Here is a 55213-nt window from a genome sequence, read left to right on the forward strand (position 1 = left end):
ATCCCGCTGTGCCTGTTGCTGTTCGGCCAGGCGGGCTTGCAGCCGGCGCTGATCTCGTCGTTGATCGTGGTGTGCCTGGTGTTCGCCATTTCGCTGACCTTTATTGAGGTCGGGCTGCAGGAAGAGCGGCAGGTCGGCCGGGCGGTGCTGGTGGTGAGCAAGGCGCTGGCGAAGAACCCGCTGGTGATTTCGCCGGTGGTGGGGGCGGGGTGGGCCATGAGCGGGTTGGGGCTGGCCGAGCCGGTGATGCATTTTCTCGACATGCTGGCGTTGGCTACCACGCCGTGCGCCTTGATATCGCTGGGCGCATTCCTGGCAGAAAAGCGCGCGGGTGCGCAAGCCAGCCCGTGGCCGTTGGTGGGATTGAAACTGGTTGGGCAGCCGGCCCTGACTTGGGTGCTGGCGTACAAGGTATTCAGCCTGCCGAGCATGTGGGCGGCTTCGGCGGTGCTGCTGGCGGCGCTGCCGACCGGGACCGGGCCGTACATGCTGGCGGAGTACTACAACCGCGAGGCGGGGTTGATTTCGCGGACGATCCTGTTGTCGACCGTGGCTTCGTTGGTGACCCTGACCGGGTTGTTGTACCTGCTGGGTTACGCGGGGTGATTCGGGGGCGCTTTGCGCCCCACTCGCAGCACAAGGCTGCTCCTACAGGGAGCGCGTACCTCCGGTAGGAGCGGCCTTGTGCTGCGAATGGGCTGCAAAGCAGCCCCAGCGATCTCAAGCCTCGCTCATCTCTTCCAACCGGTGCGGCACTCGCCCGCTCAACCCCACCCGCATGTCATTGCCACTCGGCTGTTGATACAAGCTCAAACCAAACTCCGGCAACACCGCCAGCAGATAATCGAAGATATCCCCCTGAATCCGCTCGTACTCCGCCCACACCGTGGTGGTGGTGAAGCAGTAGATTTCCAGCGGCACACCCTCGGCGCCGGTCTGCATCTGCCGGACCATGCAGGTCATGCCCTGATGCACATTGGGGTGGTTCTTCAGGTAAGCCAGCGCAAACGCGCGGAAGGTGCCGATATTGGTCAGCTTGCGGCGGTTGGCGGACAGCTCGGCCACCGGCCCCAGCGCTTCGTTCCAGGTTTGCAGTTCCTGGCGCTTGCCAGCCAGGTAGTCGCCCAGCAGGCGTACTTGGGTCAGGCGTTGTTCCTCTTCGCGGGTCAGAAAACGCACACCCGCCGCGTCGATGAACAGGCTGCGCTTGATGCGCCGGCCGCCTGACTGCTGCATGCCGCGGTAGTTGCGGAACGATTCGCTCATCAAGCGCCAGGTCGGGATCGAGACGATGGTCTTGTCGAAGTTCTGCACCTTCACCGTGTGCAAGGTGATGTCCACCACATCGCCATCGGCACCGACCTGGGGCATTTCGATCCAGTCACCCACATGCAGCATGTCGTTGCTGGTCAATTGCACGCTGGCCACGAACGACAGCAGGGTGTCCTTGTAGACCAACAGCAGCACCGCCGACATGGCACCCAGGCCCGACAGCAGCAGCAACGGCGAGCGGTCGATAAGCGTGGCGACGATGACGATGGAGGCGAAGATCCACAGCATCATCTTGGCCAGTTGCACATAGCCCTTGATTGAGCGGGTGCGGGCATGCTCGGTGCGCGCGTAGATGTCGAGCAAGGCATCCAGCAGGCACGACAGGGCCATGGTCATGAACAGCAGGGTAAAGGCCAGGGCAACGTTGCCGAGGAAGTGCTGCGCCGTGTCGGACAGCTCCGGCACCAGCTTCAGGCCAAACTGCAGCACCAGCGACGGTGTGGTCTGCGCCAGCCGGTGCAACACTTTGTTGTGGCGCAGGTCATCCAGCCATTTCAGCGCCTGTTGGCGCGCCAGCAGGCGGGTGCCGTGCAGCATCAGGAAGCGCGAAAGGCGGCCGACGACTAGAGAAATCAGCAGCAGGACGGCCAGTCCGATGGCGGCGTGGAGCATGGGATGTTGATCGAGGGTGCCCCAGAGGTCGAGGGAGTCACGCCAGATTCGTTGGATATCCATGGGGTTTTGAACAGTCTGTATTGCCAAACGAAGCGCCATTAGAGCGCGGATGCCGATAAAGTTGCCAAAAGAAATTCGGCTATGGCGGCAGAAAACGTTACCCTATGCAACTGAATTTCCCGCACTTGCCTGAGGTTACCTCCGTGTTTTCCCAATTCGCCCTGCACGAACGCCTGCTTAAAGCCGTGGCCGAGCTTAAATTTGTCGAGCCGACCCCGGTGCAGGCAGCGGCCATCCCCCTGGCCCTGCAAGGGCGTGACCTGCGTGTGACCGCGCAGACCGGCAGCGGCAAGACCGCGGCATTCGTCCTGCCAATGCTCAATCGCCTGGTCGACCTGAGCGGCCCGCGCGTGGAAATCCGTGCGCTCATCCTGCTGCCCACCCGTGAGCTGGCACAACAAACCCTCAAGCAGGTGCAACTGTTCTCCCAGTTCACCTACATCAAGGCCGGCCTAGTTACCGGCGGTGAGGACTTCAAGGAACAGGCCGCCATGCTGCGCAAGGTGCCGGACGTGCTGATCGGCACCCCGGGCCGCCTGCTCGAGCAACTCAACGCCGGCAACCTGGACCTGTCCCACGTCAAGGTCATGATCCTCGATGAAGCCGACCGCATGCTCGACATGGGCTTTGCCGAAGACATGGAGCGCCTGTGCAAGGAGTGTGAGAACCGTGAGCAGACCCTGCTGTTCTCCGCCACCACAGGCGGCGCGGCCCTGCGCGACATCATCGGCAAGGTGTTAAAAGACCCTGAGCACCTGATGCTCAACAGCGTCTCGCAGTTGGCCGAAGGCACCCGTCAGCAGATCATCATGGCTGACCACGACCAGCACAAAGAGAAGATCGTCCAGTGGTTACTGGAAAACGAGACCTACCAGAAGGCGATCATCTTCACCAACACCCGTGCCCTGGCCGACCGTATCTATGGCCACCTGGTGGCCAAGGACGTGAAGGCCTTCGTCCTGCACGGTGAGAAGGACCAGAAAGACCGCAAGCTGGCCATTGAGCGCTTCAAGCAGGGCAGCTCCAACGTGTTGGTGGCAACCGACGTTGCCGCCCGTGGCCTGGACATCGACGGCCTGGACCTGGTGATCAACTTCGACATGCCACGCAGCGGTGACGAGTACGTGCACCGTATTGGCCGTACCGGCCGTGCGGGGGGCGAAGGCCTGGCGATCTCGTTGATCACCCACAACGACTGGAACTTGATGTCGAGCGTCGAACGCTACCTCAAGCAGCAGTTCGAGCGCCGGGTGATCAAAGAAGTCAAAGGCACCTACACCGGGCCTAAAAAGGTCAAGGCGTCGGGCAAGGCTGCCGGTACCAAGAAGAAAAAGGTCGAGAAGAAGTCGGGTGACAAGAAGGCTGGCGTTAAGCGCAAGCCGACTGCCAAGCCAAAGGCCAACGCGCCACTGGCCAGCTCCGACGGCATGGCGCCGCTGAAAAAGCGCACGCCAGCGGCTGAGTAAGTCGTCTGTAGCCCTATCGCCGCCTTGCCGGCGATAGGGCCTTTACCGCCTCTGCGTCACTCCGCTTTCTTCTCCGCTGTCTTCAATTCCTTGATTCGCGTATCGATCAGCTGGCACTTGTCCGGCAGGTCCTTGCTCGCCGTCCCCAGCTCCATACCCTGGAGCTCATCGTTGATCTCCTTGGCCTTCTGCGGGTTCTGTTCGGTCAGCTGGCTGACCAGCCCGGCCAGTTCTTCGCGCTTCTGGGTGGCCTCCTCCGGCGTACAGGCCCAAGCGGGCAGTGCGCAGAGCAAGGCGGTTGCACAGGTGATGCGCAGCAGCGATTTCATCCTTTCTACCTCTCGCGTTGGCTATGCGCGGTGGAGGGTTCGGCTCCCTGAGAAGTTCAGCATCTGCGACAGGTGGCCTCCAGCTTTGCAGTTCCGTCCTGACTGATCCGCTTCAGAAGGCCTTTGCTGATGCTCTTTTCCTATCGAGTAGTAGTCCCTTTCTCTAACGCCCTCTAACCGCCGAGGCGCCATTGATGAGGGGTAGCCATACCGCTAGTCTCGGCAGAAAAGAGTGGGTATTGTATGTACGACTGTAAATACAGGTCGTCTCATGTTTTTTGAGTGGGATGAAGCCAAGAATGAAATCAACATCCGTAAACACGGCATCGACTTCGCCGATGTGCCAGACATGTTCAACCATCCTATGCTCACGCGACGAGACGATGATGTGGCATGTAGTGAAGAGCGCTGGGTTTGCCTGGGCTGGCTCAAGGCGCTGATAGGCGTTGTGGTTTATACGGAAAGGCGAGGCGAGGTAATACGCATCATATCCGCACGCAAAGCCACCAAATGGGAGGCCAAACACTATGACCAAAGCATCGAAAACTGATTGGGGCCGTTTGGCCCGGCAGGAAGACAAGGATATCGATACTTCCGATATCGCCGAGTTGGATCAGGATTTTTTTCGCCAGGCCGACCTGCGGGTTCCTGCAAAGCAGGCGGTGACCATTCGCCTGGACGCTGATGTTCTTGCCTGGTTCAAGGATCAGGGCGCCGGGTATCAGACGCGTATAAATCAGTTGCTGCGCCAGTACATGCAGGCTCAGCAAAGACAGCGCTGATATCTTTCTGAACGCAGCCTGTCAGCGGCAGGTCCCAACCTGTGTACCCCTTCCGTCCACAGCAGGAGCCTGCCGCCATGAGCACCACCTACGACTGGGACTTGATCGAACGCTTGCTGCATGAAGTGCAGAACAGCGCCGGTCACAGCTTTACGCCACGCCCCTATGCCGAGCAGCACGCCGCGGCGCTAGCCGCCAAAGGCCAGCCGATAGGCGATCTGGACCACCTGAAGACCCGAGCCTGCGAATACGAAAAACTGCTGTTCGAGCGCGGCTTCATCGAAAGTCGGCCTGATGAAGAGGGGGGCAACGGCGAAAACTTTGTCCTCAGCGAACGCGGTTCGCGCCTGTTGAGCCTGATCGACAGCAGCATCCCGGGCTTCGAGCACCCGCGTCAGGTCTTGGATGAACAAGCCGATGCGCTGGATGAAGCGACCTTTGAGCAGGTGTCATCGAAGGCACAGATTGCTTGAGGTCGTTTTGAGGGTGGCATGGGTGGGCCTGTAAACCCGATAATCGGCAGTCTTTGAAGACTGCCGAGCTGATCCCATGCCAATGATTACCCCAAAGGCCCGCCGATGAGCGCGGCCCGGAAGAACCCCGACGCTTTCGCTTTCCAGGTCATGCTTGGGTTGTGCCTGATCTGGGGCTGCCAGCAAGTGCTGATCAAGACGGCTGCCGTCGACATCGCCCCGGTCATGCAGGCCGCCTTGCGCAACTGCATCGCCGCTGTGCTGGTGGGCCTGATGATCTGCTGGCGCGGTGGTTGGGAGCAGGTGGGCAGCACTTGGCGCGCCGGGCTGTTGGCGGGTGGGTTGTTTGGTGTCGAATTCCTGTTCATCGCTGAAGGGTTGAAGCTGACGTCGGCAGCGCACATGTCGGTCTTCCTCTACACGGCACCGGTTTTCACGGCGTTGGGCCTGCACTTCATGCTGCCCAGTGAGCGGCTGCGGCTGCTGCAGTGGCTGGGGATCTTGCTGGCCTTCGGTGGGATTGCCACCGCGTTTGCCGGTGGCATGTCGTTTGAAGAAATGGACAGCCGCACGTTGCTGGGCGATGCCTTTGGCGTTGTGGCGGGGCTAGCCTGGGGTGCGACGACGGTGGTGGTGCGCTGTTCACGGCTTTCGGAAGCGCCGGCGACATTGACCCTGTTCTATCAGTTGGCGGTGGGCTTTGCCGGGCTGCTGCTGATTGCCTTGCTCAGCGGCCAGATCGGCGCGGTGTCGCTGACGCCTTTGGCGGTGGGCAGTGTGCTGTTCCAGGGGGTCGTGGTGTCGTTTGTCAGCTACCTGACCTGGTTCTGGTTATTGCGCAAATACCTGGCGTCTAACCTCGCGGTGTTTTCGTTCATCACGCCGCTGTTCGGCGTCACGTTCGGCGTGCTGCTGCTGGATGAGCCGCTGAGCGTGAACTTTGTACTTGGCGCGGTGATGGTGTTGCTTGGCGTAGTGCTGGTGAGCGCCGAGCCTTGGGTGAAGCAGCAATTGCGCAAATGGGTGGGGTGATAGCCGCTGCCCTAGGCTTCACTGACCGTCAACCGAAACCCCTGTAGGAGCAGCCTTGCGCTGCGAAGAGGCCAGTGACAACAACGTAGATGCTCGCTGCTGCCACTGGCCTCTTCGCAGCGCAAGGCTGCTCCTACACGGATTGCGCAGTGGTTGAAGGGGCCGCCAGGCAGCTGGGGTTGGCATGGGCTGCAGTCAGCACCAGCACCCCGGCCACTGCCAACCCGCTCGCAGCCAGCAGCAATGCCAACTCCAGGCTCCCCGTGTAGTGGTTGCTGACTGCCGCCAACAACGGCCCACTGAGTTGCCCGAGCGCAAAGCACGCAGTGAGCAGCCCGGCATTACGCTGCGTCGCGTGTGGCGCCAGCTCTCGCGAGCGCTGCATCACCAGCTGCATGCAGGCCAGGAACGGCGCGCCGCACAGCACCACACCCAACCCCAAGCCAAGGCCACCGCCCATCAGGCATGCGAGCACACCGAGTCCTTGCAGCCACAGGGTGGCGGTCAGCCAAGCAGAGGTCCGGCCGGCCCGGCGCACGCTCACCAGCAGCACGCCCAGCGCGGCTGCCAGGCCAAAGGCCGGCCAGAACAGGTCGGCCATCCACTGGCCGTGAAACTGCTGGTTGGCCATCTGTGACAAGAAGGTGGCCGGCAGGATGTAACCGACGCCGTACAAGGCATAGACCAGCCCAAGGCGCGCAATCCCGGCATTGCCTACCCTACCGGGCTGCGCAGTGGCCGGGTGCACGGTTTGCGCTTGCGCCTGGGGCAACCAGGGCCGTACGGCCAACAGCATCATCAGCGCCGCCACCGCGTAGATCAGCCACAGCGCTGCCGAACCCAGCCCCAGCCCATGCGCCACCAGTGCCAGCAGCCCGGTAACGGCGATCCCCAGGCCCGGCCCGGCAAACACCAAAGCGCCCAAGCGGGGTTGATGGTGTGCGTTGGCAACCTGCTGGCTGAGGCTGGTGATCATCACCAATACCCAGGCGCTGGCCACGCCGGTGCCGAAGCGCAACAGCAGGTGGCTCCAGAAGCCATCGGCGGCCCACGAGGCCAAGGTCAACAGCACGCACAGCCACAGGCCACCCTGCAGGCGCAGGCGTACCTGGGCAGGCTTGCGGGCGAACATGCCATCCACCGCACCGATGAAGTAACCCAGGTAATTGGCCGCCGCGACCAGCCCGGCGGCCGTGAGGTCGAACTGGCCTTCGGCGATCAGTTGCGGCAGTTGTGGGGTCAGGGCGAAGCGGCCGATGCCCATGGCCATCATCAGGGCCACGGCGCTGGCCAGCAGTTGTATACGGGGCGACATGGAAGGGCTCCTGCACGTTGGTAAGCGATGGATGGCAGGTTAGGGGGCTTTCGCGTTCAATAAAATTGAATAATGATGATGAAGTTGTTCTGTTTTGGAGAAAGGTATGGAGTTCAGCCAACTGCGCATCTTCCAGGCGGTGGCCGAGGAAGGTTCGGTCACACGCGCCGCCGAGCGCCTGCATCGGGTGCCGTCGAACTTGTCGACGCGCCTGCGCCAGCTCGAAGAGCAATTGGGTGTGGAGCTGTTTCTGCGCGAGCGCCAGCGCCTGCAATTGTCGCCCGCGGGCAAGGTGCTGCTGGACTACGCTAATCGCTTGTCGGCGCTACGTGACGAGGCGATGGCGGCCGTGCAAGGTGGCCAGCCGGCGGGGGAGTTTGTGCTGGGCACCATGTACAGCACCGCAGCCACCCACCTGCCAGCGTTGCTGGCGCGTTATCACCAGGCGTACCCGGCGGTGAACCTGCAGGTACGTGCAGCGCCCAGCGGTGAGCTGTTCGAGGGCTTGCTCAGCCATGGCCTGGACGCGGCCTTGGTAGATGGCCCGCCAAGCCTGGCCGGGCTGGACGGTGTGCCGCTGTGCGACGAACAGCTGGTGCTGATCACCAGCCCCGAACACCCGCCCGTGCACACGGCAAAAGACGTGGCAGGCAAAGCGGTGTTCACCTTCCGCCAGGGCTGTTCATACCGGATGCGCCTTGAGGCCTGGTACGCCCACGCCCATACGCCGATGGGCCGGGTGATGGAGATCGAGTCGTACCAGAGCATGCTGGCCTGCGTGATTGCCGGCGCAGGTGTGGCCATGATGGCGCAATCCATGCTCGACAGCCTGCCTGGGCGCGACCGGGTGCGGGTCCACCGGCTGCAGGCACCCTTCGATCAGGCGGTGACTTGGTTGATGTGGCGCCAGGGCATGCGCGGGGCAAATTTACAGGCCTGGATCGATCTGCAACAAAGCGAAACGATTAACCAATCGTCGGAATGCGCCGTTCAGGCTTGATCCGCGTCAAAATGGCCCTTATCTCTAAGACCAGATGCATGCGCAATACAGGACATCGGGCTATGATCTGTATGAAACATCACTGGATTGATTGACCGTGAGGCTGACCCGTCAAGGGGGCACTATGAAGAAACCACTGTTCAACTGGCTCCACGACTTGGCTGTCGCACTGGGGTTGATTCCACCCCCCCTGCAGCCGGTGCCGATCCCGACTGATGAAGAGCAGCGCAAGCGCCAACCGCGCCGTCGCTGAAATGACAAAGGCCGCCGCATCATTGCTGATGCTGCGGCCTTTTTGTTGCGGCGAATCGTCTGTATGGCCTAGTGCGTATCAGGCCAGCTTGACTGCTGCCATCGATTTACGCGACATCAGGCTGACTGCGACAAAGCTCACCAGGCCAACTGCCAGGCTGTAGTAGATCGGCGTGTTGGCTTCCAGCCCATCCTTGAACATGAACAGCAGCGCAGTAGCGAAGCCCAGCGACATGCTGGCGATGGCGCCTGCGGTGGTTGCGCGTTTCCAGAAGATCGCACCAATCAGCGGGATCAGCATGCCGCCGACCAGCAGGTTGTAGGCCAGGGTCAGGGCGTTGATTACATCGTTCACCACCAAGGCGATACCCAGTACCACCAGGCCGGTCAGCAGGGTGAACAGGCGGCTGATGGCCAGGCTCGACTGCTTGCCGCCGCGCAGTTTGGGCAGCAGGTCTTCAGTCAGGGTGGTGGACGCGGCCAGCAGGCCAGCGCTGGCGGTCGACATCATGGCCGCCAGGGCCGCCGCCATCAGCAGGCCACGAATGCCATCGGGCAGGGTGCTCTTGATCATCTCCGCAAAGGCATTGTTTGGGTTGGCCAGGTCGGGCATCAGTACGTGCGCGGCCATGCCGATCAGGGCGCAGGCCAGGCCGTACACCACGCAGTAGACGCCTGCGGTGGTACCGGCACGTTGGCAGACCTTCTCGTCACGGGCAGTGAATACGCGCTGCCAGATGTCTTGGCCGATGAGGATGCCGAAGAAGTAGATCAGGAAGTAGGTGATGATGGTGTCCCAACCGATGGTGGTCAGCTGGAAGCTGGCCGCAGGCAGTTTGGCCACCAAGGTGTCCCAGCCACCGGCCTTGTACAGGCATACCGGCAACAGGATGAACATCAGGCCGACGGTCTTGATGACGAACTGGACGATGTCGGTCAGGGTCAGCGACCACATGCCACCGATGGTCGAGTACAGCACCACCACGCCACCGCCGAGCATCAGCGACATCCAGAACGGCAGCTCGAGCAGCACTTGCAGCACGGTCGCCATGGCCAGGGTCGAGGTCACGCCGATCATCAGCGCGTACGCCAGCATGATCGCCGCGCTGGCCTGGCGTGCCATCGGGTTGTAGCGCCGCTCCAGAACCTGGGTCACGGTGTAGATGCGCAGGCGCAGCAGCGGTTTGGCGAGGAACAGGTTGAGGGCGATGATGCCCAGGCCCAGGGCTGCGCACAGCCAGAAGCCAGAAATGCCGTGGACATAGCCCAGGCGCACAGTGCCGACGGTGGAGGCGCCGCCGAGTACGGTAGTGGCCATGGTGCCCATGTACAGGGTCGGGCCGAGGTTGCGTCCGGCCACCAGGTAGTCTTCCTGGGTTTTTGCCCGACGCATGCCATACCAGCCAAGCCCGAGCATGCCGGCGGTATAGATCATTACAACGATGATGTCCAAGGCCATTGGGGGTCTCCCGATTATCTTTATTATGGCGAGATCGACCGCACGGGCTTAGCGCCACCCGGCGGTCTAGTCTTGTGTTGGCGGGCCTCAGTGGCCCTCCCTCATGGCTCCTGCCGGGGTATTGCAGTCAAGCGGTGCCGTGGTATCGCCAGGATCAGCGACGCACGACGCCCGGCAGCACGCAGAGCATCTCGAACAGCAGGTTGGCGCCGAGCAGCGAGGTGTTGCCGGTGGTGTCGTAAGGCGGGGAGACTTCGACGAGGTCACAGCCGATCAGGTCCAGGCCGTGGCAGCCGCGAATGATCTCCATCGCTTGGATCGTGGTCAAGCCTCCAATTTCAGGCGTGCCGGTGCCAGGGGCCCAAGCGGGGTCGATACCGTCGATGTCGAACGACAGGTAAACCGGGCCGCCGCCGACTTTTTCACGGACTTCGGCCATCAGCGGTTCCAGCGATTTGTGCCAGCATTCCTCGGCCTGCACCACGCGGAAGCCCTGGCGACGGCTCCAGTTGAAGTCGTCGGCGGTGTAGCCCTGGGCACGCAGGCCGATCTGCACCACGCGGTCACAGTCGAGCAGGCCCTCTTCCACGGCGCGGCGGAAGGTGGTGCCGTGGGCGATCTTCTCGCCGAACATGTGGTCGTTGACGTCGGCGTGGGCATCGATGTGCACCAGGCCGATCTTGCCGTGCTTTTTATGCAGGGCGCGCAGGATCGGCAGGGTGATGGTGTGGTCGCCACCCAGGGTCATCGGGATGACATTGTGCTCGACGATTTCGTCGTAGGCTTCTTCGATGATGCGCACGGCGTCGAGCAGGTTGAAGGTGTTGATGGCCACGTCACCGATGTCGGCGACCGACAGCGAGTCGAATGGCGCAGCCCCGGTAGCCATGTTGTACGGGCGGATCATCACCGACTCGGCGCGGATCTGACGCGGGCCGAAGCGGGTGCCGGAGCGCAGCGAAGTGCCGATGTCCAGGGGCACGCCGATGAATGCGGCATCCAGGCCGGCGGCGCTTTGCAGGTGGGGGAGACGGAGCATGGTGGCGATGCCGCCGAAACGCGGCATTTCGTTGCCGCCCAGTGGTTGGTGGAGAGTCTTGTCCACGGTGGGCCTCATCAGTCGGTCGATTGTTGTGTTTGTTCGAACCTGTGCCGCGGCGCGCCTGTGTAGTCTGGTTGTGCCGGCGGGCAGGACATTTCGGCCGAGTTTGCGCAAGGTAGTGCGTAGGAAGAATCGCTACCGGCAAATACTTACTTCAGGAATTTCTGAACTAATGCCCGCGCAACCGGTTAGACTTCACGCATTTACTGTTGCGGAACCGTTGCACCATGACCTCGACCCTGCCCGATCTGAAACTCCTGCGCATCTTCGTCAGCGTGGTGCGTCACCAGGGCTTCGCCAACGCCCAGCGTGATTTGAACCTGTCGACGTCAGCCATCAGCACGTACATGAGCCAGCTGGAGGGCGGGTTGGGGATTGTGCTGTGTCACCGTGGTCGCGGCGGTTTCAGCCTCACCAGCAAGGGCGAGCTGTTCCATCAGGAGAGCCTGCGCTTGCTGGCCGAGCTGGATGGCTTTGAGCAATATGCCGCGGCCCTCAAGGGTGAATTGCGCGGCACGCTCAACCTGGGCGTGATCGACTCCACCGTGGGTGACCGCGCGCTGCCTCTGGCCGAAGCCATCGGCGCCTACAGCCAGGAGCACCCGGCGGTGCACTTGCACCTGTCGGTGTCCAGCCCGTACGAACTGCAATTGGGTGTACAGGACAACCGCCTCGACCTGGCCATCGGGGCGTTTTCTTCGCGCATGAGCGGCCTGGTTTACCAGCCGCTGTACCGTGAGCAGCACTGGCTGTACTGCAGCAGCCGCCATCCGTTGTTCAACGAGCGGCGCATCCCTGAGCAGGTGGTGACCCAGCAGCGCATGGTCGGGCGCGGCTACTGGAGCCAGGCAGAGCTGGCCCGGCATGGCTTCAAGCACAGTGCGGCGACGGTGGAAAGCATGGAGGCGCAGCTGATCCTGATTCTCTCCGGTGCCTACATTGGCTACCTGCCAGAGCATTACGCCCAGGCTTGGGTGGAGAAGGGCGATCTACGGGTGTTGTCGCCGTCTACCTTCGGCTATCAGGCACCCTTTTCGTTGATCATTCGTCGTGGCCGCAGCCGCGAGCCGTTGATTCAGACGTTCCGTGACCTGCTTAAAAGCCAGCTCAACGTGGGCTGATACACAGCCTGTTCATGCATTCCGTCGGGACGGGCTCAATTCCTACAGAACTTGACCGCTAACCTGATAGCGCTCTGCTAAACATCAACTTGCGCTGATGATTCCTCCCTATTTCATCCTGCAAGGATCGCCCAAGATGCGCATGAATTTGCCCGTCACTGAGCACGAAAGAACCTTCTCCAGCGATCAACGCCTGATCTCCACGACGGACCTCAACAGTCGCATCACCTACTGCAATGACGCCTTCGTGGCGATCAGCGGTTTTACCTACGACGAACTGGTCGGCCAGACCCACAACCTGGTGCGTCACCCCGACATGCCCCCGGCGGTGTTCGGGCACATGTGGGACACCATCAAGCAAGGCAAACCCTGGATGGGCGTGGTCAAGAACCGCGCCAAAAACGGTGATTACTATTGGGTCAGCGCTTACGTCACCCCGGTGTATGAGCAGGGCAGGGTCAGTGGCTATGAGTCGGTGCGTTCAGTGCCGACGCGTGAGCAGATTCGCCGTGCCGAAGCGCTTTACGCGCGCTTGCGTGCCGGCCGTTCGCCGGTGTCGTGGGCGGCGCGGCTAGGGCATGCATTGGGGCACGGCTGGCCACTGATTGGCGCGGGCCTGCTGTCGGCGGCGAGCTACCTGTGGCTGCCGCCCTACGCGGCCCTGGGGGTGCTGATGAGCAGCCTATTGGTGGCCTGGTACCTGGTCGAGCATCACCACAGCCAGGCCATTCGGCGCACACTTGGCGAGCACCCGAAAGCCTTCACCAGCCCGTTGGTGGCGTTGACCTACAGCGACAACCTGGGCCTGCAGGGCCAATTGGACATGGCCATCATCAGCGAAGAGGCCCGTTTGCAAACCGCCTTGACCCGCCTGGTGGATGCCGGCGTTGGGGTGAAGTCGCGGGCGGCGCAGTCGGCTGACCTGTCCGACGCCCAGGCGCAGATGCTTGACCGCCAGCGCAACGAAACCGACCAGTCCGCCACGGCCATCGCGCAGATGGCGGCGACTATCCAGGAGGTTACCCACAACGTGCAAAGCACTGCCCATGCGGCAGGCGATGCCGACCAGTTGGCGCAGCAAGGCAGTGAGTTGGCCCAGCAGAGTCTCAAGGCCATGGGCAGCATGAGCGATGCGGTCAACGACATCGGGCAGGCGGTCAACGCGTTGGCTGAGCAGACCCAGTCGATCGGTAGCGTGGTCGATACGATCACCTCGATTGCCGAGCAAACCAACCTGCTTGCGCTCAATGCCGCGATCGAAGCAGCGCGCGCCGGGGAGCAGGGGCGCGGCTTTGCCGTGGTGGCCGATGAGGTCCGCTCTTTGGCCCAGCGCACCCGTGCCTCGACCGAGGAGATCCACCAGATCATCGCCTCGTTGCGGGCAGGGGCAGAGCGGGCGGTGAGCACGGCCAGCCGCGGCGAGCAGATTTCGCGCGACAGCGTACACAGTGTCGAAGCGGTGCAAGCGGCGTTGACCGGTATCGCCCAGGCGGTCAGCCGGATCACCGGTATGAGCCAGCAGATGGCGACCGCCTCTGAGCAGCAAAGCCATGTTGCCGAGGATATCAATCAGCAGATCGTGAGGATTGCACAGCTGTGTGATCAGAGCGCCGGGCAGGCCAGGCAAGGGGCGGAAATCAGCCAGGACCTGGAGCGTATGGCGGAGTATCTGCATAGCTTGGCGGAGCGTTTCAACCGCTGATGTTCGGCGTATCCCACAAGGAAGTGGGGCTTTTCTGCAGGGCTATGGCACACTGCGCCCGGTAAGGAGAAGCCGATGCCCAGACCCCGCTGCGAGCGCTGCCAGCGCCCGCTCGACCACTGCCTTTGCCCATTGATACCCTCGCTCGACAGCCGCACCCGCGTGGTTCTGCTGCAGCACCCCAGTGAAAGCTCGCACGCCCTGAATACCGCCCGCCTGGCCGCCCTTGGCCTGGTCAATGCCCAATTGCGCGTTGGCGAGGTGTTCGACGACCTCATTGAATTGCTGCAGACGCCAGGCTACCGGCCGGCGCTGCTGTTCCCGGGTGAGCATGCCCAGGTGCTGACGGCTTATGGTGAGGGGGATGACAGGCCCTTGCTGTTGATCGTGCCCGACGGTACCTGGCGCAAGGCACGCAAGCTGCTGTACCTGAATCCGTTGCTGGAGGCCCTGCCGCGTGTGACGCTGGGGGCGGTCGCGCCTTCGCGCTACCGGTTGCGCAAGGCGCCGGAGCCGGGGGCATTGTCGACCCTTGAGGCGGTGGTGGAGGCGCTGAACGTGCTGGAGCAACCTGTCAGCTTCGATGCATTGCTCAAACCGTTCGAAGCCCTGATCGAGGGGCAGATCAAAGCCATGGGTGCCGAGACGTTCCAGCGCAATCACGGCACCCCATAAACGTGTAGGAGCAGCGCAAGGCTGCTCCTACACGTAAGGCGTATCAGCCAACAGTCAGGTTGCCCCGACTGTTGATCAACGCATCTCAGGCAGCTGTGCGTCGGTCTTCACCTCATTGCTGGCGATGGCTTCTGGCGGCAGCGAAATACGCTGCTTGCTCAACAGCTCACCCATGGTTGCCAACACGCGGTACATCGAGAATTCCTCGGTGTAACGTACTTCGGTGTAACGACGGTCGGCGTTGTACAGCTCGTTCTCACTGTCGAGCACGTCGAGCAGGGTACGTTGGCCAAGGCCGAACTGATCCTGGTAAGCCGCGCGCACGCGCTTGGTGGTTTCGGCGTATTCACGCGCAGTCGGGGTCTGCTTGCGTGCGTTGTTCATGGCGTTCCAGGCCAAGCTCAGGTTCTCGGTCAGTTCGCGCAGCGCGTTGTTGCGGATGTCCAGGGCCTGGTTGATCTTGTGGGCATCGGACTGCAGGCGTGCCTTGTCGCTGCCGCCGCGGAACACGTTGTAGTTCAGTTCGACACCGGCCTGCCAATCGTTGTTGCTGTGGCCCTTCTCACCGCCAAGGTTGTTGTTGGCACCCGTGGCCAGCACAGCGTCCAGGCGTGGGTAGAAGGTCGACTTGGCCACTTCGTACTGCCGCTCGGCCGCATTGACGTCGGCCTGGGCGGACTTGATGTAAGGGTTGTTCTGGCGCATGGCTTCCCGGGCATCGTCGAGGGTGCCAGGAATTTCAACCTTGATCGATTGCGGCCCTTCCAGTTCATCGGGGTGTTTGCCGATGACGCTGAAGAAGTTGGCCTCGGCATCGGCCAGATCGACTTCGGCGGTGTCCAGGTTGTTCTCCGCCAAGGCACGGCGGGCGCGGGACTGATCGAGGTCGGCGGTGCTGCCGACACCGCGCTCGGTGCGCAGGCCGATCTGGTCGTTCACCCGCAGGTGGGCTTGCAGGTTGTTCTTGGCCAGCGTCACCAGCTCACGGCGCTTGAGCACTTCGAGGTAAACCTCCACTGCGCGCAGGGCAACATCCTGGGCGACCGCCTGGGTGTAGTAGGCGCGGGAGGTGGCGACCGCTTCGGTGCGGCCTACTTCGTTCGAGGTGTTGAAGCCATCGAACAGCATCTGCCGCAGGCGCAGCTCAGACTGGGTGTAGCTGAGGGTGGCCTTGTCATGGTTGCGCGTACCGTCTGGGTTGGTGCCGCGGGTATTGAGGTTGTCCGAACGCTGGCGGCCATAGCCTGCGACCAGGTCAACGGAAGGGTAGTAGCCGCCACGCGCGAATTTCACGTCTTCATCGGCAGACAGCTTGCTGTTGCGGTTGGAGCTGATCTGCGGATGGTAGTCCACGGCGCTCTGAACAGCCTCGGTAATCGACATCGCCTGTACGTTGGCACACGCCATTGCCAACAGTAATGCACTGGTGATGGGGGTCAAAACGCGCATGGGTACCTCTCCCTGATCCTAAAATAAGTCCTGCTGGTCGCCAAAAAAATGACGATATAGTTATCATGCAAATCGTTTCAGGTTTTTAACAACAGAGCTAAGAACATTCAATCAAAGTGATAAGAAGATTTTCTCATAACAGATATTGATATTTGACTTATCAGGTCTAAGAGGGCGCGGGCGACGCTTAAGGACCACCGAAATCAAAGCGGCTGAAAGTCTCGTTATTCAAGGTTTACAGCCAGTTCCAGAACTTTTGCAGCTAAAAAAAAGGCTGGATAGGCGAAATAGATATTTGGCGACAAAAAAATGACGATCGAGGATTTAAGCCCGCTATGTGTTCACCAAGAGGGTGCTATTACTGGCGCACGCAGCATTGATCACTGCTTGCGCAGGGTCTTTTGCTTGAGGATATAGAGACTGACCAGCACCGCGCTGGTGAGCATGAACGCTCTAGCCCAGAACAGCGGTACCAAGTAGCACGACAGGCCAATGCTGGCCCACATCAGGCCGATGGCGTAAACCTTGCCTTTTAGTGGTATGCCTTCGCCACTGAGGTAATCACGGATCCACGGCCCGAGCTTCGGGTGATGGACCAGCCAGTAGTGAAAGCGAGGCGAGCTGCGCGCGAAACACGCCGCCGCCAATAGCAGAAAAGGGGTGGTGGGCAACACCGGCAGGAATATCCCCAGCACCCCCAGCGCAACGCTGAGCCAGCCGACGGCCAGCAGCAGGTAGCGCACAGCCGACTCAGTGGTGGCGAGGCTTGAGCAGCGCCGGCTTCTCGTCAGGGGCGTGCAGCAGCAGGAACAGCGCGCTGAGTGCTTCCGGGATTTGCACGATCATGTCGTCCTGCAGGTTGGCATTGCTGGCGATGTCGGCGAACTCTGGTTGCTCGTCGAACAGGCCCGAACCGACCATGATCGGCAGCAGCATCTCGCTGACTTCTTCTTCAGCGTTCTCGAACCAGGCCTCTTCACGCAGGAACACGCCCTCCATGAAGCCGATGCACCAGCCGCGCAGGTCGGAATCGTCCGGCTCGTCGGTCAGGTCCAGGTCGCACGGCAGGTCGAATTCTTCGTCGCTGGCCAGTTGACGCGCGATGTGCGCCTTCAGTGCCACCAGGGTCGCTTCGATCTCGGTGCGCTGGGCCTCGCTGGCGTAGTGGGGTTCTTCGGCGAACAGGGCGTCGATCCACTCGCGCTCCGGTACGTCCTCGGCATTGATCGACAGGGCCGTGAGGTAGCCGTGAGCGGCGACGTAGTCCAGCGCTTCTTCGTGCAGCTCGTCGGCGTCGAGGAAGGCTTGCAGGCGGGTGAGTTGCTCGGCGAAGGACATTACAGGGCTACCTTGGGGAATAAACGATACCGAATTCTAGCACCTTGCAGCGTTGGCGGGGCAAAGGGAACGTCTGTCACAGCGGCACCCTGCGTGGGTTAGCACTGGGGTATAATCCGCGATTTTTCATCCAGGGGCGGTCTTTGTCGGCCGTCTGGTAAAAACCGCTTACGCATTCGGCGTGTGCGGGGCGGGTTTTTCGTCCAGCCTGTCTCCAGGATGGTACGGCGATTTGTGGAGTTGCACATGCTCGAACAGGCTCAGCGCGTTCTCAAGGATATCTTCGGCTACGACAGTTTCCGTGGGCGCCAGGCAGCAATCATCGAATGCGTGGCCAACGGCGGCGATGCGCTGGTACTGATGCCCACCGGCGGCGGCAAGTCGCTGTGCTTCCAGGTGCCGGGGCTGCTGCGCCCAGGCCTGACCGTGGTGGTTTCGCCGCTGATTGCGTTGATGGACGACCAGGTCGCCACGCTCGACGAGCTTGGCGTGGCCGCGGCCGCACTCAACTCGACGCTGAGCGCCGAGCAGCAACGTGAGCTGGCCGGGCGCATGCGCCGCGGTGAGCTGAAGATGCTGTACCTGGCGCCTGAACGTCTGGTTCAGCCGCGTATGCTCGACTTCCTGCGCGACCTGGACATCTCGCTGTTCGCCATCGACGAGGCCCACTGCGTGTCGCAATGGGGCCACGATTTCCGTCCGGAATACCTGCAGTTGGGCCAACTGGCCGAGCTGTTCCCGCATGTGCCGCGCATCGCCCTGACCGCCACCGCCGACATGCGCACCCGCGAAGAGATCGTCCAGCGCCTGCACCTGCAGGGCGCCGAGCGTTTTCTTTCCAGTTTCGACCGGCCCAACATCTTCTACCGCATTGTGCCCAAGGAGGCGCCGCGCAAGCAGCTGATGGCCTTCCTCGGCGAGCGTCGCGGCAACGCAGGCATCGTCTACTGCCTGTCGCGCAAGAAGGTCGACGAGACCGCTGCCTTCCTCTGCGACCAGGGCTTCCCGGCGCTGCCGTATCACGCCGGCCTGGCTGCCGAAACGCGATCCGCCAACCAGCACCGCTTCCTCAACGAGGAAGGCTTGATCATGGTCGCCACCATTGCCTTCGGCATGGGCATCGACAAGCCCAACGTGCGCTTTGTCGCCCACCTCGACCTGCCCAAGTCGCTTGAGGCCTATTACCAGGAGACCGGCCGTGCCGGCCGTGATGGCTTGCCGTCCGATGCCTGGATGGCCTACGGCCTGCAGGACATGGTGATGCTCAAGCAGATGCTGCAGAACTCCGAGGGCGACGAGCGCCACAAGCGCGTCGAGCAGCACAAGCTCGACGCCATGCTGGCCCTGTGTGAAGAAACCCGCTGCCGCCGCCAGTCGTTGCTGGCCTACTTTGACGAAACCCTGGAGCAGCCCTGCGGGCATTGCGACAACTGCATCGACCAAGTGCAGACCTGGGACGCCACCGAACCTGCTCGCCAGGCGCTGTCGGCCGTATTCCGTACCGGCCAGCGCTATGGTGTCGGGCACCTGGTGGACGTCCTGCTGGGCAAGGACACCGAGAAAGTGCGCAATTTCGGCCACGAGAAGCTTTCGGTGTTCGGTGTCGGCAAGTCGCTGGCCGAGGTCGAGTGGCGTTCGTTGTTCCGCCAGTTGGTCGCACGCGGCCTGGTAGATATCGACCTTGAAGGCTACGGGGGCCTGCGCCTTTCCGACAGCTGCCGGCCGCTGTTGCGCGGCGAGGTGACCTTGCAACTGCGCCGCGACCTCAAGCCGCAGACGGTGGCCAAGAGCGCTGGCAGCGGCGGCAGCCCGGCCAGCCAGTTGGTGCGTGCCGAAGAACGCGAGCTGTGGGAGGCGCTGCGTACCCTGCGGCGCAAGCTGGCCGAGGAGCACAGCGTGCCGCCTTACGTCATCTTCCCCGATTCGACGCTGCTCGAAATGCTGCGCAGCCAGCCCGCCAGCCTCAGCGACATGGCCCAGGTCAGCGGCGTGGGTGCGCGCAAGCTGGAGCGCTACGGTCAGGCCTTCCTGGAGGTGCTCAACAACAGCGGTGGCACCGATGAGGCGCCCAAGGTGGTGCTCGACCTGCGCCACGAACTGGTCAGCCTGGCGCGCGCGGGCATGACCCCCGCGCAGATCGCCGGCCAGCTCAATTGCAGCGAAAAGAATGTATACAGCCTGCTGGCCGAGGCCATCGGTCGCCAGGAACTGAGCCTTGATCAGGCCCTCGACCTGCCGGAAGACCTGATGATGGAGGTGCAGGACGCCTTCCTCGACGGCGAAGGCGAGCTGCCGCCGGTGTCGACTATCGCGCCCTTGTTCGGGCCACGGGTACCGGAGGGGGTGCTGTATTGCATACGCGCAGCATTGGCCGCGGAGTTCGACGTTTAACAGCCGGCAGGTTCGAGGCCAGAACCGCCAACTGCTGACCTTTGTCATGCTTTTTGACGATTATCGAACACTGGCAAGCGCCCGAGCCTTGCCACGTGGTCCGGGGCATGGTTAGCTGCCTAATAATTAGATCTATTCAATGAGTTGCTTATGCCCCTGACCGACAACCAACACCGCTTCGGCATGCAGCTGGCCCAGATGTCCCGGGGCTGGCGTGCCGAGTTGGACCGCCGCTTGGCCGGGTTAAACCTGTCCCAGGCGCGCTGGCTGGTGTTGCTGCACCTGGCCCGTTTCGAAGAAGCACCGACCCAGCGTGAGCTGGCCCAGAGTGTGGGTGTCGAAGGCCCGACCCTGGCGCGCTTGCTCGACAGCTTGGAGGCACAGGGCCTGGTGCGCAGGCAGGCAGTGCTTGAAGACCGGCGGGCGAAGAAGATTTTGCTGTGCCCACCGGCCAAGCCGCTGATCGAACAGATCGAGACCATTGCCAACGCGCTGCGGGTAGAGCTGTTCACCGGGGTGGATGAGGCGGACCTGGAAGTGTGCATGCGGGTACATGCGAAGATTCTGGGTAACCTCGAAAAATCCTGATTTCGGGGCCGGATACGGCCCCATTGATTCAGAAGGTATGCCCCAAGTTCAGGTACACCGCCTGCTCATGCGCACTGTTGGCCCCATAGCTCAGGTTCAACGGCCCCAACGGTGTCTCCAGCCCCAGGAAGATACTCGCCGCATTGATGTAGCCACTGTCGAACTCATTGTCGTTGTTCCACGCCCGCCCACGTTCCAGTGAGCCGCCGATGTACAACGGGAAGTCCAGCGGCACGTAGGCCCGTGGCGTCAGGCGGCGGTAATAGACCATGCGCAGCAAGCTGATGTTCTGCCCCGACACCGAGTCCTGGCGGAACCCTGACAGCTCCCGCGCGCCGCCCATCACGAAGCTTGAGGTCACCACCTCGGCATCATCCAGCGTGCGCCCGTAGCGCCCGCCCAGCACCCAGGTATTCGGGCCACTGCTGATGGCCTTGTCCAGGTTGAACAGCCACTGGCGGTAGTCCTGGTCGGAGTCGAGCGATTTGTCGTACTTGCGCAGTGTCAGGCCGATGTCTTCGCCGCTGTGCGGGAAGTACACGTTGTCGAGGGTATCGAACGAGTACTTGAGCTCGTAGAACCCTTCATTGAAGCTGACCTTGGGCAGGTCCTGGTCACCGATACGCACTTCGGCTTCCCCCCAGGCCTTGCCCGCGCCAAGGCGCACTTCGCCATAGGTGCCGATCTGCCGGCCGAGGTTGAGGCCAAAACCATAACGTTCCAGCCGGTACTCGGCGATCGGGTCATTGTCCAGGGTCGCCTCAATGTTGCGCGAGCCTATGTCCAGGTAAGGCGCGACGAAGTAGCGCGAGCCCACATCCAGCGGCTGATAGAACTCGCTGTAAAGCTCTTGCTGGTCGCCGATCTGGGCGCGGGTCAGCCATTCGGCGCCCAGGCTGTTGATGCCGTTGACCCGGTAGCTGGCGCCGAGGTTGAAGGCGCTGTCGCCGCGCAGGTCATCCGACAGGTTCAGGCCTAGGCGCAGGTAGTCGGTGCCGCCGCGTCTGCCGCGGGCATTGATCACCAAGGTGTTGTCAGCGCCCTTGTGCACCACGCGGTACTGCACCCGGTCGAAGTAGTCCAGGCCATACAGCGTGCCCATGTCGGTCTGCAGGCGGTCGAGCTCCAGCGGCGCATCGATCGGCTGGCGGATATAGGAGCGGATCACGTCATCGCTGACCTTGGAGTCGTTTTCCACTCGGATCGCAGTGATCACCGGCGTGCGTTGACGCGGCGAGCGGGCAACGGCCAGGCTGCTGTCGCCCTCGGGCTGGCGCAACGCGGCCAGGCGCGGGTCGAGCAGGCGGGTGGCGCGGTAGCCGGCCTCGATCATCTCGCGGGCGCGGCCGAAGTCGGTCACGCCAAATGCGGCCAGCGTCGGCTGGATCAGGATGTCGTCGCGGTGCAGGCTGGCCAGTTGTTCTTCAGAGTTGCGCCGGGTCATCAGGGTGATCGACTGGTTCAGCACATCAACCACCGTGGCCAGTTGCTTGCGGTCACGCAGCGGCGTACCGATGTCGACCACGATAGCCAGGTCCACACCCATGTCGCGGGCCACATCCAGTGGGATGTTGTCGACCATGCCGCCATCCACCAGCAAGCGGCCATCCAGCTCGACCGGGGCGAACACCGCGGGGATCGACATGCTGGCGCGGATCACCTGGGGCAGGTGGCCGCGGCGGAACACCACTTTTTCGCCGCTGGCGATGTCGGTGGCCACCGCCCGGAAGGGGATGGGCAGTTTGTCGAAGTCGCGGGTGTCGGCGGTATGGGCCAGCTTGCTTTCCAGCAGCAACGCCAGGTTCTGGCCCTGGATCACGCCCAGCGGCAGGCCCAAGCTGCCGTCGTCGCGAAAGCTCAGCTTCTGCTTGACCAGAAAATCACGGTCGTCCTGCTTGCGCCGGAACGGCACATCCTTGCGCGGGGGCGCATCCGACAAGGCCTGTTGCCAGTCCAGGGTAGTGGCCAGCTTTTCCAGTTCTTCGACGCTGTAACCCGAGGCGTACAGCCCGCCGATCACCGCCCCCATGCTGGTGCCCGCGATGGCATCGATGTGCACGCCTTGTTCTTCCAGGGCCTTGAGCACGCCGATATGGGCCAGGCCGCGTGCCGCGCCGCCAGAGAGCACCAGGCCAACCTTGGGCCGTACTTGCTCGGCGGCATTGACCGTGGCAGCAACCAGCATCAGCAAAAAGCAGAACAGCGAACGGCGCATCGTGAGTCTCAAACCGTGGGCGAAAGACCGCTAGTATAAGCGGCCCCTTACCTGGAGATGCTTCGCAATGGCCATCAGCAAGCCTGAAATCGTCATCACGTATTGCACGCAGTGCCAGTGGCTGCTGCGCGCTGCCTGGCTGGCCCAAGAACTGCTCAGCACCTTTGCCGACGACCTTGGTCGGGTAGCACTGGAGCCGGGTACCGGTGGCATCTTCCGCATCACCTGTGATGGCGTGCAGATTTGGGAGCGCAAGGCCGACGGTGGGTTCCCGGAGGCCAAGGTGCTCAAGCAGCGGGTGCGTGACCAAATCGACCCGCAGCGCGACCTGGGCCACAACGATCGCTGATCAGGCGCCTTCGGCCAGCGGCCGTGGCTTTACGGGTTGTTCGGCTGCCAGGCGGCTGGACAGCACGATGGCGAAAATGATCAGCGCGCCACCCAGCAGCATGCGTACCGTGGGCGTTTCGGCGAACACGGCCCAGGCCACGGCGATGCCGTAGACCGGCTCCATGCCGAACACCACGGCAGCCGTGCGCGCCTTGATCACGGCCAGGCTGGCGACAAACAGGCTGTGGGCCACGCCCGTGCAGAAGACGCCGAGCAGGGCGATCCACAACCAGTCCATCGGCGTCACCGCGCCCAGCCCGGGTGCTGCGAACGGCAATAGGCACAGGCTGACCACAAGGTTTTGCCACAGTGCTGCCTGCACGGCGGGCAAGCGGCCGGAACCGGCGCGGTTGGTCAGCGACAGCAACGAGAACAACAGCCCCGACAGCAGCGCCCAGAGCAGGCCGCCAGTGGCCTCGCTGGCCAGGTCGAAGGCCGGTGTGACCAGCACCAGGCCGATGCTCACCAGCAGCACCAGCACGGCTTCATTGCGGCGGATGCGTTCGCGGAACAGCAGGCCTTCGAGGATCACGGTAAAGGCTGGGAAGCTGGCGAAGCCCAGGGTGGCGATGGCCACGCCGCCCACCTTGACGGCGATGAAGAAGCTGACCCAGTGCCCCGCCAGCAGCACGCCGCCGAGCAGTAGGCGGCGCACATCCTGGCCACTGAGCCGGTGCCAGCCTTGGCGGGCAAAACTGGCGAACAGGGCCAGGGCCAGGACGGCAAAAACGGCGCGGCCGAAAACGATGATGGCCGGGCTGGCGCTGGCGGCCAGCTTGCCGAAGACGCCGGTAAGGCCGAAGAACAGCGCGCCAATGTGCAGGGCGCCTAGGGCTGTGCGGTGGTTCATGGTGGTCCTTGAGCAAGAGTATGTCAGTACTGGCCCTTTCGCGGGGCAAGCCCGCTCCCACAGGTACGGCGCAACCCCCGAAGCATGTGGGGGCGGGCTTGCCCCGCGAAAGGGCCAGTGCAGGCACAGTGTAAGTCTTCAGGCAGACCCGTTCTGTCGCCCACCTAGCGTCCGTTATCGTCAGACTCTCGCCGCAACGCCAAAGGCGTACAGCCAAACGCCCGCAACATCGCCGCCGAAAACGCACTCTGCGAGCTGTACCCCACACGCGCCGCAATCTCCCCCATTGGCAGCACCGTCTGCTCCACCAGATGCCGTGCCTTGAGCAAGCGCCGCTGGCGCATGTAGTCCATCGGCGTCATCGCGCATTCGGCAATAAAGCGTGCATGCAGGCGAGCAGTGGACAGCCCGGCCAGGCGCGCCAGGTCGGCGACCTGCAACGGGTAGGCAGCATGTTGCTCGATATGCGCATCGAACGCCGCATAAGGCAGGCGCTGGCTGGCCCTGATGCTGGCGGCTGCCGGCGGGGTAAGGCTGGCCAACAGCAGTGCCGCGCCTTGGCGGGCGATCAGCGGGTCGCCCATGGGGCTGGCCGCCAGCCAGTCCACCAACTGCTGCTGGCGAGCGTCCAGGCCCAAGGCCGCAGGGCGATCGAGCAGCCGGCGGCTGGCATCGGCATGCTCGCCCAGTTGCTCGCGCAACCAGTGCTCCCCAGGCACATCCAGCACCAGGCAGTCGCTGCCAGCACCGCTGGAGCAGGTGTGGTGCGCACCCGCCGGCACCACCATCAGTGCCTGACGATCTACCCGTGCACCGTGGCCCTGGACCTCGAATTCCAGGCGGCCGCTGAGGCCGAACACCAGTTGCGGGTGTTCGTGGCTGTGGGCGATCAGGCTGTCACGGTAGTGGCGCAGCGAGAGGATCGGGCCTGTGGTCATGGGGGCGTCCTCGCAGGGCAGACGCGTATTGTGCCTCATTCACTGCAGGCCATCACCCGTCATGGTTTTGCCACAGCGCTGTCATCCGCGCCTGCCAGTCTCCAGCAAACTGCGCCGGAGCCCGCCCATGACCCACGCTGAACTCTCCCGTCCCTCGCGCAAGCAACGTGTGCGCACCGTGTGGATTTCCGATGTGCACCTGGGCACCCGTGACTGCCAGGCCGAGCACCTGTCGCGGTTTCTCAAGGGCTACCAGGCCGACCGCATCTACCTGGTCGGCGATATCATCGATGGCTGGAAGCTGCGTGGCGGCATCTATTGGCCGCAAGCCCACACCAACGTCATCCGGCGCCTGTTGACCATGAGCAAGCGAGGCACCGAGGTCATTTATGTCACCGGCAACCATGACGAATTCCTGCGCCGTTATTCGAAGCTGATGCTGGGCAACATCCAGTTGGTGGATGAGGCCGAGCACCTGACGGCCGATGGGCGCCGCCTGCTGGTGATCCACGGCGACCAGTTCGACGTAATTACCCGCTACCACCGCTGGCTGGCGTTTCTAGGTGACCGCGCGTATGAGTTCACCCTGGTGCTCAACCGTTGGCTCAACCACTGGCGTGCCCGTTACGGCTATGGCTACTGGTCGTTGTCGGCTTACCTCAAGCACAAGGTGAAGGGCGCTGTGAGCTTCATCAGCGATTTCGAGGATGCCATTGCCCACGAGTGCACCCGCCGCGGGTTTCAGGGGGTGGTATGCGGGCACATCCATCATGCCGAGATCCGCAAGGTGGGGGAGGTGGAGTACCTCAATTGCGGGGATTGGGTGGAGTCGTGCACGGCCTTGATCGAGCACTGGGATGGCAGCATCGAGCTGTATCGCCTGGCGGATGCGCAGGCGCGACACGCTGAAGGCCGCAAAGTGGCCCAGGCCAGTTAAAGGCTGATCTTGCCCAGCAAGATGTCACGGAACATGGCGAAATCACCGATCAGGCTGTAAAGCGGATAGGTAAACGTCGCCGGCCGGTTCTTCTCGAAGAAGAAATGCCCGACCCACGCAAAGCCATAGCCAAACAGCGGCACGGCCAGCAGCAGCAACCATTTGCCGCTGCCGATGGTGTACGCCAGCAAGGCAATCACCAGGCTTGTCCCGACAAAATGCAGGCGGCGGCAGGTGGGGTTGCTGTGCTCACCCAGGTAGTAGGGGTAGAACTCGGCAAAACTGCGAAACTGCGCTGTGCTGTTCATGGCACTGCTCCGGGATTAATACTTCTGGATAAGATGCACGGCGTGGAGCCTGAATCGAGTCTAGAGTCATTGGCGGGGCCTACCAGTGACAATAGGCGCCAATTGAGTATCCTTGGGGTTCACCGCAGGAGCGGTCAGCATAAGAAGCCTGTCATGAGTGAAAGAACCACGTCAGCCAGCTGGGCATCAGGGATCGTCAAGGCACTCGAGCTGGAAGGGCTCGATTGCCCAGCCATGTTCAAGCAACTCGGGCTCGACTTCGCCGCCCTCGACGACCCCGACGCGCGTTTCCCTCAGGATTCCATGACCCGGCTGTGGCAGCTGGCGGTGGAACTGTCGGGCAACGAAGCCATCGGCCTGAACATGGCACGGGTAGTGCGCCCGGCTTCGTTCCATGTGGTGGGCTATGCATTGATGTCCAGCCGCACCCTGGCCGAAGGCTTCGAGCGGCTGGTGCGTTACCAGCGCATCATTGCCGAAAGCTCCGACTTGAGCTTCCGCCTCGGCCCTGAGGGCTATTCGCTGATTCTGACCGTGCATGGCGACCATCTGCCACCGACCCGGCACAGCGCCGAAGCGTCGTTGGCGTGCGCGCTGTCGTTGTGCACCTGGCTCAGCGGGCGGGTCATACAGCCTCGCCGGGTATTGGTGCAGGGGCCGCAGCCGAAGAACATCGAACCCTACAAGGTCGCCTTCCATTCACCGTTGGTGTTCGATGCACCGCACGATGCGCTGGTGTTCGAGCGTGCCGACATGGAAGCGCCACTGCCGACGGCCAACGAGGCCATGGCCATATTGCACGACCGTTTTGCCGGTGAGTACCTGGCGCGCTTTTCGGAAAGCCGGGTCACCCACCGGGTTCGCCAGGTGCTGTGCCGCATCCTGCCCCAGGGCGAGCCCAAGCGTGAAACCCTGGCCCAGGCCCTGCACCTGTCTCAGCGGACCTTGCAGCGGCGCCTGCAAGAGGAGGGCACCAGCTTCCAGACCTTGCTCGACGATACCCGCCGTGAGCTGGCCGAGCAGTACCTGGCCCAGCCCGGCATGACGCTGCTGGAAACCGCCTACCTGCTGGGTTTCGCCGACCCGAGCAATTTCTACCGGGCGTTCCGCCGCTGGTTCGATGCCACCCCCAGCGAATACCGCGCCCGCCTGGGCGCGGAGCCTGAAGGGGTCAGTGACGCCAGAACGCCGGCATGCACAACACTAGCACCGTGATGATCTCCAGCCGGCCGAGCAGCATGCCGCCGGCGAGGATCCACTTGGCGGCGTCCGGCAGCGTCGCATAGTTGCCGGCTGGGCCGATCACTTCGCCCAGCCCCGGGCCTACGCCCGACACGGTGCCGGCGGCACCGGTCAGCGCGGTCATCCAGTCCACGCCCAGCAGCGACAGCAGCAGCGCCATCACGCAGATGGTGATCGCGAAAAAGAACGAGAACGTCAGGATCGAGCGCACGATTTCTTCGTCGAGGCGGTGCCCGTTGTACTTCTGCTTGATCACTGCGCGCGGGTGGATCAACTGGTTAAGGCTGGCCTTGAGCAGGATGTAGGCGACCTGGAAGCGGAAGATCTTGATACCGCCTGCGGTCGAGCCGGAGCAGCCGCCGACGAAGCCCAGGTAGAAGAACAGCATCAGCGAGAAATTGCCCCACAGGCTGTAGTCGCCCAGGGCGAAGCCGGTGGTGGTGACCACCGAGGTCACGTTCAGCGCCACGTGGCGCAAGGCATCCAGCCAGTGCAGGTTGGTGGTGGCCCAATACCAGGTACCCAGCACGACCCAGGTGACCACCAACATGCCGAGCAACCCCTGAACCTGCTGGTCGCGGATCAACGCCCGGCGGTTGCCGCGCAGGGTGGCCACATACAAGGTGAAGGGCAGGCTGCCGAGGATCATCACCACCACCGCGACCCAATGCACAGCAGGGATATCCCATTTCGCCAACGACTGGTCGGAGGTCGAGAAGCCCCCGGTGGAAATCGCCGACATGGCGTGGTTGATGGCATCGAACGGCCGCATGCCGGCCCACCAGAAGGCCAGCGCGCCGAGCACGGAGAAACCGACGTACACGCCGACGATCGACTTGGCGACCATGTGTGAACGCGGCATGACCTTTTCGGAGCGGTCCGAGGACTCGGTCTGGAACAGGCGCATGCCACCAATGCGCAGCAGCGGCAGGATCGCCACGGCCATGGCGATAAAGCCGATGCCGCCGAGCCAGTGCAGCATCGAGCGCCACATTAGGATCCCCGGCGACATGCTGTCCAGGCCGCTGAGCACCGTGGCGCCGGTCGCGGTGATGCCGGACATGCTCTCGAAGAAGGCGTCGGTGTAACTGATGTGTTGCGTCAACAGGAACGGCAAGGCCGCGAACACGCACACCACCAGCCAGCTGCTGACGGTCAGCAGGTACATGTCGCGCGGGCGCAGGTGCACGTGCTCGGGCCGGCCCTGCACGACCATGAGCAGGCCGGCGATGAAGGTGATCAGGCTGGACCAGAGGAACGACGGCATGTCGCCAGTGCGCTCGAAGATCACCAGGGTCGCCATGGGCACGACCATGCTGACGGCCAGGGTGATCAGGAAGATGCCGATGATGAAACCAATGATCCTTAAGGTCGGCAACGCCATGTGATCTGCTCTGACTCTGAACGGAAGGGCGCCATTCTACCTATGGGTCTGGTGATGTAAACGCTAGAATGGCCGCACATTCACCTGCCAGGAGGGTAGCCGATGGAGGCTCTCGACGCATTGCTCAACCGTGTTTCCGTGCCACGTCTGACCGACCCCGCGCCAAATGATGCCCAGCGTGAGGCGTTGTTCCAGGCTGCATTGCGTGCACCGGACCACGGCCAGCTGCGCCCGTGGCGGTTCCTGACCATCGAAGGCCAGGGCCGTGAGAAGCTGGGCGAGCTGTTCGCCGAAGCGGTGCAGCACAAGGGCGATGCCAGCCAGGCAGCGCTGGACAAGGCACGCGCCATGCCGCTGCGTGCGCCGTTGCTGATCGTGGTGATCGCCAAGCTGCAGGATCATTTCAAGGTGCCCAAGTCCGAGCAGCGCCTGGCGGCCGGGTGTGCGGCCCACGGGATTCTGATCGCGGCGCATGCCCAGGGTGTCGGTGCGGTGTGGCGTACCGGTGAAATGGCGTTCGATGCGCATGTGCACAAAGGGCTGGGGTTGGCCGAGCATGAGGAGTTGATCGGTTACCTGTATGTCGGCACGCCGGTGAACGAGCCGCGTACCGCGCCGGTGCTGGACACTGCTGATTTTGTCAGTGCCTGGGGCGAGTAAACGCTGAGATTGTTGGGGCCGCTATCGCGTAACCCGTGTAGGAGCAGCCTTGTGCTGCGAATGGGGCGCAAAGCGGCCCCGCCCCAGGCTCAACCCACAACCTGTGCCACAGGCAACTCCAGCCGTGCCACAAATCCCCCTTGCGGATGGTTCGCCAGCACCAGGCTACCGCCATGGCGCTCGGCCGCCTTGCGCGCAATCGCCAGCCCCAATCCATGCCCAGCGGCTTGCTGCCCCGGGGCTCGGAAGAACGGCTCACCCAGCTGCGCCAGGTGCTCTGGCGCCACCCCTGGCCCATGGTCACGCACGCTCAACACAATGCGGCCCTGCTCACGCTCGGCGCTGACTTCGATCGGTTGCCCGACCGGGTTGAAGCGCAAGGCATTGCGCAGCAGGTTGTCGACGGCGCGCTCGATCAAGGTTGGCCAACCCTGCAAGGTCAGCCCAGGTTGCGCCTGCAGGCGGACCTCCTGCTCCGGCGCGCTGAGCAACGCATCCTTGCGCACACCGCCCAGCAAGGCGTTGAGGTCGACCGGCTCGGCATGCGCCTGCTCGGCATCGACACGGGCCAGGGCAAGGATTTCGCTGATCAGGTCTTCCAGCCGGTCGCATTCGCGGGTCAGGCGCGGCCACAGCGCCTGACGCTGCTCGGGCTCAGCCCGTTCGGCCAAGGCCAGCGCGATACGCAGCCTAGCCAGCGGTGAGCGCAGTTCATGGGAGACGTCGCGTAGCAACTGGCGCTGGCTGCCGATGGTGCTCTGCAGGCGGGCACCCATCTTGTTGAAGTCGTTGGCCAAGACCCCGAACTCGTCGCGCCGGGCGGCCAGGCGCGCCAGGCTGTTCTGTTGGTAGCTGGTCTGGCCGAGGTCGTGCACTGCGCTGCGCAGGCGGCTCAAGGGGCGGGTGATGGACAGGGTCACCAACAGGCTGAACAAGGTCAGTACCACCAAGGCGATGCCCAGTGCACTGAGTGGCCAGAGCAGGCTCTCGCGGTGCCACGCGTCCAGCTCGGGGTGCGGGATCCGGTAAATCAGCAGGTACGTCTCACCGCTGTAGGGGCTGGTGTATTCCTCGGTCAGGCGCCGCCACGGCAAGCGCCGCTCGTCATTGTGCTGGCGCGCCTCGAAGGCCGCTGCGCGGCGCGGGAAGGTGCCGGGCACCACCGCCTCGCCGCTGTCGTCGAGCACTTGCACATCGATCTTGAAGCGCTGCTTGCGGCGTTCGAGGAACTGCTGCGCCGAGGCCGTGCCTTCCTGTTCGTAGTGCTTGGCCCAGTGGCTGGCGAGGGTGTTGAGGCCTGGGTGGCGGCTGAGGATCCAGGCGTCCTGGTTGAGCATGTGGCCCAACAGGATCGATAGCCCGGCAACCAGGGTGATGGCCAGCCAGAAACTGGCCAGGATGCGCCAGAACAGTGAACGCAAGTGCACCTCCTGCAAACGGGAAAAGCCCGGCCCGCAGGGGTGCGGGCCGGGCGTCGGGCGGTTAGCTTACTGGGCCTTCGCGGCTTTTTCAGCTTTCCAGGCCTGGAACGCTTGCCATTCGGCTTTCTTTGCAGCCCGCTCTTTCTGCAGTTCGTCGAACTGCTTTTGTTGCTCAGGCTTGAGCAGGGCGCGGACCTGGCTGTCGGTCTTGTCGTGGCTGGCCTTGAGTTCATCCTGCATGGCCTTCTGGTCGGCGGCCGGCAGCTTGGACAGGTAGCGCTCAGTGATGTCGCGGCGTTGCTTCATCTGCTCGCCCATCAGCTTGCCGATCTGCTGACGCTGGTCGCGGCTCAGGTCCAGTTGGGCGAAAGGCGCATCACCGCGATGATGCGGGCCGTCGTGACGCGGGCCGCCTTCAGGCATGGCCATGGCCACGGTCGGCAGGGCGGCGGCGAACATCAGGGCGATAAGGGTCTTGCGCATGGTGTCTCTCCTTTCATAGGCCGGTGGTTACCGGATGAGCACAGTCTACGCAGCCCACCGTCAAGGGCGGTCAGGGGAGGGTAAAGGCTGGGTAAAGATGACGGCTGAGATTTTGGGGCCGCTGCGCAGCCCATGGCCGGCAAGCCAGCTCCTACAGCGATAGCGCTGCCCTTGAACACTGCACTGCTCATGTGGGAGCTGGCTTGCCGGCCATGGGCTGCGCAGCGGCCCCAGCGATCTCACAAGCTGTAGTAATAGCCCCGGCTACGCAACGCAACGATGCGCGGGCGGCCATCGGCATGGGGCCCGATTTTCTTGCGCAGGTTGCTGACGTGCATGTCCAGGCTGCGGTCATACAGGGTCAGCTTGCGGCCAAGACCAATCTGCGCCAGTTCCTGCTTGTCCAGCGGTTCACCGGGCTGGCGCAGCAGGGCTTCGAGGATGCGGCTTTCGGACAGGGTCAGGGTCATCTCGCGGCCATCGATGCTGGCCACGCCACGTGCCGGGCTGTAGATCAGGTCGCCAATCTCTACCTGGGTGGTGGTGGCGGCCGGGTGGCTGCGGCGCAACACGGCGCGCAGGCGGGCAGTGAGCTCCCGGGGGTCGCAGGGTTTGGCCAGGTAATCGTCGGCGCCCAGTTCGAGGCCAAGGATGCGGTCCAGCGGCTCGCCGCGCGCCGACAGCATCAGCACCGGCAGCTCGGCATGGTCATTGCGCAGTTGTTTGAGCAGCTCCAGGCCGCTGCCGTCAGGCAGCATCACATCCAGCACCACCGCCGCTGGCGCATGCGCGGCCAGGGCCTGACGTGCGCTCTGGCCATCGTGGCAGGCACGTACAGAAAAACCTTCCTGGGTCAGCCAGCTGCCGAGCAGCTCGCACAGCTCCTGGTCATCATCAATCAGTAACAGCTCACTCATGACTCACTCAACTCAACCATCGACGGCGTCATATTGGTCCGCCAGTGGCAAAGATACCGCAGACTGATGGCAAGTGTGTAACCAGTAGCACCGCGTGGCCTGCTTTCGCGGCCAAGCTCGCACCTGCAGGTTTGCGCAAAGCGCGAAGCTTGCGCTGGTCCTGTGGAAGCGGGCTTGCCCGCGAAAGCAGGCGACACGGCCTTGAATCAAGGCAGAACTTGCTTGAATGGCTTGACGATGACGCTGTCGTACACGCCCGCGGCAATGTACGGATCGGCATCGGCCCAGGCCTGTGCAGCGGCCAGGGAATCAAACTCAGCCACGATCAGGCTACCGCTGAAACCGGCTTCACCTGGGTCGTTGCTGTCGATGGCGGGGTGTGGGCCGGCCAGCACCACGCGGCCTTCGGCCTTGAGTTGCTGCAGGCGCTCGATATGCGCAGGGCGGGCAGCCAGGCGCTTTTCCAGGGAGTTCGCGACGTCGCTGGCGATGATGGCGTAGAGCATGTCAATCCTTGGGTTTGGAGGTAGAAGGGTCGTCGTGCAGGTGACGCGACAGGTAAACACCTTGGGCTACCAGGAAGATCACGGTCATGCCCAGGCTGCCGAACACCTTGAAATCGACCCAGAAGGCCTGGAAGGTGAAGGCGACGAACAGGTTGGCCGCGCCGCAGACCAGGAAGAAGCAGATCCAGGCCAGGTTCAGGCGGGTCCAGATGGCATCGGGCAGGGTCAGGGCGTGGCCCATGATGCGCTTGATCAGCACCCGGTCACCGATGAAGTGGCTGCCGGCGAACGCCAGGGCGAACAACCAGTTGACCACCGGCGCTTTCCATTTGAGGAAGGTTTCGCTGTGGAAGGTCAGGGTCAGGCCGCCGAACACCAGGCAGGCGACCAGGGTCAGCCATTGGCCTTTTTCCAGCTTGCGCTGGCGCAGGAACAGGGCACCGTACACCACCAGGGAACTGGCGATGAGCATGGCCGTGGCACTGTAGATACCGCCGAATTCGAAGCTGTGGCCGGCGACCTCCATGGGCCGCGGGTCGAGCTTGTAGACGATGAAGAACAGCAGCAGCGGGATGAAATCGATGAATTGTTTCACAATGGCAGCCAGAATCGGGATGTGACGGCATAATAACAAACATCGATTCCAGCGGTAGCGCTCCTCCATGAATGTTGATCTGCACTGTCACAGCACGGCCTCCGACGGCGCCCTGTCGCCCACGGTCCTGGTCGCCCGGGCCCATGAGCACGGGGTGCAAACGCTGGCACTGACCGACCATGACACCCTCGAAGGGCTCGTCGAAGCACGCCAGGCCTGCCACGCGCACGGCATGCACTGGGTCAGCGGGGTAGAGCTGTCGTGCACCTGGGGCGGGGCAACCATCCATGTGCTGGGCTATGACTTCCCGCTCGACGCACCGCCCTTGCTCGACGCCATCGAGGCGTTGCACCGTGGCCGCTGGCTGCGCGCGGAGGAAATCGACAAACGGCTGGCGGCCAAGGGCATGCCGGGTGCGCTCGACGGTGCCAGGGCCGTGCAACAAGAACTCGGCGACAGCGGCAACGCCCCAGCGCGCCCGCACTTTGCCGAGTTTCTGGTGCGCGCAGGGCACGTCAAGGACCGCGGCGAGGCCTTCCGCAAGTGGCTGGGCGCCGGCAAACTCGGCGACGTCAAGCAGCATTGGCCGACCCTGGACGAAACCGTTGCGACCCTTCGCCAGTCCAATGCTTGGGTGAGCCTGGCCCATCCGATGCATTACGATCTGACCCGCAGCAAGCGCAGACGGCTGATTGCCGACTATATTCAGGCAGGCGGGCAAGCACTTGAGGTGGTCAACGGGATGATGCCCGCCGAGCAGGTGGGCACGATGTCTATCCTCACCCGTGAGTTCGGCCTGCTGGCAAGCGCTGGCAGTGACTTCCACGGCCCCGGCACCTGGGGAGAGATCGGTGCCTACCGGCCTTTGCCCGAGGACCTGCCACCTCTGTGGCGCCGATTCAGCCATGAACAGCCTATGGCGGTATGAACAGGAAGACTATGTGAGCCAATTTTTCCAGATACATGCGGAAAACCCGCAAGCGCGCCTGATCAAACAGGCCGTCGAAATCATTCGCAAGGGCGGTGTGGTGGTCTATCCCACCGACTCGGCCTATGCACTGGGCTGCCAGATCGGTGACAAGAACGCCATCGAACGGGTCCGCCGTCTGCGCCAGTTGGACAAGCAACACAATTTCACCCTGTTGTGCTGCGACCTGTCGCAAATGGGCCTGTTTGCCAAGATCGATACCTCCACGTTCCGTCTGCTCAAAGCGCACATTCCGGGGCCCTATACCTTTATCCTCAATGCCACCCGGGAAGTGCCGCGGCTCTTGATGCACGAGAAGCGCCGCACCATCGGCCTGCGCGTGCCCTCCAACCCTATCGTCCTGGCGCTGCTCGAGGAGCTGGGAGAGCCGTTGATGAGTGTGAGCCTGATCTTGCCGGGCGATGAAGAACCCATGACGGACCCCTACGAGATCCGCCAACGCCTGGAACACCATGTCGACCTGATCATCGATGGCGGCTTCGGCGACCTCAAGGCATCCACGGTGATCGACCTGACGGGCGATGAGCCTGCCTTGATCCGCGAAGGCTGTGGCGACCCGTCCCCGTTCCTGGTCAACGCGTGAGCCAGGTGGAAGCGCCCGAGGCGCCGGCCGAGGAGGTCGAGTCGCCTCAACAGTTGCAATTGGCGCTGGTCTACGGCGAAGCCCTGACCGAGATGCCGGTGGACTTGTACATCCCACCGGACGCCCTGGAAGTCATTCTTGAAGCGTTCGAAGGCCCGTTGGACTTACTGCTGTACCTGATCCGCAAACAGAACATCGACATCCTCGACATTCCCGTGGCAGAGATCACCCGCCAGTACATGGGGTATGTCGAGCTGATGAAAAGCGTGCGCCTGGAGCTGGCTGCCGAATACCTGGTCATGGCTGCCATGCTGGCCGAGATCAAGTCGCGCATGCTGTTGCCACGTTCCACCGAGGTCGAGGAAGAAGAGGGCGACCCGCGCGCCGAGCTGATCCGCCGCTTGCAGGAATACGAGCGCTTCAAGGCGGCGGCTGAAGGTATCGACACGTTGCCACGGGTGGGCCGCGACATTGTCGTGCCACGCCTGGAGGCCCCCCAGGCCAAGGTGCGCAAGCTGCTGCCACAGGTCAGCCTGGAGGAGCTGCTGGTCTCGATGGCCGACGTCATGCGCCGCAATGACCTGTTCGAAAGCCACCAGATCACCCGCGAGACGCTGTCGACCCGCGAGCGCATGAGCCAGGTGCTCGACCGCCTCAAGGGCGGCGCTTTCGTGCCCTTTATCGAGCTGTTTACGGCAGAAGAGGGCAAGCTGGGGGTGGTGGTGACGTTCATGGCGATTCTTGAGCTGGTGAAGGAATCGCTGATCGAACTGGTGCAGAATGAGGCTTTCGCCGCGATCCACGTGCGGCTTCGCGCCGAGTTTGTTGAAGAACCTGATGAACCTGAATGAACCCCGCGACCTGGCGTCGCTGATCGAAGCCTTTCTGCTTGCCTCGGGCAAACCGCAGTCCCTTGAGCGCCTGTACGAGTTGTTCGAAGAGGCGGAACGCCCGGAGCCCAAGGTGTTCAAGAAGGCCCTGGAAGTACTCGGCAAGTCGTGCAACGGCCGCGCTTTCGAACTCAAGGAAGTGGCCACCGGTTATCGCCTGCAGATCCGCGAAGACTTTGCCCCTTGGGTCGGGCGCCTGTGGGAGGAGCGGCCGCAGCGTTATTCCCGTGCGTTGCTCGAGACCATGGCGCTGATCGCCTACCGCCAGCCCATCACCCGTGGCGAGATCGAAGACGTGCGCGGTGTGGCGGTGAACAGCAACATCATCAAGACCCTGATGGAGCGCGAGTGGATCCGCATCGTCGGCTACCGCGAAGTGCCGGGCCGGCCGGCGATGTTCGCCACCACCAAGGCCTTTCTCGACCACTTCAACCTCAAGAGCCTTGAGGAGCTGCCGGCGTTGGCCGAGTTGCGCGAGATGGAGCCCGAACCCTTGCTCGACCCCGACGAGGCGCCGGTGCCTGCGCACCTTCAGGCGTTGGCCGATGCAAGCCTAGGGGATGAGGCTGAAGCCGAGGCGCCGAAGGATGAGACCAGCTTCCGCAGCTTGCTGGTGGAGTTGGATGCGATGGAAGAAGGGTTGAAGACCGACTTCGATGATTTACGTGAGCAGGACGTGGTTGAGCCAGAGCCTTCGGTTGAGGGTGAAGACCCGGTACAGCCCTGAGCCCTCTACCACCAGTGCCGGCCTCTTCGCGGGGCAAGCCCGCTCCCACAGGTAAGTAGCAAGCTTCAGGCATTCTGTGTGGGAGCGGGCTTGCCCCGCGAAGAGGCCGGCACTGCCAACGCCAAACCATTGGGCAGAAAACCCATCCAGCCCCCACAAAACCCACTACGCTCCAGTGCGTTCCCGACACGAACCGCGTATGATGCGCGGCCCTTTGGCGCGTTCGTCGCCAAGACCCCTTTTTCATTCCTACACCGGGAGGTGCCCAGATGAGTGAGCAAGACCTGCAAAATACCGAAATTACCCCTCCATCCGGCGAAAAGCTGCAGAAAGTGCTGGCGCGCATTGGCGTTGGTTCGCGCCGTGACGTCGAGGCCTGGATCAGCCAGGGCCGGATCAAGGTCAATGGCGTTGCCGCCACCCTCGGCCAGCGCGTCGACCTGCACGATGCCATCGCTGTCGACGGCAAGCTGATCAAGCGCGAGGAAGCCGCCGAGGCCACCCGCCGCGTGATCATGTACAACAAGCCCGACGGCGAGATCTGCACCCGTGACGACCCGGAAGGCCGCCCGACGGTGTTCGACCGCCTGCCACGCCCGAAAGAAGGGCGCTGGATCAACATCGGCCGCCTGGACATCAACACCACCGGCCTGTTGCTGTTCACCACCGACGGTGAATTGGCCAACCGCCTGATGCACCCGTCCTACGAGATGGACCGTGAATACGCGGTGCGTGTACGGGGTGAGGTCGACGACGAGATGATCGAGCGCCTGAAGGCGGGCGTGATGCTCGAAGACGGCCCGGCCAAGTTCACCGACATCCAGAAGGCCCCGGGCGGCGAAGGCTTCAACCATTGGTACCACTGCGTGGTGATGGAAGGCCGTAACCGCGAAGTGCGTCGCTTGTGGGAGTCCCAGGGCATGGTGGTCAGCCGCCTGAAGCGCGTGCGTTTCGGCCCGGTGTTCCTCAACTCCGACCTGCCGATGGGCCGCTGGCGCGAAATGACCCAGGGCGAAATCGACATCCTGGCCGCCGAAGTGGGCCTGCAGCCGGTGGCGCTGCCGACCTTGAACCTCAAGGCCAAGGACAAGATGGAGCGCATGCAGCGCAAGTCGAGCCGTCCGATGGGGCGTGGCGAGCGCGTGCGTAACCTGCGCCCAGCCAGCGATGCGACGGCTGGCGAGCGCCCAGCGCGTCAGCCGCGTGACACCGCCGCCGAGCGCCCAGCGCGCCCGTCGCGTGATGAAGCGCCACGCAAAGGCAACCGTGGCAGCACGGTGGCCGAGCGCCCGAGCGAGATGCGCAAGCGTACCGGCAAGCCAGAGGGCGACAAGCCGGCAGGCCGTGGCCGCGGCAAGCCGCGCGGTTGATCCGCAGCGTGAGATAAAAAACCAGCCTTCGGGCTGGTTTTTTTTCGCCTCCACCCAACCCGAATGAAGCGCGGACCTGGGGCGTGAAGCGGCCCCAACTCATTGATCAATCACCCTTTTTCTGACGAGTGGAAAGCTGGCAAACCACCGTGTAACGTTTTTTATACAAAATCATCCCTTTCTGGCCATCGAATGCGTATTTTCCTAGACCTGTAAACAGAACTTGCCGCGCCCACGTCGCCAGCCCACCCCGTCTACCCTGCCTACCTATTGCCCAAACCCCCGCCGCACGCTGATATAGCAGGCATTGCCGTGTGCAAGAGCTCGCCCACAGAGGCGTGCTGACAAAACAACAAATGGAGGCGCCATGTACGCCGATCACTCCGCCTTTCAAGGCTCACACCACAGGATCGCTGCGTTTTTTCCCAAGGAAATGACGCAACGCGTTGACGCCTGCGCGCTTGCAGGGGTATACAGTGCGCCGCGTTTTACCTGTGACCCTCTTGCGTACCGCGCACTCTTGATCACACCCGGCTGAACCGCCTCGGCGGCGCCCGCGTTCAAGAAACCCAAGGTAACCACCTTGCCCATTCCGCTGCGCCACGAGCGCGGTGGGTCCGATTTCGTCACAGATAAAAACAATGCAGGTGACTTCGTTCATGAGTGGACAAAACATGCATTCAGGCGAGCTAAAGCGGGGCCTGAAGAACCGCCACATCCAGTTGATCGCTCTCGGCGGTGCGATTGGTACGGGTCTGTTCCTCGGCTCGGCAGGCGTGATGAAATCCGCCGGCCCGTCGATGATCCTTGGCTACGCCATCTGCGGCTTCATCGCCTTCATGATCATGCGCCAGTTGGGCGAGATGATCGTCGAAGAGCCGGTGGCCGGTTCGTTCAGCCACTTTGCCCACAAATACTGGGGCGGTTTCGCAGGCTTCATGTCGGGCTGGAACTGCTGGGTGCTGTACATCCTGGTGGGCATGTCGGAACTGACGGCGGTCGGCAAGTACATCCACTACTGGTGGCCAGAGATCCCGACCTGGGTCACGGCGGCGGGCTTCTTCCTGCTGATCAACTTCATCAACCTGATGAACGTGAAAGTATTCGGTGAGGCCGAGTTCTGGTTCGCGATCATCAAGGTCGTGGCCATCGTCGGCATGATTGGCCTGGGTGCCTACCTGCTGACCAGCGGCAGCGGTGGCCCGGACGCGTCGGTGACCAACCTGTGGGCACACGGTGGGTTCTTCCCGCATGGAGTCAGCGGCCTGGTCATGGCCCTGGCGTTCATCATGTTCTCGTTCGGTGGCCTGGAGATGCTCGGTTTTACCGCAGCCGAGGCCGACAAACCGAAAACCGTGATCCCCAAGGCTATCAACCAGGTCATCTACCGCATCCTGATCTTTTACATCGGCGCGTTGGTCGTGCTGTTGTCGCTGACCCCATGGGACAACCTGGTCGCCAGCATCGACGCGTCCGGCGGCAGCTACGGCAGCAGCCCGTTCGTGCAGGTGTTCTCCCTGCTGGGCAGCGATGTGGCCGCCCACCTGCTGAACTTTGTGGTCCTGACCGCAGCATTGTCGGTGTACAACAGCGGCACCTACTGCAACGCCCGCATGCTGCTGGGCATGGCCGAGCAGGGTGATGCCCCGGCGGCCCTGGCCAAGGTCGACAAGCGCGGTGTGCCGGTGCGTTCGATCCTGGTCTCGGCGGCGGTGACCCTGATTGCCGTGCTGCTCAACTACTTCATCCCGCAGAATGCGCTGGAGTTGTTGATGTCGCTGGTCGTGGCGACCCTGGTGATCAACTGGGCGATGATCAGCTACTCGCACCTGAAGTTCCGCCAGCACCTGAACCGCACGGGCCAGAAGCCGCTGTTCAAGGCGCTGTGGTACCCCTACGGCAACTACATCTGCTTGGCTTTCGTGGTGCTGATCCTGGGCATCATGCTGCAGATCCCGGGTATTCAAATTTCGGTGTATGCGATCCCGGTGTGGGTGGTGGTGATGTTCCTCTTCTACCTCATCAAGCCTAAGCGTGACGCGCAGGCTAACGGGGCTGCCGGTACTGTGGCCAAGTAATCGCCATAGGCGGCACGAAAAACCCGATGTCAGGTGACTGGCATCGGGTTTTTTGGGTTATGCGCCCCTTGTATGAGCAGCCTTGTGCTGCGAAGAGGCCAGTGCAACCCGCACAAAACTCAGATCTGCTCCAGCAACCAGCTGCGAAACGCCCGCAACGACGGCAGCGCTTCGTTGCGTGGCGGATAGATCAGGTAATAGCTGCGTTGGCTGGCAAACGCCTCGCCGGGGCTGAACAGCTCGCCCTTGGCCAGTTCCTCTTCCACCAGTATCCGCGGCACCAGGCCGATGCCGATGCCGGCGCGCACCGCCTGGATCAAGTGCGATGTCAATTCGAAGCTCGGCCCCAGGCGCATCGCCCGGTGCGGCAGGCTGTGGTGCGAGAACCACTCGCCCCAGGCATGCGGGTTGTTGGCGACGTTCAGCAGCACTTCTTCGCTGACCCGGGCAGGGCTCCAGCCATGCGCGTCGGTGCCGGCCTCTGGCGGCAAAATCACCAGCAGCTCTTCGGCGTGCAGGCGGTGGCAGATCAGCCCCGGCAGGTCGTGGCTCGCCACGCCGATCGCCGCATCGATCTCGCTGGTGTCGAAGTTGATCGCTTCAATCCGTGAATGGATATGCACCAGCATGCCCGGGTGGGCGCTGTAGAACGCATGCAGCCGCGGCAGCAACCATTTCGAGCCGAAGGTGGGTAGGGTGGCCAGGCGTAGCGTGCCGACACCCGACTGGTAGGCCAGCGCCTGCAAAGTGGCGCTGCGGATGCGCCCCAAGGCCTCGCTCAGCTCCCGCTGGTACAGCCGGCCGACGTCGGTCAGCTGCACCTGACGCCCTTCACGGCGGAACAGCGTCAGCCCCAATTGCTGCTCCAGTGCCTGCACCTGGCGGCTGACAGCGCTTTGGGTCAACGACAGTTCGGCGGCGGCGCGTGTATAGCTTTCATGCCGGGCGGCAGCCTCGAACGCCAGCAGCAGCGACATGGACGGTGTCAGGTGGCGGTAATTCATTCATAAAAGTCATCGATAGCGGCAGGATTATCCGTTTGCCCTTGGCGCGAAACTACAGGAACATTGGCCTATTCGTCATCTGGTGTGAAACAACCCATGCCGGCATGACAGGTTTTCCGTGAATTAGCCCATATCAAGAGGCCATCCGTCGATGATCGCCCAGCTGCCGACCAGTGCACCGACCACCAACTACCCCGAATTCCTCGAGGCCCTGCGTAACAGCGGCTTCCGTGGCCAGATCAGTGCCGATTACGCCACCCGTACCGTGTTGGCCACCGACAACTCGATTTACCAGCGCCTGCCCCAGGCAGCGGTGTTCCCGCGTGACGCCGATGACGTGGCGCGGGTCGCCACGCTGATGGCCGAGGCGCGCTTTGCCCAGGTCAAACTGACCCCGCGTGGCGGCGGCACCGGCACCAACGGCCAGTCGCTGACCGATGGCATCGTCGTCGACCTGTCGCGGCACATGAACACCATCCTCGAAATCAACGCCGAGGAGCGTTGGGTGCGGGTCCAGGCCGGTGTGGTCAAGGATCAGCTCAACGCTGCGCTCAAGCCTCATGGGCTGTTCTTCGCCCCCGAGTTGTCCACCTCCAACCGCGCCACCGTCGGCGGCATGATCAACACCGATGCCAGCGGCCAGGGCAGTTGCACCTACGGCAAGACCCGCGATCACGTGCTCGAACTGCACAGCGTGCTGCTCGGTGGTGAGCGCCTGCACAGCCTGCCCATCGATGACGCTGCGCTGGCGCAGGCCTGCGCCGCGCCTGGCCGGGTTGGCGAGGTCTACCGTGTAGCCCGTGAGATCCAGGAAACCCAGGCCGAGCTGATCGAAAGCACCTTCCCCAAGCTCAACCGCTGCCTGACGGGCTACGACCTGGCACACCTGCGCGATGAACAGGGGCGCTTCAACCTCAACAGCGTGCTGTGCGGCGCGGAAGGCTCGCTGGGCTACGTGGTCGAAGCCAAGCTCAATGTGCTGCCGATCCCGAAATACGCGGTACTGGTCAACGTCCGCTACACCAGCTTCATGGACGCCCTGCGTGACGCCAATGCGCTGATGGCGCACAAGCCGCTGTCGATCGAAACGGTCGACTCCAAGGTACTGATGCTGGCCATGAAGGACATCGTCTGGCACAGCGTGGCCGAGTATTTCCCGGCTGACCCCGAGCGCCCGACCCTGGGCATCAACCTGGTGGAGTTCTGCGGCGATCAGCCGGACGAGGTCAATGCACGGGTGCAGGCGTTCATCCAGCACCTGCAAAACGACACCAGCGTCGAGCGCCTGGGGCACACCCTGGCCGAGGGCGCCGAGGCGGTCACCCGCGTTTACACCATGCGCAAACGCTCGGTGGGCCTGCTGGGCAACGTCGAGGGCGAGGTGCGCCCGCAGCCGTTCGTGGAAGACACCGCAGTACCACCGGAGCAGTTGGCCGACTACATCGCCGACTTCCGCGCATTGCTGGATGGCTACGGCCTGGCCTATGGCATGTTTGGCCACGTCGATGCCGGTGTACTGCACGTGCGCCCGGCGCTGGACATGAAAGACCCGGCCCAGGCCGCGCTGGTCAAGCCGATCTCCGATGCCGTGGCGGCGCTGACCAAAAGCTACGGCGGCCTGCTGTGGGGTGAGCACGGCAAGGGCCTGCGTTCAGAATACGTGCCCGAATATTTTGGCGAGCTGTACCCGGCGCTGCAGCGCCTGAAAGGCGCTTTCGACCCGCGCAACCAGCTCAACCCCGGCAAAATCTGCACCCCACCCGACAGCGCCGAAGGCCTGACCCGGGTCGATGGCGTGACCTTGCGCGGTGACCTCGACCGCACCATCGACGAGCGTGTCTGGCAGGACTTCAGCAGCGCTGTGCACTGTAACGGCAATGGTGCCTGCTACAACTACGACCCTAACGATGCCATGTGCCCATCATGGAAGGCCACCCGAGAGCGTCAGCATTCGCCCAAGGGCCGTGCCTCGTTGATGCGTGAGTGGCTGCGTTTGCAAGGCGCGGCGGATATCGACGTGCTGGCGGCGGCGCGTAACAAGGTGTCCTGGCTCAAGGGCCTGCCGGCACGGCTGCGCAACAACCGCGGGCGTGACCAGGGGCAGGCGGACTTCTCTCACGAGGTCTACGACGCCATGGCCGGTTGCCTGGCGTGCAAGTCCTGCGCGGGGCAGTGCCCGATCAAGGTCAACGTGCCGGACTTCCGCTCGCGCTTTCTCGAGCTGTACCACGGCCGCTACCAGCGCCCATTGCGGGATTACCTGATCGGTTCGCTGGAGTTCACCATCCCGTACCTGGCGCATGCGCCGGGGCTGTATAACGCGGTGATGGGCTCGAAGTGGGTGAGCAAGCTGCTGGCCGACAAGGTCGGCATGGTCGACAGCCCGCTGATCAGCCGCTTCAACTTCCAGGCGACCCTGACCCGCTGCCGCGTTGGCGTGGCCAGCGTGCCAGCGCTGCGCGAGCTGACCCCGGCCCAGCGTGAGCGCAGCATCGTGCTGGTGCAGGATGCCTTCACCCGTTACTTCGAGACGCCGCTGCTGGCCGCATTCATCGACCTGGCGCACCGCCTTGGCCACCGGGTGTTCCTGGCGCCTTACAGTGCTAACGGCAAACCGCTGCACGTACAGGGCTTCCTTGGCGCGTTCGCCAAGGCGGCGATCCGTAATGGCACCCAGCTCAAGGCCCTGGCCGATTGTGGTGTACCGCTGGTGGGGTTGGACCCGGCGATGACCTTGGTCTATCGCCAGGAGTACCAGAAGGTGCCAGGCCTGGAAGACTGCCCGAAGGTGCTGTTGCCGCAGGAATGGTTGATGGATGCATTGCCCGAGCAAGCGGCTGCCAATGCTGGCAGCTTCCGCCTGATGGCGCACTGCACCGAGAAGACCAACGTGCCGGCCAGCACCCGTCAATGGGAGCAAGTGTTTGCCCGCCTGGGCTTGAAGCTGGTGACCGAGGCTACGGGTTGCTGTGGCATGTCCGGTACTTATGGGCATGAAGCGCGAAACCAGGAGACCTCGCGGACCATCTTCGAGCAGTCCTGGGCGACCAAGCTGGACAAGCAAGACGAGCCGCTGGCGACGGGGTATTCGTGCCGTAGCCAGGTCAAGCGCATGACCGAACGGCAGATGCGCCATCCGCTGGAAGTGGTGTTGCAGTACGCGCAGCGTTAAACCTGCACCGGCCTCTTCGCGGGCAAGCCCGCTCCCACAGGGATACCGTTGGCTCGACGGTTGTGGTGATTCCTGTGGGAGCGGGCTTGCCCGCGAAGAGGCCGGTACAGCCACTGCATCATCAGGACAGCTGCAGGGTATCCCGAGCCCGGCGCGCCTGCCTGTACAGGTAAAGGCTCAACACCAGCCCGCACGCCGCAGCCCCTGCCGCAAACAAGAACATCGAAGCAAACCCGAACCCCGCTGCTACTGCGCCCACCAGCGGGCCGGTAATCCCCAGCGACAAATCGATGAACAGCGAATACGCCCCAACCGCCGCGCCGCGGTTGGCCGCCGACACCTGGTTCACCGCTTCCACGCCCAGCGCCGGGAACACCAGCGAAAAACCAAAGCCACTCAGTGCCGCACCTGCCAATGCCAGCTCGGCACTGGGTGCCAGCCACAGCATCAGCAGCCCCACGGTCTCTACCGAAAGGCAGGCGATTGCCACGCGAAAACCACCGATGCGATTGATCAGGTTGCCGAACAGCAAACGGGCACTGATGAAGCTGGCGCCGAACAGGCTCAAGGTCAGTGCGGCATTCGGCCAGTCGCGGCTGGCGTAGTACAAGGTGATGAACGTGGCGATGGTGCCAAAGCCGATCGAGCCCAAGGCCAGCCCTGAGCCATGCGGGAACACCTTGCCCAATACGCTCAGGAAGGGCAGACGCACGCCGCTGACGATGGGCGCCGCGCGCTTGGGCCAGGCCAGCAGAAGGCCGGCCGCGCACAGCAGCATGATGCTCACACCCATGCTCCATAGCCCGAGTGTCTTGACCATTAGCACCCCCAGCGGCGCGCCAATGGCCAGAGCGCCATAGCTGGCAATGCCGTTCCAGGAGATGACCTTGGCGGTATTCTCAGCGCCCACTCGGCCGATGCCCCAGCCGATCGCGCCAGAGCCCACCAGGCTTTCGGCGCTGCCCAGCACCAGGCGGCCGATCAGCAAGCAGGTCAGGCTCAGCCAGGGCAGGTGGGTGAGAAAGGCGCAAGCCAGCATGAATACGCCGCTGAGCCCACAACCGGCCAGGCCATACATCACCGCCTTCTTGCTGCCGAGGTTGTCGATAATGCGGCTGGCTGTCGGGCGGCTGAGCAATGTGGCGAGGTATTGCACGCTGATCACAAGGCCAGCGACCACGGCGCTGAAGCCCAGGTCGTTGTGCACATAGCTGGGCAATACGGCCAGGGGGATGCCGATGTTCAGGTAGCCGATAAAGGTGAAGAGGACGATGGAGACGACTTGCAGGGTGACCGCAAGAGGGCGCGGTGAGTGGGGCATGGGGGCCTTCGTGGCAGAGTTCTGGACGGTGTGAAAACGTGATGACGGGGGTGGCCCGCAGGTCAGCCGTTTTCACACAGTCGGGGGATGCGCAGTTATTCCTGGTCAGCGCTGGATTGATCGTCACCATCCTGATCGACGGCAGGCGTCGGCTCGGCATGGACGGTAACGGTTTGCTCTTCTGGGTTCAGGCTTGGGAAGGGAAGATTCGGGATTTCATGCATCTCGTCGTTCCTCGCAAGTGTGAGTGAAAAGGCTGCGCCAGGCGCGTGTGGGGCTTTAAAAAGCTGGGGCAGGATACAGCAGTCTGGATGACAGTTTGAAATTTTTCCCGTTCGTTTGTCGGTTTTACGGGTGAATAGCGGACATTTGCCTTACAAAAAACGGGGCCATTGCGGCCCCGTTTTCGCTTGTTACTTACGGCCTTCGGCCGTCTCGGCGACCTTGTCGGTGCGCGCGCACATGATGAAGTCGTTGCGGTGCAGGCCTTTGATCGAGTGGCTCCACCAGGTCACGGTGACCTTGCCCCACTCGGTCAGCAGGCCGGGGTGGTGGCCTTCGGCTTCAGCGATTTCACCCACGGCGTTGGTGAAGTCCAGGGCGTGCTTGAAGTTCTTGAACTTGAACACGCGCTCCAGCTCCATGTGGCCGTCACGCACTTCGATGTTCCAGTCCGGGATTTCGCGAATCAGCTCGGCCAACTCTTCGTCACTGACTTTCGGGGCGTCGGCGCGGCAGGCTTCGCAGTGGGCTTGGTTCAAGGCATTCATGGTGTCTTTTTCCAGTTCGAGTTGTTATCAGGTGGCTTCAGGCAGCAACCTTGGGTGGAAACTTGGGGGTGTGCAGGCCCAACTGCATGGCCTGCTGCACCATGCCCATGATGTCTTCATGGGCCAGGTCGAACAGGCGCTTGAGGTTCGGCAGCACGAAGTACAGCGGCTGCAAAATGTCGATACGGTACGGCGTGCGCATCGCCTCGATCGGGTCGAACGCCTGATGTTCCGGTTCGTTCGACAGACTGTAGACCGTTTCTTTCGGCGAAGAGAGGATGCCGCCGCCATAGATCTTGCGACCTTGCGGGGTCTCCATCAGGCCGAACTCGATGGTCATCCAGTACAGGCGCGCCAGGTAAACGCGCTGTTCCTTGGTCGCAGCCAAGCCGAGCTTGCCGTAGGTGTGGGTGAATTCGGCGAAATACGGGTTGGTCAGCAGCGGGCAGTGGCCGAAGATCTCGTGGAAGATGTCAGGCTCCTGCAGGTAGTCGAGTTCTTCCGGCGTGCGGATGAACGTGGCGACCGGGAAGCGCTTGCTGGCCAGTAGTTCGAAGAACGTCTGGAAGGGGATCAGCGCTGGCACCCTGGCAACCTGCCAGCCGGTGGTGGCACCCAAGACCTTGTTGACCTCGCCCAATTGCGGGATACGGTCATGGGGCAGCTTCAACTGATCGATGCCGTCCAGGTATTCCTGGCAGGCACGGCCTTCGATGACTTTCAGCTGACGCGTGATCAGCGTGTTCCACACCGCATGCTCTTGCTGCGGGTAGTCGATAAAACCATGCGCATCGGGCTCGCGTGCCACGTATTGCGTCTGTTTCATGTGGCTCTCCTGGTGAGGGCTTTTCTTGTTATGTCCACGACATACCTAAGGAATATCCCCTCATTGGCCGATTTGCACGGGGGTAGGGTGGCCACCCCAGTCCAGAATCGGCCCTGGTTCGTAACGATAATTTTACAAAAAGGCGTAGGTGTCGGAAAATCCGGGGCAAATGGCTGATGGTTTACCGGTATTTGTCAGCTTATCTTTACGAATTTTCTGCGTCCGGTTGAAAAACTTCGGCGCTTCGAGAGCGTTCATGCGTATCAAAGTGCATTGCCAGAACCGCATCGGCATCCTTCGCGACATCCTTAACCTGTTGGTGGAGTACGGCATCAACGTGCTGCGTGGTGAGGTGGGCGGCGACCATGGCAACGCCATCTACCTGCACTGCCCGAACCTGATCAACCTGCAGTTTCAGGCGCTGCGGCCCAAGTTCGAAGCCATTGCCGGGGTGTTCGGCGTCAAGCGCGTCGGCTTGATGCCCAGCGAGCGCCGGCACATGGAGCTGAACGCGTTGCTGGGTGCGTTGGACTTTCCGGTGCTGTCGATCGACATGGGCGGCAGCATCGTCGCCGCCAACCGCACTGCGGCGCAGTTGCTCGGGGTGCGCGTCGACGAGGTGCCGGGCATGCCGCTGGCGCGTTATGTGGAAGACTTCGATCTGCCCGAGTTGGTGCGCGCCAACAAGTCGCGTATCAATGGCCTGCGGGTCAAGGTGAAAGGGGATGTGTTTCTCGCCGACATCGCCCCCTTGCAATCCGAGCATGACGACAGCGAGGCGCTGGCCGGCGCGGTGCTGACCCTGCACCGCGCCGACCGTATCGGTGAGCGCATCTACAACGTGCGCAAGCAGGAGCTGCGCGGTTTTGACAGTATCTTCCAGAGCTCGCGGGTGATGGCGGCGGTGGTGCGCGAGGCACGGCGCATGGCGCCCCTGGATGCTCCGTTGCTGATCGAAGGGGAGACCGGCACCGGCAAGGAGTTGCTGGCACGTGCCTGCCACCTGGCCAGCCCGCGTGGGCAGTCGCCGTTAATGGCGCTCAACTGTGCGGGGTTGCCAGAGTCCATGGCCGAGACCGAGCTGTTCGGCTACGGGCCGGGTGCTTTCGAGGGTGCGCGGGCCGAGGGCAAGCTGGGCCTGCTGGAACTGACGGCCGGTGGCACGCTGTTCCTTGATGGGGTCGGGGAGATGAGCCCGCGTTTGCAGGTGAAACTGCTGCGCTTTCTGCAGGACGGTTGCTTTCGCCGCGTAGGCAGTGATGAAGAGGTGTACCTGGATGTGCGGGTGATCTGCGCCACCCAGGTGGATTTGTCCGAGCTGTGCGCGCGCGGTGAGTTCCGCCAGGACCTGTACCACCGCCTCAACGTGCTGTCGCTGCACATTCCGCCATTGCGTGAGTGCATGGACGGGCTGGAAGGCTTGGTGCAGCACTTTCTCGACCAGGCCAGCCGGCAGATCGGCTGCCCCTTGCCACGGTTATTACCGGCCGCGATGGATAAACTAAGCCAGTACCACTGGCCAGGCAACGTGCGGCAACTGGAAAACGTATTGTTCCAGGCAGTTTCGTTATGTGAAGGCGGTGTAGTTAAAAGTGAACATATACGTTTGCCGGACTACGGTGTGCGGCAACCGTTGGGAGAGTTTTCATTGGAAGGGGACCTTTCACAGATTGTCGGCCGTTTTGAAAAAGCCGTGCTGGAAAGTTTGATGGGGGAATTTACAAGTAGTCGCGCGCTGGGCAAAAGACTGGGTGTTTCGCACACCACGATTGCCAATAAGTTGCGGGATTATGCGTTGGGCAAGTCAACTGAATAATGCCAGCCGACTGGGTTTATTTGTTCGCGGGGAAACCCGCGAAGGGCCCCAGCGGGGCCCCGATCTCAAGGGTTAGCCGTTAGAGCAACCGTTCCCCATCACGCGGTATTCAAGAATGTGCTTCTGGCCCTGGGAGTCCTCATAGGTCATGCGGGCGGGCACGACTTCACAGACGTTGGGCACTTCGCTCATGGAGATGACGCGGGCAATGTCCAAGTGCTGCGAGTAACTGTACTGTTCAACCGGAATCTGCTCGGCATCGTTTGCTTCGCCGGCCATTGCCGCGCCGCAAAGACTGCCAAGTACCAATACCAGTAAAGCTTTCATTTTCTATTTACCTGTCTAAGGTCGTGAGGGGGTGCGCGGCGCTTGTGGCGCCGCGAGTGCTGCTAGTTTTAACGATCGGGATTTAGCGGGTGATTAACGCTTGCCTTCGTGGGGGCTGTTGCCAGAAGTTAATCGCCTTGCCGTTGTTGGCGAGATGAATTCTAGGCAGGTGGCAACCGCTGAAACAGTGGGACTTTTGATAAAGTGTTTTGACAGAATCTGTAACAATCACGCGAAAAAAAACGGCGATTCTTTCTGCCTAGGGCTGCGAGCCGCGTGCTAGAGCGCTTTGCTCGTACGTCAGTACCAAAATCCGCTGCTTTACTACCAACGTCGAATGGCTTTTGCCGCTCTGGTACAGTTACAAACGGTTCCATACAAAAACAACTATTACACCGAGGTAACACAGATGAGTGCGGCTCCACTGTATCCCGTTCGTCCCGAGGTTGCGGCCACTACCCTGACCGACGAGGCCACCTACAAGGCCATGTACCAGCAATCGGTGATCAACCCGGACGGCTTCTGGCGCGAGCAGGCCCAGCGTCTCGACTGGATCAAGCCGTTCACCAAGGTCAAGCAGACCTCGTTCGATGACCACCATGTCGATATCAAGTGGTTTGCCGACGGCACTCTGAACGTTTCCTCCAACTGCCTGGACCGTCACCTCGAAGAGCGTGGCGACCAACTGGCGATCATCTGGGAGGGCGACGACCCTTCCGAGCACCGCAACATCACCTACCGCGAGCTCCACGAGCAGGTCTGCAAGTTCGCCAACGCCCTGCGCGGCCAAGACGTGCACCGTGGCGATGTGGTGACTATCTATATGCCGATGATCCCCGAGGCCGTGGTCGCCATGCTGGCCTGTGCCCGCATCGGTGCAATCCACTCGGTGGTGTTCGGCGGCTTCTCCCCTGAGGCGTTGGCTGGCCGAATCATCGACTGCAAGTCCAAGGTGGTGATCACCGCCGACGAAGGTGTGCGTGGCGGGCGCCGTACGCCGCTCAAAGGCAACGTCGACCTGGCGCTGACCAACCCTGAGACCAGCAGCGTGCAGAAGATCATCGTGTGCAAGCGCACCGGTGGCGATATCGCCTGGCACCAACACCGCGACATCTGGTACGAAGACCTGATGAAAGTGGCCTCCAGCCACTGCGCGCCGAAAGAGATGGGCGCTGAAGAAGCGCTGTTCATCCTTTACACCTCCGGCTCCACCGGCAAGCCCAAGGGCGTGCTGCACACCACCGGGGGTTACCTGGTTTACGCCGCGCTGACCCACGAGCGCGTGTTCGACTACCGCCCAGGTGAAGTCTACTGGTGCACCGCCGACGTTGGCTGGGTCACCGGCCACAGCTACATCGTCTACGGCCCGCTGGCCAATGGCGCCACCACCTTGCTGTTCGAAGGCGTGCCGAACTACCCGGACATCACCCGTGTGTCGAAGATCGTCGACAAGCACAAGGTCAATATCCTCTACACCGCACCGACCGCAATCCGCGCCATGATGGCCGAAGGGCAGGCTGCGGTAGAGGGGGCTGATGGTTCCAGCCTGCGCCTGTTGGGTTCGGTCGGCGAGCCGATCAACCCCGAAGCGTGGAACTGGTACTACAAGACCGTCGGCAAGGAGCGTTGCCCGATCGTCGACACCTGGTGGCAGACCGAGACCGGCGGCATCCTGATCAGCCCACTGCCGGGCGCCACTGGCCTCAAGCCGGGTTCGGCGACCCGTCCGTTCTTCGGCGTGGTGCCGGCGCTGGTGGATAACCTGGGCAACCTGATCGATGGCGCTGCCGAAGGCAACCTGGTGATTCTCGATTCCTGGCCGGGCCAGTCGCGCTCGCTGTATGGCGACCACGACCGCTTCGTCGACACCTACTTCAAAACCTTCCGGGGTATGTACTTCACCGGCGACGGCGCGCGCCGCGACGAGGATGGCTACTACTGGATCACCGGGCGTGTTGACGACGTGCTCAACGTGTCTGGCCACCGCATGGGGACTGCCGAGATCGAAAGCGCCATGGTTGCCCATTCCAAGGTTGCCGAAGCGGCTGTGGTGGGCGTGCCGCACGACATCAAGGGCCAGGGCATCTATGTTTATGTCACCCTCAATGCCGGCGTGGAGCCTAGCGAACAATTGCGCCTGGAGCTGAAGAACTGGGTGCGCAAGGAGATCGGCCCGATTGCCTCGCCGGATGTGATCCAGTGGGCGCCAGGGTTGCCGAAGACACGCTCGGGCAAGATCATGCGGCGTATCCTGCGCAAGATCGCCACGGCGGAATACGGCTCGCTGGGTGATATCTCGACCCTGGCCGACCCGGGTGTGGTGCAGCATCTGATCGACACGCACAAGGCCATGAACCTGGCTACGGCCTGATATTGGGGCAGAGCGCGAGCCCTTGTAGGAGCGGCCTTGTGTCGCGAAAGGGCCGCAAAGCAGCCCCGGCATTGCCAGTGGCGAAGCTGAAATGGTGGGGCCGCTTCGCGCCCCATCGCGACACAAGGCCGCTCCTACAGGGGTGTGTATGTGTCAGAAAACCCCGCACGGGCAACCGGCGGGGTTTTTTGCTTTACTGTTACCCGACATTCATCGGTAACTCTTCTGTCACCGATTACGCACAGGCACGGGGCGAGCGGAAACAGTCATGACCCGTTTCGGTGCGTCCGCCGAGCCATTTTCTGCAACACAGCACGCTACACTTGCCGTCGTACAAGGCTTTGCGAATAATAGGCCCAGTAATTGCTAGGTCTATAGGTTATTTTCCTTGCGCCTTTGCATGTTTTGCAATGGCTGTCAACATCGCCCGCAGTGGTTTCAAGCGCTTCTGTAAGTAGTTGTCGCTTTGAAGAAATATCGACTACCGGGCTGTCGTTAAAATGCCACTCACTCGCTCGTGGTCTGCGGCCTTGGTCGAACCCTGCGCGGCTCGCGTTGTACCCATTCGCATATCGGGCAGTTGTTACCCTGCCTTGTATTGCCCCGTACCGATGGAGTTACCTGATGAAGAAGCTCGCACTGCTTGGCGCCCTGGCGCTGTCCGTGTTTTCCCTGGTGTCGCAGGCCGATGAAAAACCGTTGAAAATCGGTATCGAAGCCGCTTACCCACCCTTCGCCTTCAAGCAGCCCGACGGCAGCATCGCCGGTTTCGACTACGACATCGGCAATGCCCTGTGTGAAGAGATGAAAGCCAAGTGCACCTGGGTCGAGCAAGAGTTCGACGGCCTGATCCCGGCACTGAAGGTGCGCAAGATCGACGCTATCCTGTCGTCGATGTCGATCACCGAAGACCGCAAAAAATCGGTCGACTTCACCAAGCGCTACTACCTGACCCCAGCGCGCCTGGTCATGAAGGAAGGCACCACCGTCAGCGACAGCCTCAACGAACTGCAGGGCAAGAAGATCGGCGTGCAGCGTGGCTCGATCCATGACCGCTTCGCCAAGGAAGTACTGGGCGCCAAAGGTGCCACCGTGGTCCCTTACGGCACCCAGAACGAAATCTACCTGGATGTCGCGGCCGGTCGCCTCGATGGCACCGTGGCTGACGCCACCCTGCTGGAAGATGGCTTCCTGAAGACCGACGCTGGCAAAGGCTTCGCGTTCGTAGGCCCAGCATTCACCGACGCCAAGTACTTCGGTGACGGCATCGGCATTGCCGTGCGCAAGGGCGACAAAGCTAACGTCGACCGCATCAACGCGGCCATCGACGCCATCCGTGCCAACGGCAAGTACAAACAAATCGAAGCCAAGTACTTCAATTTCGATATCTACGGTCCAGACTCGAAGTAAGACGTCGGGTTAAACCTGTGCAATGGTGCAAACAGCAGAGGCTCTGAGGTTTGCACCATTTTTCATTCTCTAGGTCGAGGACCTCATCATGTTGAAAGGCTACGGGGCAGTCATCCTCGACGGGGCGTGGCTGACGCTGCAGCTCGCCCTGTCGTCGATGGCCCTGGCCATCGTGCTCGGCCTGATCGGTGTGGCGCTGCGCTTGTCGCCGGTGCGCTGGCTGGCTTGGCTGGGCGATATGTATGCCACGGTCATCCGTGGTATTCCGGACTTGGTACTGATCCTGCTGATCTTCTACGGCGGGCAGGACATCATCAACCGGGTAGCGCCGCTGCTCGGTTACGAAGACTACATCGACCTGAATCCGCTAGCGGCGGGTATCGGGACCTTGGGCTTCATTTTTGGCGCCTACCTGTCGGAAACCTTCCGCGGCGCCTTCCTCGGCATCCCCAAGGGCCAGGCCGAAGCCGGCGTGGCCTATGGCATGAGCAACCGTCAGGTGTTCTTCCGCATCCAGGTGCCGCAGATGATCCGCCTGGCCATCCCGGGCTTCACCAACAACTGGCTGGTGCTGACCAAGGCCACGGCGCTGATCTCGGTGGTCGGCCTGCAGGACATGATGTTCAAGGCCAAGCAGGCGGCGGACGCTACCCGTGAACCCTTCACCTTCTTCCTGGCGGTGGCGGCCCTGTACCTGGTCCTGACCAGTGTCTCGCTGCTGGCGCTGAAGTATCTTGAAAAACGCTACTCGGTAGGCGTCAAGGTGGTTGAACTATGATCTTCGACTACAACGTGGTGTGGGAGGCCATGCCGCTGTACTTGGGCGGGTTGCTGACTACCCTGAAGCTGCTGGCGCTGTCGCTGTTGTTCGGTTTGCTCGCGGCGATTCCGCTGGGGCTGATGCGTGTGTCCAAGCAGCCGCTGGTGAACCTCACCGCCTGGCTGTACACCTACGTGATTCGCGGCACGCCGATGCTGGTGCAGTTGTTCCTGATCTACTACGGCCTGGCCCAGTTCGAAGCGGTGCGCGAGAGCATCTTCTGGCCGCTGCTGTCCAGTGCGACCTTCTGCGCTTGCCTGGCCTTTGCCGTCAACACCAGCGCCTACACCGCAGAAATCATCGCCGGCAGCCTCAAGGCCACGCCCCATGGCGAGATCGAAGCGGCCAAGGCCATGGGCATGTCGCGCTTCAAGATGTACCGCCGCATCCTGCTGCCCTCGGCCTTGCGCCGGGCATTGCCGCAGTACAGCAACGAAGTGATCATGATGCTGCAGACCACCAGCCTGGCGTCGATCGTCACCCTGATCGACATCACGGGTGCGGCGCGCACGGTCAATGCCCAGTACTACCTGCCTTTCGAGGCCTACATCACGGCGGGCGTGTTCTACCTGTGCCTGACCTTCATCCTGGTGCGCCTGTTCAAGATGGCCGAACGCCGCTGGCTCGGCTACCTGGCGCCGCGCAAGCACTGACCGCTTTGTGAGAATCGACAGCATGTACAAACTCGAAGTCCAAGACCTGCACAAGCGCTATGGCAGCCATGAAGTGCTCAAGGGCGTGTCCCTGGCGGCCAAGGCAGGCGATGTGATCAGCATCATCGGCTCCAGCGGTTCGGGCAAGTCAACCTTCCTGCGCTGCATCAACCTGCTGGAGCAGCCCCACGCCGGCAAGATTCTGCTCAATAACGAAGAGCTGAAACTGGTCGCCGGCAAAGATGGCGCGCTCAAGGCGGCCGACGCGCGCCAGTTGCAGCGCATGCGCTCGCGCCTGTCGATGGTGTTCCAGCATTTCAACCTGTGGTCGCACATGACCGCGTTGGAGAACGTCATCGAAGCCCCCGTGCACGTGCTTGGGGTGAGCAAGAAAGAGGCCTTGGAAAAGGCCGAGTACTACCTGGCCAAGGTCGGTGTGGCCCACCGCAAGGATGCCTTCCCGGGGCACATGTCCGGTGGTGAGCAGCAGCGCGTGGCGATTGCCCGTGCCCTGGCCGTCGAGCCTGAGGTGATGCTGTTCGACGAGCCGACCTCGGCCCTTGACCCCGAGCTGGTGGGCGATGTGCTCAAGGTCATGCAGGCGCTGGCCCAGGAAGGCCGGACCATGGTGGTGGTGACCCACGAGATGGGCTTTGCCCGCGAGGTGTCGAACCAGTTGGTGTTCTTGCACAAAGGCTTGGTCGAAGAGACCGGCTGCCCGCGCGAGGTGCTGGCCAACCCGCAATCGGAGCGGCTCAAG

The 55213-nt window shown here is 62.5% G+C and carries 54 protein-coding genes (2 of these 54 running past the window's edge); 30 read left to right on the forward strand and 24 right to left on the reverse strand.

Annotation, left to right across the window (positions count from 1 at the left end; genetic code table 11):
* A protein-coding gene (locus tag ACMCNM_RS09280) for an AEC family transporter (protein WP_412764247.1) crosses the window boundary here: on the forward strand, positions 1 to 606 show its 3' portion. The gene continues 330 nt to the left of window position 1, outside the view; 606 of the gene's 936 nt are visible here — the last part of the coding sequence; the start codon falls outside the window, past its left edge; its stop codon occupies positions 604 to 606.
* Positions 607 to 720: 114 nt separating this feature from the next.
* On the opposite strand, the gene ACMCNM_RS09285 is transcribed toward ACMCNM_RS09280, so the two are convergent.
* On the reverse strand, positions 721 to 2007 hold the full coding sequence (locus tag ACMCNM_RS09285; protein WP_085272469.1) for a mechanosensitive ion channel family protein: 1287 nt from the start codon (positions 2005 to 2007) through the stop codon (positions 721 to 723).
* Positions 2008 to 2111: 104 nt separating this feature from the next.
* Between ACMCNM_RS09285 and ACMCNM_RS09290 the strand changes: the two genes are divergently transcribed.
* Positions 2112 to 3473, forward strand: a complete 1362-nt coding sequence (locus ACMCNM_RS09290; protein WP_412764248.1) for a DEAD/DEAH box helicase — start codon at positions 2112 to 2114, stop codon at positions 3471 to 3473.
* 56 nt (positions 3474 to 3529) lie between these two features.
* Here the strand turns inward: ACMCNM_RS09290 and ACMCNM_RS09295 are convergent, their stop codons facing one another.
* Positions 3530 to 3802, reverse strand: coding sequence for a hypothetical protein (locus ACMCNM_RS09295; RefSeq protein ID WP_099455003.1), 273 nt, complete (start codon positions 3800 to 3802; stop codon positions 3530 to 3532).
* 271 nt (positions 3803 to 4073) lie between these two features.
* Between ACMCNM_RS09295 and ACMCNM_RS09300 the strand changes: the two genes are divergently transcribed.
* The 4 genes from ACMCNM_RS09300 (at position 4074) to ACMCNM_RS09315 (ending at position 6089) form a co-directional block, all read left to right on the forward strand.
* Entirely contained in the window at positions 4074 to 4352 is a 279-nt protein-coding gene (locus ACMCNM_RS09300; RefSeq protein WP_265968472.1) for a BrnT family toxin, read from the forward strand.
* Positions 4330 to 4584: a BrnA antitoxin family protein gene (locus ACMCNM_RS09305; protein WP_099430144.1), complete on the forward strand. Its 255-nt coding sequence runs from the start codon at positions 4330 to 4332 to the stop codon at positions 4582 to 4584. Before ACMCNM_RS09300 ends, ACMCNM_RS09305 begins: the two co-directional genes overlap by 23 nt.
* A gap of 77 nt (positions 4585 to 4661) precedes the next feature.
* Positions 4662 to 5057, forward strand: coding sequence for a hypothetical protein (locus ACMCNM_RS09310; protein WP_027593132.1), 396 nt, complete (start codon positions 4662 to 4664; stop codon positions 5055 to 5057).
* 105 nt (positions 5058 to 5162) lie between these two features.
* Positions 5163 to 6089: a DMT family transporter gene (locus tag ACMCNM_RS09315; protein ID WP_027593131.1), complete on the forward strand. Its 927-nt coding sequence runs from the start codon at positions 5163 to 5165 to the stop codon at positions 6087 to 6089.
* A 133-nt stretch (positions 6090 to 6222) separates the two neighbouring features.
* Here the strand turns inward: ACMCNM_RS09315 and ACMCNM_RS09320 are convergent, their stop codons facing one another.
* Complete coding sequence (locus tag ACMCNM_RS09320) at positions 6223 to 7404, reverse strand: YbfB/YjiJ family MFS transporter (protein WP_412764249.1); 1182 nt, start codon at positions 7402 to 7404, stop codon at positions 6223 to 6225.
* 106 nt (positions 7405 to 7510) lie between these two features.
* On the opposite strand from ACMCNM_RS09320, the gene ptrR reads away from it, so the two are divergent.
* On the forward strand, positions 7511 to 8404 hold the full coding sequence (gene ptrR, locus ACMCNM_RS09325) for a putrescine utilization regulator PtrR (protein WP_265968464.1): 894 nt from the start codon (positions 7511 to 7513) through the stop codon (positions 8402 to 8404).
* A gap of 124 nt (positions 8405 to 8528) precedes the next feature.
* Positions 8529 to 8657, forward strand: coding sequence for a PA1414 family protein (locus tag ACMCNM_RS09330; protein WP_256214945.1), 129 nt, complete (start codon positions 8529 to 8531; stop codon positions 8655 to 8657).
* Positions 8658 to 8735: 78 nt separating this feature from the next.
* Here ACMCNM_RS09330 and ACMCNM_RS09335 read toward each other — a convergent pair whose 3' ends face one another.
* The gene (locus tag ACMCNM_RS09335; protein ID WP_027593128.1) at positions 8736 to 10115 is read right to left on the reverse strand and encodes a sodium:solute symporter; all 1380 of its coding nucleotides are present in this window, start codon (positions 10113 to 10115) and stop codon (positions 8736 to 8738) included.
* Between the two features lie 154 nt (positions 10116 to 10269).
* Positions 10270 to 11220, reverse strand: a complete 951-nt coding sequence (gene speB, locus ACMCNM_RS09340) for an agmatinase (RefSeq protein ID WP_027593127.1) — start codon at positions 11218 to 11220, stop codon at positions 10270 to 10272.
* A gap of 224 nt (positions 11221 to 11444) precedes the next feature.
* Here speB and ACMCNM_RS09345 point away from each other — a divergent pair, with 224 nt between their 5' ends.
* The 3 genes from ACMCNM_RS09345 (at position 11445) to ACMCNM_RS09355 (ending at position 14715) form a co-directional block, all read left to right on the forward strand.
* Positions 11445 to 12338 (forward strand): LysR family transcriptional regulator, encoded by an 894-nt coding sequence (locus ACMCNM_RS09345; protein ID WP_027593126.1) that lies wholly within the window; start codon positions 11445 to 11447, stop codon positions 12336 to 12338.
* Positions 12339 to 12474: 136 nt separating this feature from the next.
* On the forward strand, positions 12475 to 14040 hold the full coding sequence (locus ACMCNM_RS09350; RefSeq protein ID WP_412764250.1) for a methyl-accepting chemotaxis protein: 1566 nt from the start codon (positions 12475 to 12477) through the stop codon (positions 14038 to 14040).
* A gap of 75 nt (positions 14041 to 14115) precedes the next feature.
* Complete coding sequence (locus ACMCNM_RS09355; protein ID WP_412764251.1) at positions 14116 to 14715, forward strand: tRNA-uridine aminocarboxypropyltransferase; 600 nt, start codon at positions 14116 to 14118, stop codon at positions 14713 to 14715.
* A gap of 75 nt (positions 14716 to 14790) precedes the next feature.
* Here ACMCNM_RS09355 and ACMCNM_RS09360 read toward each other — a convergent pair whose 3' ends face one another.
* The 3 genes from ACMCNM_RS09360 to ACMCNM_RS09370 all read right to left on the reverse strand — a co-directional run bounded on the left by ACMCNM_RS09360 (position 14791) and on the right by ACMCNM_RS09370 (position 17502).
* Positions 14791 to 16164, reverse strand: a complete 1374-nt coding sequence (locus tag ACMCNM_RS09360) for a TolC family outer membrane protein (protein ID WP_099454995.1) — start codon at positions 16162 to 16164, stop codon at positions 14791 to 14793.
* A gap of 380 nt (positions 16165 to 16544) precedes the next feature.
* Positions 16545 to 16907, reverse strand: coding sequence for a YbaN family protein (locus ACMCNM_RS09365; RefSeq protein ID WP_027593122.1), 363 nt, complete (start codon positions 16905 to 16907; stop codon positions 16545 to 16547).
* Between the two features lie 7 nt (positions 16908 to 16914).
* Positions 16915 to 17502 (reverse strand): YecA family protein, encoded by a 588-nt coding sequence (locus ACMCNM_RS09370; protein WP_010955200.1) that lies wholly within the window; start codon positions 17500 to 17502, stop codon positions 16915 to 16917.
* 246 nt (positions 17503 to 17748) lie between these two features.
* Between ACMCNM_RS09370 and recQ the strand changes: the two genes are divergently transcribed.
* Both recQ and ACMCNM_RS09380 read left to right on the forward strand, forming a co-directional pair.
* Positions 17749 to 19893, forward strand: a complete 2145-nt coding sequence (recQ, locus tag ACMCNM_RS09375) for a DNA helicase RecQ (protein WP_085272475.1) — start codon at positions 17749 to 17751, stop codon at positions 19891 to 19893.
* 150 nt (positions 19894 to 20043) lie between these two features.
* On the forward strand, positions 20044 to 20481 hold the full coding sequence (locus ACMCNM_RS09380; protein WP_027593119.1) for a MarR family transcriptional regulator: 438 nt from the start codon (positions 20044 to 20046) through the stop codon (positions 20479 to 20481).
* A gap of 28 nt (positions 20482 to 20509) precedes the next feature.
* On the opposite strand, the gene ACMCNM_RS09385 is transcribed toward ACMCNM_RS09380, so the two are convergent.
* On the reverse strand, positions 20510 to 22696 hold the full coding sequence (locus ACMCNM_RS09385) for a patatin-like phospholipase family protein (protein WP_186703659.1): 2187 nt from the start codon (positions 22694 to 22696) through the stop codon (positions 20510 to 20512).
* A 67-nt stretch (positions 22697 to 22763) separates the two neighbouring features.
* Between ACMCNM_RS09385 and ACMCNM_RS09390 the strand changes: the two genes are divergently transcribed.
* Positions 22764 to 23045, forward strand: a complete 282-nt coding sequence (locus ACMCNM_RS09390; RefSeq protein WP_027593117.1) for a SelT/SelW/SelH family protein — start codon at positions 22764 to 22766, stop codon at positions 23043 to 23045.
* Here the strand turns inward: ACMCNM_RS09390 and ACMCNM_RS09395 are convergent, their stop codons facing one another.
* Together ACMCNM_RS09395 and ACMCNM_RS09400 are read right to left on the reverse strand one after the other, a co-directional pair.
* The gene (locus ACMCNM_RS09395; protein ID WP_027593116.1) at positions 23046 to 23936 is read right to left on the reverse strand and encodes a DMT family transporter; all 891 of its coding nucleotides are present in this window, start codon (positions 23934 to 23936) and stop codon (positions 23046 to 23048) included.
* A gap of 164 nt (positions 23937 to 24100) precedes the next feature.
* Positions 24101 to 24874 (reverse strand): helix-turn-helix domain-containing protein, encoded by a 774-nt coding sequence (locus ACMCNM_RS09400; protein WP_412764252.1) that lies wholly within the window; start codon positions 24872 to 24874, stop codon positions 24101 to 24103.
* A gap of 127 nt (positions 24875 to 25001) precedes the next feature.
* Here ACMCNM_RS09400 and ACMCNM_RS09405 point away from each other — a divergent pair, with 127 nt between their 5' ends.
* A complete protein-coding gene (locus tag ACMCNM_RS09405; RefSeq protein WP_412764253.1) occupies positions 25002 to 25811 on the forward strand; it encodes a UDP-2,3-diacylglucosamine diphosphatase in 810 nt (269 codons plus the stop codon).
* On the opposite strand, the gene ACMCNM_RS09410 is transcribed toward ACMCNM_RS09405, so the two are convergent.
* On the reverse strand, positions 25808 to 26119 hold the full coding sequence (locus ACMCNM_RS09410) for a DUF962 domain-containing protein (protein ID WP_027593113.1): 312 nt from the start codon (positions 26117 to 26119) through the stop codon (positions 25808 to 25810). The two genes, ACMCNM_RS09405 and ACMCNM_RS09410, sit on opposite strands and share 4 nt — an antisense overlap.
* A gap of 153 nt (positions 26120 to 26272) precedes the next feature.
* Between ACMCNM_RS09410 and ACMCNM_RS09415 the strand changes: the two genes are divergently transcribed.
* A complete protein-coding gene (locus ACMCNM_RS09415) occupies positions 26273 to 27334 on the forward strand; it encodes an AraC family transcriptional regulator (RefSeq protein ID WP_027593112.1) in 1062 nt (353 codons plus the stop codon).
* Here ACMCNM_RS09415 and ACMCNM_RS09420 read toward each other — a convergent pair.
* Positions 27291 to 28745 (reverse strand): TrkH family potassium uptake protein, encoded by a 1455-nt coding sequence (locus ACMCNM_RS09420; protein ID WP_085272478.1) that lies wholly within the window; start codon positions 28743 to 28745, stop codon positions 27291 to 27293. The genes ACMCNM_RS09415 and ACMCNM_RS09420 overlap by 44 nt on opposite strands.
* A 102-nt stretch (positions 28746 to 28847) precedes the next feature.
* On the opposite strand from ACMCNM_RS09420, the gene ACMCNM_RS09425 reads away from it, so the two are divergent.
* Positions 28848 to 29405 carry an NAD(P)H nitroreductase gene (locus tag ACMCNM_RS09425; RefSeq protein WP_339550258.1) on the forward strand — a complete coding sequence of 186 codons (558 nt, stop codon included), beginning with the start codon at positions 28848 to 28850 and terminating at the stop codon, positions 29403 to 29405.
* A gap of 89 nt (positions 29406 to 29494) precedes the next feature.
* Here ACMCNM_RS09425 and ACMCNM_RS09430 read toward each other — a convergent pair whose 3' ends face one another.
* The 5 genes from ACMCNM_RS09430 to ACMCNM_RS09450 all read right to left on the reverse strand — a co-directional run bounded on the left by ACMCNM_RS09430 (position 29495) and on the right by ACMCNM_RS09450 (position 33327).
* On the reverse strand, positions 29495 to 30832 hold the full coding sequence (locus ACMCNM_RS09430) for a sensor histidine kinase (RefSeq protein ID WP_238215481.1): 1338 nt from the start codon (positions 30830 to 30832) through the stop codon (positions 29495 to 29497).
* 60 nt (positions 30833 to 30892) lie between these two features.
* Positions 30893 to 31309, reverse strand: a complete 417-nt coding sequence (locus tag ACMCNM_RS09435) for a Spy/CpxP family protein refolding chaperone (protein ID WP_027593108.1) — start codon at positions 31307 to 31309, stop codon at positions 30893 to 30895.
* 239 nt (positions 31310 to 31548) lie between these two features.
* Positions 31549 to 32226, reverse strand: a complete 678-nt coding sequence (locus tag ACMCNM_RS09440) for a response regulator (protein WP_412764254.1) — start codon at positions 32224 to 32226, stop codon at positions 31549 to 31551.
* Between the two features lie 206 nt (positions 32227 to 32432).
* Positions 32433 to 32732 carry a YciI family protein gene (locus ACMCNM_RS09445; RefSeq protein ID WP_027593106.1) on the reverse strand — a complete coding sequence of 100 codons (300 nt, stop codon included), beginning with the start codon at positions 32730 to 32732 and terminating at the stop codon, positions 32433 to 32435.
* A 1-nt stretch (position 32733) separates the two neighbouring features.
* A complete protein-coding gene (locus tag ACMCNM_RS09450; RefSeq protein ID WP_027593105.1) occupies positions 32734 to 33327 on the reverse strand; it encodes a septation protein A in 594 nt (197 codons plus the stop codon).
* A gap of 67 nt (positions 33328 to 33394) precedes the next feature.
* Between ACMCNM_RS09450 and ACMCNM_RS09455 the strand changes: the two genes are divergently transcribed.
* The 6 genes from ACMCNM_RS09455 (at position 33395) to ACMCNM_RS09480 (ending at position 39963) form a co-directional block, all read left to right on the forward strand.
* The gene (locus ACMCNM_RS09455; RefSeq protein WP_099430134.1) at positions 33395 to 34255 is read left to right on the forward strand and encodes a PHP domain-containing protein; all 861 of its coding nucleotides are present in this window, start codon (positions 33395 to 33397) and stop codon (positions 34253 to 34255) included.
* A gap of 13 nt (positions 34256 to 34268) precedes the next feature.
* Positions 34269 to 34898 (forward strand): L-threonylcarbamoyladenylate synthase, encoded by a 630-nt coding sequence (locus ACMCNM_RS09460; protein ID WP_217835010.1) that lies wholly within the window; start codon positions 34269 to 34271, stop codon positions 34896 to 34898.
* A gap of 125 nt (positions 34899 to 35023) precedes the next feature.
* The gene (locus tag ACMCNM_RS09465; protein WP_177408590.1) at positions 35024 to 35749 is read left to right on the forward strand and encodes a segregation and condensation protein A; all 726 of its coding nucleotides are present in this window, start codon (positions 35024 to 35026) and stop codon (positions 35747 to 35749) included.
* Positions 35736 to 36515: an SMC-Scp complex subunit ScpB gene (gene scpB, locus ACMCNM_RS09470; RefSeq protein ID WP_099430132.1), complete on the forward strand. Its 780-nt coding sequence runs from the start codon at positions 35736 to 35738 to the stop codon at positions 36513 to 36515. Before ACMCNM_RS09465 ends, scpB begins: the two co-directional genes overlap by 14 nt.
* Positions 36516 to 36784: 269 nt before the next feature.
* A complete protein-coding gene (rluB, locus tag ACMCNM_RS09475) occupies positions 36785 to 37885 on the forward strand; it encodes a 23S rRNA pseudouridine(2605) synthase RluB (protein WP_027593100.1) in 1101 nt (366 codons plus the stop codon).
* A gap of 659 nt (positions 37886 to 38544) precedes the next feature.
* On the forward strand, positions 38545 to 39963 hold the full coding sequence (locus ACMCNM_RS09480; protein ID WP_172960378.1) for an amino acid permease: 1419 nt from the start codon (positions 38545 to 38547) through the stop codon (positions 39961 to 39963).
* A 119-nt stretch (positions 39964 to 40082) separates the two neighbouring features.
* Here the strand turns inward: ACMCNM_RS09480 and ACMCNM_RS09485 are convergent, their stop codons facing one another.
* Positions 40083 to 40967 carry a LysR substrate-binding domain-containing protein gene (locus ACMCNM_RS09485; protein ID WP_275746501.1) on the reverse strand — a complete coding sequence of 295 codons (885 nt, stop codon included), beginning with the start codon at positions 40965 to 40967 and terminating at the stop codon, positions 40083 to 40085.
* 151 nt (positions 40968 to 41118) lie between these two features.
* Here ACMCNM_RS09485 and ACMCNM_RS09490 point away from each other — a divergent pair, with 151 nt between their 5' ends.
* Positions 41119 to 44139 carry an FAD-binding and (Fe-S)-binding domain-containing protein gene (locus ACMCNM_RS09490; protein WP_412764255.1) on the forward strand — a complete coding sequence of 1007 codons (3021 nt, stop codon included), beginning with the start codon at positions 41119 to 41121 and terminating at the stop codon, positions 44137 to 44139.
* Positions 44140 to 44260: 121 nt separating this feature from the next.
* On the opposite strand, the gene ACMCNM_RS09495 is transcribed toward ACMCNM_RS09490, so the two are convergent.
* From ACMCNM_RS09495 to phhA, 4 genes are all read right to left on the reverse strand, one after another.
* Positions 44261 to 45460: an MFS transporter gene (locus tag ACMCNM_RS09495; RefSeq protein ID WP_412764256.1), complete on the reverse strand. Its 1200-nt coding sequence runs from the start codon at positions 45458 to 45460 to the stop codon at positions 44261 to 44263.
* 95 nt (positions 45461 to 45555) lie between these two features.
* On the reverse strand, positions 45556 to 45684 hold the full coding sequence (locus ACMCNM_RS09500) for a hypothetical protein (protein WP_256214942.1): 129 nt from the start codon (positions 45682 to 45684) through the stop codon (positions 45556 to 45558).
* A gap of 189 nt (positions 45685 to 45873) precedes the next feature.
* Positions 45874 to 46230 carry a 4a-hydroxytetrahydrobiopterin dehydratase gene (locus ACMCNM_RS09505; protein ID WP_027593094.1) on the reverse strand — a complete coding sequence of 119 codons (357 nt, stop codon included), beginning with the start codon at positions 46228 to 46230 and terminating at the stop codon, positions 45874 to 45876.
* A gap of 37 nt (positions 46231 to 46267) precedes the next feature.
* Positions 46268 to 47056: a phenylalanine 4-monooxygenase gene (phhA, locus tag ACMCNM_RS09510; RefSeq protein WP_027593093.1), complete on the reverse strand. Its 789-nt coding sequence runs from the start codon at positions 47054 to 47056 to the stop codon at positions 46268 to 46270.
* 256 nt (positions 47057 to 47312) lie between these two features.
* Between phhA and ACMCNM_RS09515 the strand changes: the two genes are divergently transcribed.
* Positions 47313 to 48872 (forward strand): sigma-54-dependent transcriptional regulator, encoded by a 1560-nt coding sequence (locus ACMCNM_RS09515; RefSeq protein WP_412764257.1) that lies wholly within the window; start codon positions 47313 to 47315, stop codon positions 48870 to 48872.
* A gap of 72 nt (positions 48873 to 48944) precedes the next feature.
* Here ACMCNM_RS09515 and ACMCNM_RS09520 read toward each other — a convergent pair whose 3' ends face one another.
* Complete coding sequence (locus ACMCNM_RS09520) at positions 48945 to 49199, reverse strand: DUF2790 domain-containing protein (protein ID WP_027593091.1); 255 nt, start codon at positions 49197 to 49199, stop codon at positions 48945 to 48947.
* A gap of 409 nt (positions 49200 to 49608) precedes the next feature.
* Between ACMCNM_RS09520 and acs the strand changes: the two genes are divergently transcribed.
* The 5 genes from acs to aotP all read left to right on the forward strand — a co-directional run.
* Positions 49609 to 51570 carry an acetate--CoA ligase gene (gene acs, locus ACMCNM_RS09525; RefSeq protein ID WP_027593090.1) on the forward strand — a complete coding sequence of 654 codons (1962 nt, stop codon included), beginning with the start codon at positions 49609 to 49611 and terminating at the stop codon, positions 51568 to 51570.
* A 624-nt stretch (positions 51571 to 52194) separates the two neighbouring features.
* Positions 52195 to 52980 (forward strand): ABC transporter substrate-binding protein, encoded by a 786-nt coding sequence (locus tag ACMCNM_RS09530; protein WP_027593089.1) that lies wholly within the window; start codon positions 52195 to 52197, stop codon positions 52978 to 52980.
* An 88-nt stretch (positions 52981 to 53068) separates the two neighbouring features.
* On the forward strand, positions 53069 to 53758 hold the full coding sequence (locus ACMCNM_RS09535; protein ID WP_027593088.1) for an ABC transporter permease: 690 nt from the start codon (positions 53069 to 53071) through the stop codon (positions 53756 to 53758).
* Positions 53755 to 54453: an ABC transporter permease gene (locus ACMCNM_RS09540; RefSeq protein ID WP_027593087.1), complete on the forward strand. Its 699-nt coding sequence runs from the start codon at positions 53755 to 53757 to the stop codon at positions 54451 to 54453. The genes ACMCNM_RS09535 and ACMCNM_RS09540 overlap by 4 nt, the downstream gene beginning before the upstream one ends.
* Before the next feature lie 22 nt (positions 54454 to 54475).
* On the forward strand, positions 54476 to 55213 hold the 5' portion of the coding sequence (gene aotP, locus ACMCNM_RS09545) for an arginine/ornithine transport ATP-binding protein AotP (protein ID WP_027593086.1). 27 nt of this gene lie beyond the right edge of the window; the window shows 738 of its 765 coding nt (coding positions 1–738); its start codon is at positions 54476 to 54478; the stop codon falls past the right edge of the window.

It is taken from the genome of Pseudomonas sp. NGC7 (assembly GCF_047159675.1).
GTDB lineage: Bacteria > Pseudomonadota > Gammaproteobacteria > Pseudomonadales > Pseudomonadaceae > Aquipseudomonas > Aquipseudomonas kermanshahensis.

Bases quoted from the DNA above. Each gene is read 5' to 3' on its own strand.
- ACMCNM_RS09435 (WP_027593108.1), bottom strand. From the start codon at position 31,309: ATGCGCAAGACCCTTATCGCCCTGATGTTCGCCGCCGCCCTGCCGACC.
- ACMCNM_RS09315 (WP_027593131.1), top strand. From the start codon at position 5,163: ATGAGCGCGGCCCGGAAGAACCCCGACGCTTTCGCTTTCCAGGTCATG.
- scpB (WP_099430132.1), top strand. From the start codon at position 35,736: ATGAACCTGAATGAACCCCGCGACCTGGCGTCGCTGATCGAAGCCTTT.
- ACMCNM_RS09535 (WP_027593088.1), top strand. From the start codon at position 53,069: ATGTTGAAAGGCTACGGGGCAGTCATCCTCGACGGGGCGTGGCTGACG.
- ACMCNM_RS09455 (WP_099430134.1), top strand. From the start codon at position 33,395: ATGAATGTTGATCTGCACTGTCACAGCACGGCCTCCGACGGCGCCCTG.
- ACMCNM_RS09385 (WP_186703659.1), bottom strand. From the start codon at position 22,696: ATGCGCCGTTCGCTGTTCTGCTTTTTGCTGATGCTGGTTGCTGCCACG.
- ACMCNM_RS09405 (WP_412764253.1), top strand. From the start codon at position 25,002: ATGACCCACGCTGAACTCTCCCGTCCCTCGCGCAAGCAACGTGTGCGC.
- acs (WP_027593090.1), top strand. From the start codon at position 49,609: ATGAGTGCGGCTCCACTGTATCCCGTTCGTCCCGAGGTTGCGGCCACT.
- ACMCNM_RS09495 (WP_412764256.1), bottom strand. From the start codon at position 45,460: ATGCCCCACTCACCGCGCCCTCTTGCGGTCACCCTGCAAGTCGTCTCC.
- phhA (WP_027593093.1), bottom strand. From the start codon at position 47,056: ATGAAACAGACGCAATACGTGGCACGCGAGCCCGATGCGCATGGTTTT.
- ptrR (WP_265968464.1), top strand. From the start codon at position 7,511: ATGGAGTTCAGCCAACTGCGCATCTTCCAGGCGGTGGCCGAGGAAGGT.
- ACMCNM_RS09300 (WP_265968472.1), top strand. From the start codon at position 4,074: ATGTTTTTTGAGTGGGATGAAGCCAAGAATGAAATCAACATCCGTAAA.
- ACMCNM_RS09360 (WP_099454995.1), bottom strand. From the start codon at position 16,164: ATGCGCGTTTTGACCCCCATCACCAGTGCATTACTGTTGGCAATGGCG.
- ACMCNM_RS09540 (WP_027593087.1), top strand. From the start codon at position 53,755: ATGATCTTCGACTACAACGTGGTGTGGGAGGCCATGCCGCTGTACTTG.
- ACMCNM_RS09420 (WP_085272478.1), bottom strand. From the start codon at position 28,745: ATGGCGTTGCCGACCTTAAGGATCATTGGTTTCATCATCGGCATCTTC.
- ACMCNM_RS09500 (WP_256214942.1), bottom strand. From the start codon at position 45,684: ATGCATGAAATCCCGAATCTTCCCTTCCCAAGCCTGAACCCAGAAGAG.
- ACMCNM_RS09520 (WP_027593091.1), bottom strand. From the start codon at position 49,199: ATGAAAGCTTTACTGGTATTGGTACTTGGCAGTCTTTGCGGCGCGGCA.
- ACMCNM_RS09490 (WP_412764255.1), top strand. From the start codon at position 41,119: ATGATCGCCCAGCTGCCGACCAGTGCACCGACCACCAACTACCCCGAA.
- ACMCNM_RS09305 (WP_099430144.1), top strand. From the start codon at position 4,330: ATGACCAAAGCATCGAAAACTGATTGGGGCCGTTTGGCCCGGCAGGAA.
- ACMCNM_RS09515 (WP_412764257.1), top strand. From the start codon at position 47,313: ATGCGTATCAAAGTGCATTGCCAGAACCGCATCGGCATCCTTCGCGAC.
- ACMCNM_RS09480 (WP_172960378.1), top strand. From the start codon at position 38,545: ATGAGTGGACAAAACATGCATTCAGGCGAGCTAAAGCGGGGCCTGAAG.
- ACMCNM_RS09390 (WP_027593117.1), top strand. From the start codon at position 22,764: ATGGCCATCAGCAAGCCTGAAATCGTCATCACGTATTGCACGCAGTGC.
- ACMCNM_RS09425 (WP_339550258.1), top strand. From the start codon at position 28,848: ATGGAGGCTCTCGACGCATTGCTCAACCGTGTTTCCGTGCCACGTCTG.
- ACMCNM_RS09355 (WP_412764251.1), top strand. From the start codon at position 14,116: ATGCCCAGACCCCGCTGCGAGCGCTGCCAGCGCCCGCTCGACCACTGC.
- ACMCNM_RS09530 (WP_027593089.1), top strand. From the start codon at position 52,195: ATGAAGAAGCTCGCACTGCTTGGCGCCCTGGCGCTGTCCGTGTTTTCC.
- ACMCNM_RS09345 (WP_027593126.1), top strand. From the start codon at position 11,445: ATGACCTCGACCCTGCCCGATCTGAAACTCCTGCGCATCTTCGTCAGC.
- ACMCNM_RS09350 (WP_412764250.1), top strand. From the start codon at position 12,475: ATGCGCATGAATTTGCCCGTCACTGAGCACGAAAGAACCTTCTCCAGC.
- ACMCNM_RS09370 (WP_010955200.1), bottom strand. From the start codon at position 17,502: ATGTCCTTCGCCGAGCAACTCACCCGCCTGCAAGCCTTCCTCGACGCC.
- ACMCNM_RS09295 (WP_099455003.1), bottom strand. From the start codon at position 3,802: ATGAAATCGCTGCTGCGCATCACCTGTGCAACCGCCTTGCTCTGCGCA.
- ACMCNM_RS09440 (WP_412764254.1), bottom strand. From the start codon at position 32,226: ATGAGTGAGCTGTTACTGATTGATGATGACCAGGAGCTGTGCGAGCTG.
- ACMCNM_RS09380 (WP_027593119.1), top strand. From the start codon at position 20,044: ATGCCCCTGACCGACAACCAACACCGCTTCGGCATGCAGCTGGCCCAG.
- ACMCNM_RS09320 (WP_412764249.1), bottom strand. From the start codon at position 7,404: ATGTCGCCCCGTATACAACTGCTGGCCAGCGCCGTGGCCCTGATGATG.
- ACMCNM_RS09395 (WP_027593116.1), bottom strand. From the start codon at position 23,936: ATGAACCACCGCACAGCCCTAGGCGCCCTGCACATTGGCGCGCTGTTC.
- ACMCNM_RS09330 (WP_256214945.1), top strand. From the start codon at position 8,529: ATGAAGAAACCACTGTTCAACTGGCTCCACGACTTGGCTGTCGCACTG.
- rluB (WP_027593100.1), top strand. From the start codon at position 36,785: ATGAGTGAGCAAGACCTGCAAAATACCGAAATTACCCCTCCATCCGGC.
- ACMCNM_RS09415 (WP_027593112.1), top strand. From the start codon at position 26,273: ATGAGTGAAAGAACCACGTCAGCCAGCTGGGCATCAGGGATCGTCAAG.
- ACMCNM_RS09335 (WP_027593128.1), bottom strand. From the start codon at position 10,115: ATGGCCTTGGACATCATCGTTGTAATGATCTATACCGCCGGCATGCTC.
- ACMCNM_RS09285 (WP_085272469.1), bottom strand. From the start codon at position 2,007: ATGGATATCCAACGAATCTGGCGTGACTCCCTCGACCTCTGGGGCACC.
- ACMCNM_RS09310 (WP_027593132.1), top strand. From the start codon at position 4,662: ATGAGCACCACCTACGACTGGGACTTGATCGAACGCTTGCTGCATGAA.
- ACMCNM_RS09410 (WP_027593113.1), bottom strand. From the start codon at position 26,119: ATGAACAGCACAGCGCAGTTTCGCAGTTTTGCCGAGTTCTACCCCTAC.
- ACMCNM_RS09290 (WP_412764248.1), top strand. From the start codon at position 2,112: ATGCAACTGAATTTCCCGCACTTGCCTGAGGTTACCTCCGTGTTTTCC.
- ACMCNM_RS09485 (WP_275746501.1), bottom strand. From the start codon at position 40,967: ATGAATTACCGCCACCTGACACCGTCCATGTCGCTGCTGCTGGCGTTC.
- ACMCNM_RS09505 (WP_027593094.1), bottom strand. From the start codon at position 46,230: ATGAATGCCTTGAACCAAGCCCACTGCGAAGCCTGCCGCGCCGACGCC.
- ACMCNM_RS09445 (WP_027593106.1), bottom strand. From the start codon at position 32,732: ATGCTCTACGCCATCATCGCCAGCGACGTCGCGAACTCCCTGGAAAAG.
- ACMCNM_RS09400 (WP_412764252.1), bottom strand. From the start codon at position 24,874: ATGACCACAGGCCCGATCCTCTCGCTGCGCCACTACCGTGACAGCCTG.
- recQ (WP_085272475.1), top strand. From the start codon at position 17,749: ATGCTCGAACAGGCTCAGCGCGTTCTCAAGGATATCTTCGGCTACGAC.